Genomic DNA, 56,036 nt, shown 5'->3' on the forward strand with positions numbered 1-56,036 from the left:
AGAAGATGAACCAGCTCATGCTCCAGCGGAAGGACAAGTCGACCTTGTGGCCGTACTGCCCGCCTTCGCTCTCGTGGATGGAGGTGCGGAACCAGACGAACAGCGTGCCGAGCCAGATGATCATGCCCGCCAGCAGCGACCAGGCGCCCCAGCCGTGGCCGTTGATCCACTGGGCCGCGCCAAGGATCACGAAAAGCAGCCCCGTCGCGGCCATGACCGGATAGGCCGAGGGGCCGGGCACGAAGTAATAGGGCGTGGCGCCGTGGGTGGGTGAACTCATATCAGGTCCTGGCTTTCTTCTCTCGATTCAAATCTTCTTCTGCGGGTCAGGGCGCGACCACGAACTTGACCAGCACGATCAGGCCGATCACGAACAAGGCCACGGCCACGAGCCCGACCGCGATGATGTGCAGCGGCGTGAGCCTGGCGATGTCTTCCTGGTACGCGCTGTTCTTGCGCACGCCGAAGAAGCCCCAGGCCACCGCCTTCACGGTGCGCAGCAGGGAGCCCTTGCGTTGGACAGGTTCCACGGCGACGCTCACGATTTCGGCTCGACTTGCAATTGCGGCGCGGCAGCCGTCGGCGCCGCCGGGGTCTTGCCGCCCACCTCGAAGAAGGTGTACGACAAGGTGATGGTCTTCACGTCCTTCGAGATCTTCGGGTCGATCACGAAGGCCACCGGCCACTGCTTCTTCTCGCCCGCATCGAGCGTGTACTGGTTGAAGCAGAAGCACTCCAACTTGTTGAAGTACGGCGCGGCCTGCTGCGGCGCGTAGCTCGGAATGGCCTGCGCCGCCATGCGGCGATTCTGGACGTTCTGGAATTCGTACATCACCGTGTTCAGTTCGCCGGGGTGCACTTCCATCGAGCCCTTGCCGGGCTTGAAGTCCCAGAGGGCGCCGCGCACGTTGGCGTCGAATTCCACAGTGATGGTTCGGGTCCTGTCGACCTGCGTGTTGGCGGGCAGCTTGACGTCCTTGCCGCCCTTCGCGCCACCGGGCACTTCCAGTTCCGACAGCGCCAGGATGTTGATCCCGGTCATCTCACAGATCGCGCGGTACAGCGGCACCAGCGCATAGCCGAACGCGAACATGCCCGCCGCCACGATGGCGAGCTTGCCCACCATCTGGACATTGGCGCGACGAATGCGTTGGGCGATGCTCATGGAATGGGGCGCGTGCTCAACGGCCCATGTAGACCATGCGGACGATGAACCCGATGAAGAACAGCAGCGCGATGGAGGCCAGCGTGAGCCCCATGCGGCGGTTGGCCTTCTTCTGTTCCGGTGTCATCACGTGGGCCTGCTTCAACCGATCACCTTGGTGGCGGTCGGGTCGAGGCGCGGCGGCGTTTCGAAGGTATGGAAAGGCGCCGGCGAAGGCACTTCCCACTCCAGGCCTTCAGCGGCTTCCCACGGCTTCTGCGAAGCCTTCTCGCCCTTGCCGAGCATGGTCGGCAGCACGATGAAGAAGAAGAAGTACACCTGCGCCAGACCGAAGAACAGCGCACCGATCGAGGCCACCGCATTGAAGTCGGCGAACTGCATCGGGTAGTCGGCATAGCGACGCGGCATGCCGGCCAGGCCAAGGAAGTGCATCGGGAAGAACGTGACGTTGAACGAGATCAGCGACCACCAGAAGTGGACCTTGCCACGCGTCTCGTTGTACATCACGCCGGTCCACTTCGGCGACCAGTAGTAGTAGCCGGCGAACATCGCATAGAGCGAGCCGGCGACCAGCACGTAGTGGAAGTGGGCCACGACGTAGTAGGTGTCCTGCAACTGCGTGTCGATCGGGGCGACGGCCAGGATCAGGCCGGTGAAGCCGCCCATGGTGAACACGAAGATGAAGCCCACGGCGAACAGCATCGGCGTCTCGAAGGTCATCGAGCCCTGCCACATGGTCGCGATCCAGTTGAACACCTTCACCGCCGTCGGCACCGCGATCAGCATGGTTGCGTACATGAAGAACAGCTGGCCGGTGAGCGGCATGCCGGTCGTGAACATGTGGTGCGCCCACACGATGAAGGACAGGATGGCGATCGACGAGGTGGCGTACACCATCGAGGCGTAGCCGAACAGCTTCTTGCGGGCGAAGGCCGGGACGATCTGGCTCACGATGCCGAAGGCCGGCAAGATCATGATGTAGACCTCGGGGTGGCCGAAGAACCAGAAGATGTGCTGGTACATCACCGGGTCGCCGCCGCCGGCGGGGTTGAAGAAGCTGGTGCCGAAGTGGCGGTCCGTCAGCGTCATGGTGATGGCGCCGGCGAGCACGGGCATCACGGCGATCAGGAGGTAGGCGGTGATGAGCCAGGTCCAGCAGAACATCGGCATCTTCATCAGCGTCATGCCCGGGGCGCGCATGTTGAGGATGGTCACGATGATGTTGATCGAGCCCATGATGGACGAGGCGCCCATGATGTGCATCGCGAAGATGCCGGCGTCCATCGACGGGCCCATCTGCAGCGTCAGCGGGGCGTAGAGCGTCCAGCCGGCCGCGGGCGCGCCGCCGGGCATGAAGAATGAACCCACCAGCATGATGGCCGCCGGGATCAGCAGCCAGAAGCTGAAGTTGTTCATGCGCGCGAAGGCCATGTCGGAAGCGCCCACCTGCAGCGGGATCATCCAGTTCGCGAAGCCCACGAAGGCCGGCATGATCGCGCCGAACACCATGATCAGGCCGTGCATGGTGGTGAACTGGTTGAACAGTTCAGGGTTGACCAGTTGCAGGCCGGGCTGGAACAGCTCGGCGCGGATCAGCAATGCGAGCAAGCCGCCCACCATGAGCATGGTGAACGAGAACAGCAGATACAGCGTGCCGATGTCCTTGTGGTTGGTCGCGAAGACCCAGCGACGCCAGCCCGTGGGGGCGTGGTGGTCGTGGTGGTCGTCGTGCGCGTGGCCGGCGTGCCCGTGGTTGTCGAGGACTGCACTCATGTCGATCTTCCTTGCAATTTCTTCTTGGGCTTGGGCTTACTTGCCGCGCTCCGCCAGCACTTCAGCCGGCTGGACCAATTGACCGGTCTTATTCGACCAGCTGTTCTTCGTGAAGGTGGCGACCGCCGCGAGATCGGTGTCGCTCAAGGCCTTCCACGACGGCATCGCACCGTTGCCGGCGCCGTTGAGCACGATGTGCAGTTGCTTCTTGTGATCCGCATCCAGGACGATGGCCGAGCCGTCGAGCGGCTTGATCGGGCCGGCACCCTTGCCGTTGGCCTGGTGGCAGGCCGCGCAGTTGGCCGCATAGACCTTTTCGCCCCGCGCCAGGAGGTCGGGCAGCACCCAGACCTTGTTCGGATCGTCGAGCTTGGCTGCGGCTTCCTTCTTCTTGTCCTCGACCCAGGCCGTGTAGTCCTCGGCCGGGAGGACCTTGACGTGGATCGGCATGTAGGCGTGTTCCTTGCCGCACAGTTCCTGGCATTGGCCGTAGTAATCGCCGATCTTCTCCGGACGGAACCAGGTGTCGCGCACGAAGCCGGGAATCGCGTCCTGCTTGATCCCGAACTGCGGCACCGCGAAGGCGTGGATCACGTCGTTGGCGGTGGTGATGATGCGAATCTTCTTGTCGACCGGGACGACCAGCGGATTGTCGACCTTGAACAGATAGTCCTTGGGCACGTCGCCATGGGCGCCGGCATCGGACATGGCGCGCTGGCTGCTGTCGAGCGTGGAGATGAAGCCGAGGCCCTCGCCTTCGCCCTTGATGTAGTCGTAGCCCCACTTCCACTGGTAGCCGGTGACCTTGATGGTGAGGTCGGCGTTGGTGGTGTCCTTCTGCGCGACCAGGATCTTGGTGGCGGGCAGCGCCATCAGGATCACGATGATGAAGGGAACGATGGTCCAGATGACTTCGACGACGACCGACTCATGGAAGTTGGCGGCCTTGTGGCCCACCGACTTGCGGTGCTTCCAGATCGAATAGAACATGACCGAGAACACGGCAACGAAGATGACCGTGCACAGGACCATCATCGCGTTGTGCAGGAAATGCTGTTCCTGCGCGATCTTGGTGATGCCGGTGGGAAGGTTCAATTGGCGCACCGAAGGGCCGCCCGGCAGGTTCTCGACTGCGTTCGCAGCACCACTGATCACCGCGCCGGCCGCCAGCAGCAGGGTTGCCGGCCAGGTCTTGTTGCGCCAAATGCTCTTCATCGTGTGTACTTCTTCAATTACCAGTTAACCCATTGGCCCGGTGCCCGCCCTGCGCGCGCCCCTCAGGCCGCGCGCAGTGCCATGCGAATCTCACGCGCCAGCGCGGCACGCAACTCGGGTCGCACGTAGCGCCCCACCCTGACCGAACGACCCTGCCCCGAGACCTCGATCAGCGAACGGTCGCTGGCCTCCGGCTCGACCCGCACCTGGTGCGGCAAAAATTCCGTGCGCTCGTAGTGGCCGCCATTTTCAAGCTCCACCACCAGGCGACCCTCCTGGAGCGCGATCTTCTCGCCATCGGTCGCATGCCGCGCATACAGCACGAAGGCGGCACCGACGGCCACCAGTTCGAGCCACGCAAAAGGCAACACGAGCCGCGCGCCATGCCACCAGAACACCGTTCCGATGCCCAGCGACACGATGCACAGCGACGCATAGAGCCAGCCCAGCTGGCTCGGCGTGACCGAGCAATTGCGCTTCAGGAACCAGTGGATGCTCTGGCCTGAGACGGTGGCAAAACGAAACACGGAATTCGACACGGGCGAGTTCGGCAAATCGGTGCGTCGACAGCCGCCAAACGGGTGTTTGACGAACCGCGGTCGCGGGACCATACCCACGAGTTCACGCAACGGCGGATTGTAGCGGGTGGATTCGGGCCAACTTCATGCGCCGGGGCGTCCTCGCTGCAGCATGGAGCGCATCTCGCGCAGGGAAACGGCGCTTTCTGGCGCGAGCGCGACACGCGGCGCCGGTTTGAAGGCATGGCCGTAGATGATTTCGAAGCCCAGCGAGATGCGGCCATCGTCCGCGCCACCGCTGTTGGCGGTGGCGGCGAGCGCGGCGCCGAGTTCCGCGCGCCACCGGCGGCCACGCAGCGCGCCGAAGCGGGCCGGATGCAGGTTGCGGCCGAGGGAGCGCAGTTCGGCCAGTGCGGCCTCGGGGGTCGCCCAGGTCAGCGTGACGCGCTCCATGTCCATCACCGGCTCGGCGAAACCGGCGTGCACCAGCATGTCGCCCCAGTCGTGCATGTCGGTGAATTCATGGCCGGCCGGTGGCCAGCCCAGGCTTGCGTAGAGCGCCCGCAGTTCGCGCACCGTGTCGGGGCCGAGGCAGGAAAACATCAGGAAGCCGTCGGTCGCGACCGTGCGATGCCAGCGTTTGATGAGCGCCTCTGGGTCGGAAGCCATGTGGAGTGCCATGTTGGCCCACAGCAGATCGACGCCGTCCTCCGGCGGGGATTCGAAGCGCGGCTGCGCGGCCTGCCAGCGCCTGGCGCTCCACCAGGGCGCGGCCAGCAGGCCGGCGGTGCGCTCGGCCAGTGCGGCATCGGGCTCGATCACGTAGGGGGTGGCGGTGGCATAGCGACGCCCGACCAGGGCATGGGCCTCCAGGCCGCCGCGCAGGGGCGACCAGTCTGCCCAGGTCCTGGGCTTTGCGGTGATCCACTGGAGACGGTCTTCCATGCGACGGCCGATTTCCTCGTGCAGCCAGGGGGAGCCCTGCGCGGGCGCAAGGCGGGACCAGCGGCTGGCCGCCGCTGGATCAATGGTGGGCGGGCGCTGTGCGGGATCGGTAGCCATGGGCGGCCAGTATATTGAGCCATGCTTTCCTCCCGGGCCTTGCGCCCGTTCTCCGCCCTGCTCGACGCCTTGCCCAGCCAATGCGCGGTCTGCCGCAGTTGGCCGGCAAGGCCGATCTGCGACGCTTGCGTGGCCCGGCTGGCGCCGCCGGTCGCGCGCTGCCCCACCTGCGCCATCCCGGTGCCGGAGGGGATCACGCAGTGCGCCGAATGTGTGGCGAATCCCCCGCCCCTGGACGCCTGCATGGCGGCCTGTGCCTATGAATGGCCATGGCCTGAATACATCGCGCAGTTCAAGTTCCACGGCCACGCGGGTTGGGCCGCGCCGCTTGCCACGCTGATGCGCAGTGCACCCTGGGTCGAGCCGGTGCTGGAACAATGCGATCTGGTGCTGCCGATGCCCTTGGCGCTGGAGCGGTTGCGCGAGCGCGGATTCAACCAGGCGCTGGAGCTGGCGCGCCGGCTCGCGCCGGCCAAGGTCGACCCCACGCTGCTGCTGCGCACGCGTGCGACTGCCGCCCAGAGCGGGCTGCTGCGTGCCGAGCGCCTGCTCAACCTGCGTGGCGCCTTCGCGATCGAGCCGCTGCGCCCGGACGCGGTCCGAGGGCGGCGCATCGTGCTGGTCGACGACGTGATGACCAGTGGCGCCTCACTGTTCGCGGCAGCGCAGGTGTTGCGTGCCGGCGGAGCTGAGCATGTCAGCGCCGTGGTGCTGGCGCGCACGGGCGCTCCACAATAGCCGCCCTTCACACCATCGCTGCGCAATGTTCCATATTGTCTTGGTCGAACCCGAGATCCCGCCCAATACCGGCAACGTCATCCGGCTCGCCGCCAATACCGGCTGCACGCTGCATCTGGTCGAGCCGCTGGGTTTTTCGATGGACGACAAGCTGCTGAAGCGCGCCGGGCTCGACTATCACGAGTACGCCGAAGTGCGGCGGCATGCGAACTGGCAGGCGCTGCTCGACGATGCGCGGCCGCCGGCCGAGCGCATGTTCGCGCTGACGACACGCGGAACGCGGCTGGTGCACGGGACCGCCTTCCAGGCCGGCGACTGGCTGGTGTTCGGTGCCGAAACCCGCGGCCTAGCGCCGGAGTTGCGCGAAAGCTTCGCGCCGACGCAGCGGCTGCGACTGCCGATGCGCGAGGGGCAGCGCAGCCTCAACCTCTCGAACGCGGTGGCGGTGACGGTGTTCGAGGCTTGGCGGCAGAACGGGTTCGGGTGAGAAATCGCGCCCGAACGACACGAAGGTCGACGGCGCGCTATGCTATCCATGTTAGCTACTTTTAGAGGTCGCGAAATGATCACCATCTCTTCAGTAAGTGCGCAGAACAAGTTCGGACAGCTTCTCGATGAAGCGCAGCGCGAGCCCATCCTGATCACGCGCCACGGACGACCCGCGGCTTACATCATTTCGCCGCAAGACATGAAAGTGCTCCAGGAGACCCAGTCGCACCGGAGAAATTCGCAGCCCGACTGGGGTGAAGCATGCGCTGCGGGATGGAACGAATTCGACAGCAGCCATGGCTCATTCGCCGACGAGCATTCGACACTTTGAGATGGCGCAATTCGATGTCCACCGGAACAAGGGGCAGCAGAAGGACAGCATTCCCTTTGTCGTTGTTGTGCAGTCCGCGCGTTTCGATGCGTACCGACGTCGCGTCGTAGTTCCCTTGGTAAGACGTGACAGCGCCCCCTCTCAATCGGCCTCGATGCTTCGAATCAATCCGGTTTTCAAGATCGATGGTTTGGACGTTGTCCTCAATCCATTCCAGACAGTTTCCGTCGCCATCGATCAACTCGGGCCGGTTGTCGCGTCACTCGCAGAGCAAGGTCAATCCATCACCGATGCGATGGACGAACTGATGACCCGCGCTTGGGGATGACGCCCGCGCTCAGCGGAACCGACGGACCACCGATTCGGCCACGCAGGCCGGCTTGCTCGCGCCTTCGAGGTCGATGGTCACTTCCCAGACCATCTGCACGCTGCCCTTGTCGTCGATCGACTCGCTCGAGATGAGCTTCATGCGGCCACGCACGCGGCCGCCGACCGGCACCGGTGTCATGAAGCGCACGCGGTTCAGGCCGTAGTTGACGCCCATGCGCGACTCCACGACCTCGACCCCTTCCGCGAAGATCTTGGGGATCAGCGACAGCGTCAGGAAACCGTGGGCGATAGGGCCGCCGAACGGGCCGGCCTTGGCGCGCTCGACGTCGACGTGGATCCATTGGTGGTCGCCGGTCGCCTCGGCAAACTGGTTGACCTGCTCCTGGGTGATGGTGATCCAGTCGGTGGTGGCGACTTCCTGGCCGACGCAGGCGGCCAGATCTTGAAGGGTTTGGAAGGTTTTCATGTCCCGAACTCTAGCCGCCCGCCCCACCCGGCGACTGCAACAGCGGTGACGGTTTAGGGAATCTACTGATCCAGCCAGTGGATGAGCGGCTGCCACTGCTCCAGGTCGCGCTGGACGCGGCCCGGCGCGATATCGAACAGAGTCAGGCCGCGCGCCGCGAGTTGCACGTAGTTCTGCGTGTCGCGCAACTCGGTCACCATCGGTACGCCGAGCCGGGCCACGAACTCGCGCAGCCGGTCGCCCGACAGGGTGTGGGCGCCCACGCGCATGCCGACCAGCCCGATGCGCGACTTGTCGGCGCGGCGCTGGGACTCCAGCCGGAGCAGGAAATCGCGGGTGGCGTAGATGTCGAAGATGCTCGGTTGCAGCGGCACCAGGATCTGGTCGGCCAGCGCCACCACCTCCTTGAAGCGCCAGCCATGCAGGCCGGCCGGGGTGTCGAGCACCGCATGCGTGGTGCCGCGCGGGGGGCGGGCCACGGTGCCCTCGCCGGCCGCTTCCCAGGTGGAAATGGGCGCCGCCTTGGCCGGTCGCAGGTTGAGCCACAGGCCGGACGACTGCTGGCGATCGACGTCGCCCAGCATCACCGCATGGCCGCGGCTGGCGAAATAGCCCGCGATGTTGGTCGCGAGCGTCGACTTGCCGACACCGCCCTTGGGGTTGGCAATCAGGACCACCGGCATGGAGTCTCCTCGGGTGCGCAAAGAAGTCCTCATCCTATCCGTGCCCCACGCAGCGCGCACGATTGCGCTATGTTCGCGGCATGCCGGCCACCGCAAACCCCTCACCCGCAAGTCCGTCCCGCGTCTACGTGATCGCGGCCCATCCCCAGTGGCGCGACTCGCGCGTGAACCGCAAGTTGCTGCATGCGGCGCAAAGCCTGCCGGATGTGGACGTGAACGATCTCTACGGCAGTTACCCGGACTACGCCATCGACGTCGAGGCGGAACAGGAACGCCTCGCGCGCGCCGACCTGCTGGTGCTGCTGCATCCGATCCAGTGGTATTCCATGCCGCCGCTGCAGAAGCTGTGGTTCGACGAGGTGCTGGGCTGGGGCTGGGCCTACGGGCCGGGCGGCGGCGCGCTGCGGGGCAAGGACTGCTGGCTGGTCGCGACCACGGGCGGCCCGGAGTCGAGCTACCACCCGCAGGGCTACAACCGCTATTTCTTCGACGCCTTCCTGCCGCCCTACGAGCAGACCGCGGCGCTCTGCGGCATGCGCTTCCTGCCGCCGCTGGTCTTCCACGGGGCGCGCAGCGCGACGCAGGAGGAACTGATGGCGCACGTCGATGTGTTCAAGGACCGGCTCGCGAGCTACCCGGCCTGGCCCGAGATGGACGAACTCGACGCCTGCCCGACCTGCGTGGTGCCCGAAACCGATCGGCCGGCCGAGCACGAGGACCCCGGCAAGCTGGGCGTACAGGCCCTGAAGGACGCGCTGGCCCGTGTCGTTCCCAGCCCGGCCGGAGCGGTCTGATGGAGCACCATGCACCGGTCTGGCTGGTCAATTCGCTGATCTACCTGGGCGCCGCGGTCATCGTGGTGCCGGTCTCGAAGTGGCTCGGTCTTGGTTCGATCATCGGCTACCTGGTGGCCGGGATCGCGATCGGTCCGACCGTGTTCGGGCTCGTCACGAATGTGCAGGACATCCTGCATTTCGCCGAATTCGGCGTGGTGCTGATGCTGTTCCTGGTCGGACTCGAACTGGAGCCCAAGCGCCTGTGGAACCTGCGCCGGCCGATCTTCGGCTGGGGCACCGCGCAGGTGATGTGTTGCGCGGCGGCGCTGTTCGCGCTGGGCTGGGCCATGGGCGCCACCTGGCGCGTGGCGCTGGTGGGCGCGCTGGGGCTGGCGCTGTCGTCCACGGCGATCGCGCTGCAGGTGTTCGGCGAACGCAACCTGCTGAAGACATCGAGCGGGCAGGCCGGCTTCTCGATCCTGCTGTTCCAGGACGTGGCCGCGATTCCGATCCTCGCGCTGCTGCCCTTGCTCGCGGGGGATGTGGCCGGCGAGGCGGCGGGCGGCGGCGTGGACCGCCTGCTTCAGGCGCTCAAGATCATCGGCGTGATCGGTGGCATCGTGCTGGGCGGGCGGCTCGCGTTGCGGCCGGTGCTGCGATGGATCGCTCGCAGCAACACGCCGGAGATCTTCACCGCGGCGTCGCTGCTGCTGGTGGTGGCGATCGCGGCGTTGATGCAGTTCATCGGCCTGTCGATGGCACTGGGGGCCTTCCTGGCCGGGGTGCTGCTGGCGGAGAGCGAATACCGGCGCGAACTGGAGACCGACATCGAGCCCTTCAAGGGCCTGCTGCTCGGGCTGTTCTTCATCGCCGTGGGCATGAGCATCGACTTCGGCGTGCTGATGCGCCAGCCCGGGACGATCGCCCTGCTGGTGGTGGTCTTCATGGTGATCAAGCTGGTGGTGATCTATGCGCTGGCCAAGGCGATGGACATTCCCTACCAGCAGCGGCCGGTGTTCTCGCTGCTGCTGGCGCAAGGGGGCGAGTTCGCCTTCGTGGTGTTCCAGGCAGCCGGGCCGAACGTGCTGCCGCCGGAAACCGCGTCGCTGCTGGTCGCTGCGGTGGCGCTGTCGATGCTGGTGTCGCCGCTGCTGCTGGTGGCGATCGACAAGTTCATCCTGCCGCGCTACGACCTGATGGGCGGCAAGGCGATGGAGGAGATCTCCGAGCAGCAGGAGGGCAAGGTGCTGATCTGCGGCTTCGGTCGCTACGGCCAGATCATCGGGCGCCTGATGCTGGCCAACAGCATGCCGCCGACGGTGCTGGACCATGACGCCGACACGGTGGAGGGGCTGCGCGAATTCGGCTTCCGGGTGTTCTACGGCGACGCGACGCGGCTGGACCTGTTGCGCATTGCCGGCGGTGGCAGCGCCAAGGCGATCGTGGTGGCGGTGGACGACATCGAGCAGTCGCTGGAGATCGTGGACCTCGTGCGCGAGCACTTTCCGCAGGCCGAGATCATTGCGCGCGCGCGCAACGTGGCGCACTACTACCAGTTGCGCGACCGCAATGTGGAGCACATCGAACGCGAGGTGTTCGAGTCCTCGCTGCGCAGCGGGCGCTCGGTGCTGGAGGTGATGGGCTGGCCGGCGCACGAGGCACGCCACGCGGCCATGCGTTTCCGGCAGCGCAACCTCGGCATCACCGACGCGGGCTATCCGCACTACAAGGACCGCGCCAAGCTCATCGCTGTCGCCAAGGAAGGGCGGCAGCAGTTCGAGGAGCAGATGGCGCGGGAGCGGGCGCAGCGCAGGGAGCGTTCGGGACAAGGTTGGGAGCAGGGCCAGGAACCCTGAAACCGGCGGCCCCGGATCGCTGCCGCGCCGCTTCTTCAGCGACGCGTGAAGTAAGCGCCGAAGTACGAGTAGCCCGGCTGCACCGGCGCGCCGCCGAAGTCGCTGACGCCGCTCAACTGCAGGCCCTCGCCCTTCGGCGGCAACGCCAGCCGCATGCCGCCGATCAGGGGTGCGGCCAGGTTGTCGAACAGGGGCGTCTCGACCACGTTGCCCGCGGTTCGCGTGGCGGCGTCGATGGTGGCGGAGGTGTTGACGCGGATGTCGTCGCCCCAGCGCATCACGGTGCCGCCGGCGGCGTTGACCAGCAGGTTCGGTCCGATGATGTTGGGCTGGACGAAGGTGCGTCCGTCGACATAGACCGCCGGCACCACCGTGCGTGTGGACATCGCGATGTTGTTGATCACGATGTTGCCGCGCGTGCGATTGCGGGCCCTGGAGGCGCCGACGATGATCTCGGCCACCGCCCCGTGCTTGCCGTTCGGGTCGATCGAGTTGCCGCGCGTGGTGTTGCCGAAGACGAGGTTGTTCTGCGCCTCGTAGACGTTGATGCCATGTCCGTCGTTGCCCAGCACGATGTTGAAGGCCACCACGTTGTCATCGCAGAAGCTGTCCACCTGGATGCCGTTCCCGTCGTGCAGGCTGGTGTCGACGTTGTGGTGGCTGATGTTGTAGACGATCACGTTGTGATGGCCGCTGTCCTCGTCCTCCGACCCGCTGAAGAGGTGGATGCCGGAAGTGCCCGGCACCGCCAGCCCACTGAGGCTCACGTCGTTTCTCTCGACGCGCCAGTACGCGCCGCGGATCTCCATGCCGTGGTGCCCGCTGCGGCGCACGGTGTTGTGGCTGATGACGTTCTGCGCGTCGGGCGCGCCATTGGTTTCGATCCCGATGCCATGTGTCAGGGCCTGGTCGATCACGTTGCTGACGATGTAGATGCCGGTGCCGGCGCCCTGGGTCACGTTGATGCCCATCGGCCCGCCGGTCACCAGGTTGTTGCTGACCGTGATGTGGTGGCTGCCCTGCCGGATCACGAAGCCGCTGTACTCCTGGGGCCGGACCTGCATTCCGCTGATGCGCAGGTGGCTCGAGTTCTGGACATCGATGGTGGTGAGGATCAGGGGCCGCTGGTTGCGGTCCGCCGACAGGATGCGGATCGGCGATTGCGCCGTGCCATTGGCCGTGATGGCGAGCGGGCCGGAGTAGGTGCCGGGCGCGATGCGCACGAGGCTGCCGGGCGGAAGCTTGCTCCAGGGCACGTCCTGGAGCCGCGCGACCTGGAGTGCGCCGGCCGGAACGGCGACGCCCGATCCCACCACGACCAATTGGCCGCCGGCCCAGGGCCAGGGGTCTTCCTCGGGGGCGGGGGAAAAACCGGGGATGAGGTCCGGCGATGGCAGCAAGGCCTCCGCCGCAACCACCTCGGCGACCTTGGCGAGCGCCAATGCTTCCGATGGCGACTTGCCGCCTCGAAAGGAGGCGCCCTGCACGGCGGGGTCGGCACCGGCCGCCGCCGCGGCATTGGTGGCCGCGAGGCTCGGTGATGAGACCGAAGCGTTGCCGTCCCCGCCTCCTCCGCCTCCGCAAGCCATGACGCAAAGCGCGCCCGCAATGACCGATACCACGCAGCGCGCCGTGCGCGCCATCTTCTTGATGTTCATTCCCCGTGTCCTCCCGTGTGAGCCCACGAGTATGGGTCGATGTGAACTTTTGGATCAATGGGTCCGAATGTCCACCCCCGGCCGATCGGTCACGGACTGAAGAAGTAGGCGCCGAAGTACGCCAGCGACGGCTGTGCCGGGGCTCCGCCGAAATCGAGCACGCCGCTCAAGGCAGCGCCATTGCCCATCGGCGCCTGCGCCAGCCGCAAACCGCCCGTCAGCGGATGGTTCAGGTCGACGAAGACAGGCCGCTGGACCGCATTGCCACGGGTGGCTGTCGCCGCATCGATGCCGGCGCCGTCGTCGGCGCGGATATCGTCGCCCCAGCGCACCACCGTGCCGCCGGCCGCGTTGAACAACAGGTTGGGCCCGACGACGTTGTCGTGGATGAAGGCGCGGCCGTCCACGTAGATCGCCGCGCCGTCCGAGCGCGTCGCGACGGCGATGTTGTTCATCACCAGGTTGCCGCTCGTGCGGTTGTTCTCGGGCGTGGCGCCGACCATGATCTCGGCCAGCGCGCCGTGGGTGTGCATCGGGTCCAGCGCGTTGCCGATGGCGGTGTTCGCATAGACGCGGTTGTCCTTCGACTCGTACACGTTGATGCCCGCGCCGTCATTGGCCCATACCAGGTTGAAGGCCACGGTGTTGTCGTCGCACCAGCGGTCGGTCTGGATGCCGTTGCCGTCGTGCGCGCCGGTGTCGGCGTTGGCATAGCTCGCGTTGTAGATGACGATGTTGTGGTCGCCCCGGTCTTCCTCGGCGGTCTTGCTGAAGATGTGGATGCCGGAAGTGCCCGGCATCGTCAGGCCGCTGTAGCTGACGTCGTTGTGCTCGATCTGCCACCAGGAGCCGCGCACTTCCATGCCGTGGTGGCCGCTGCGGCGGATGGTGTTGCGGGTGATGAGGTTCATCGCTCCGTCGGCGCCATTGCCTTCCACGCCGATGGCGCTGAACACGGTGTCCTCGATGAGGTTGTTGCGGATGACGAGGTTCGTGCCCGGGTCTTCGGTGATGTTGATGCCGATGGGTGCGTTGCGGATGACGTTGTCGGTCACCGAGATGTGGTGGCTGCCCTGCCGGATCACGAAGCCACCGTGGGCCACGGTCCGCACGTCGAAGCCGCTGATGCGCAGGTGGCTGGCGCCCCGGACGTCGAGGCTGGTGGTGACGACAGGCATCTGCGACCGGTACGCGGCCTGGATGCGGATGGGCGCCTCGGCCGTGCCGTTGGCGGTGATGGCGATGGTGCCGACATAGGTGCCGGGCGCGACGCGCACGACGCTGCCGGGCGGCAGGGTGTTCCAGCGGACGTCCTTGATCTGGTCGACATGGATGGCGCCGGGCGGCACCTCGATGCCCGAGCCCACGATCACCAGGACGCCCGCGCCCGATGGCGTGGCATCCAGTTCGCCGACGGGCGGGACGTAGCCGGGCGGCGCCTCGGAGGGCTTGGCGGCGTAGGCTGCGCCCGGCGTGGGGCCGCCTGCGCCTGCGATGCCGGGCACCTTGCCGAGTTCCGCCAGTTCCACGGTACCGAGGGCGGGCGCAGTGTCCAGCGACTCCGAGCGGGCCGGCTTCGACTCTTGCGCGCCGGTCGACGCTGTGCCGGTGCTCGACGCCAGGGCTCCGAGACCAGCCAATCCGGCCGAACCGCCGCCTCCGCCACCCCCACCGCAACCCGTGAGAAACAGTGCGCCCGAAAGTATTGCTGCAACGAAACCGGACGCGTTCCTGTCAACCTTAGTACACATAAAACGATACTCCAATCTTGCAATGAGGGCGTGAGTATCGTTAAACGAGCCTGAATTTCATCAGTCAGGCGTTCGAAAGTGGAGTTGTCCTACAAGGCGCCATTGGCGGGATTTGGGGCAAGGACGCGGTAGGGTCGTGCTGCGGCCTTCCTCCCTCTCCCTCTGGGAGAGGGCCGGGGTGAGGGCAGCCACCTCCCCAACGGGACCAGGCGACCGCCCTACCCCAAGCCCGGTACGCGGTACGGGCTGGACGCCTCCTCTGCGCCGCCGAGCAGCGCAGCGTTTCGCGGATCAGGGCTGGCGATTGTCTGAGCGAAGCGAGTTCGAGCCAGACCCCGCGAAACGCGAGCAGCGCAGGGCAGCCGCGAAGCGGCCGGTGCAGTGGGGTCGGCCGGCCCGTATCGCGTACCGGGCGCTCTCAGCAGAGAAAAGCGGCCTCAGGATGCCTTGTCCAACCCCAACAGCCGCACCGCATTCCCCTTGAGGATCCCCGGCATCACCTCCGGCTTGAAGCCCGCATCCTCGAAGTCCTTCAGCCACCGGTCCGGCGTGATCAGTGGATAGTCGCTCGCGAACAGGACACGGTCCTTCAGCAGCGTGTTGGCGTACTGCACGAGTTGCTTGGGGAAGTACTTCGGGCTCCAGCCCGAGAGGTCGATCCACACATTGGGCTTGTGCGTGGCCACGCTCAGGGCTTCGTCCTGCCAGGGGAAACTGGGGTGGGCCATGACGATCTGCATGTCGGGGAAGTCGATGGCCACGTCGTCGAGGTGCATCGGGTTGCTGTACTCGAGGCGCAGGCCGCCGCCGCAGCGCATACCGGAGCCGATGCCGCTGTGGCCGGTGTGGAACACGGCCGGCAGGCCGTACTCGGCGATGACCTCGTAGATCGGCCAGGCCATCTTGTCGTAGGGGTGGAAGCCCTGCACCGTCGGGTGGAACTTGAAGCCCTTGACGCCGTACTCCTCGACCAGCCGTCGCGCCTCGCGCGCGCCCATCTTGCCCTTGTGCGGATCGATGCTGGCGAAGGCGATCATCATGTCGCTGTTCTTCTGCGCATGCTCCGCGATCTCCTCGTTGGGGATGCGGCGGCGGCCCATGAACGACTCGGCATCGACCATGAACATCACCAGGCCGATCTTGCGCTCTCTGTAGTAGTCGATGCTCTCCTGGATGGTCGGGCGGCGGTTGGACCTGAAGTACTTGTCGGCGGCGCGGTCGTATTCCTCGCCGTAGTTGTCGAAAGGGTTCCAGCAACTCACTTCGGCGTGGGTGTGGGTGTCGATCGCGATCAGGTTCTGGTAGTCCACAGGCTTTGTCTCCAGGTTCGGGTAAGTACCGAGTTCAAGCGCCCCATGCGGTCTTGAATTGGTTATGAACCATAACCATAATCGAAGCCACACCGGAACGCAATCATGAACCACCCCGATCTTCACATCGAGCTTCGCGAGCACATCGCCATCATCCGCCTGACGCGCGCCGCCAAGCGCAATGCCTTGTCGGACGGCCTGATCCTCGCGCTGCGCGACGCCTTCGACAACCTGCCCGACACGGTTCGCGCCGCCGTCATCGATGGCGAGGGCCCGCACTTCTGCGCGGGGCTGGACCTAAGCGAATTGCAGGAACGCGATGCGGGACAGGGCATGCGGCATTCGCGCATGTGGCATGCGGCGCTGGAACGGGTGCAGTACGGGCCGGTGCCGGTGATCGCGGCGCTGCATGGCGCGGTGGTCGGCGGCGGGCTGGAACTGGCGAGCGCCTGTCACATCCGTGTGGCAGATGCCTCCACCTTCTACGCGCTGCCGGAAGGCTCGCGCGGCATCTTCGTGGGCGGTGGCGGCTCGGTGCGCATCCCCAAGCTGATCGGCGCGGCGCGCATGACCGACATGATGCTGACCGGCCGCGTCTACAACGCCGAGGACGGCGAGCGCGCCGGCTTCGCGCAGTACCTGGTGCCGGAGGGCACGGCCTTCGACAAGGCGCTGGAACTGGCGCAACGCGTGGCGCAGAACGCGCCGCTCACCAACTACGCGCTGATGCATGCGCTGCCGCGCATCGCCGAGCAGCCGGCGGATCACGGGTTCTTCACCGAATCGCTGATCGCGGGGATTGCGCAGGCCTCGCCCGAAGCGAAGACACGGCTCGCCGACTTCCTTGAAGGTCGCGCCGCAAAAGTAAGCAAGGACTGAGTCACTCCAACCGGTAAACGCGATGACACCATGACCGAGACGAAACCCACTCCCGTTGTCCCGCGCTACCGGCCGCTCGCCTTCGGCATCACGCGCGGCGTGCTGACCGAGGGCGCCCCCGGCGTGCGCTACCTCAAGGCCGAGGCACCGCTCGCGCCCTATGTCGACCGCATGACGGACCGGCTCAAGCACTGGGCCACGGTCGCGCCAGACCGCACCTTCATCGCCCGCCGCGAGCGCCTGCCGAACGGCAGCACGGGCGAGTGGATTCGCCTGAGCTATGCCGAAGCGCTGCACAAGGCGCGCAGCATCGCGCAGGCCGTGCTCGACCGTGGCCTCAGCGCCGAGCGGCCGGTTGCGATCCTCAGCGAGAACAGCATCGAGCATGCGCTGATCGCGCTCGGGTGTCTCTATGCCGGTGTGCCCTACTGCCCCGTCTCGCCGCCTTACTCCATCGTCAGCCAGGACTTCGACAAGCTGCGCCATGTGCTGGACACGCTGACACCCGGCCTGGTGTTCGCTGCCGATGCGAAGCGCTTCGGTCGCGCCATCGATGCGGTCGTGCCCGCCGATGTCGAGGTGGTGCTCGGCGAAGGGACGCTCGACCGGCCCACCACCTCCTTCGACGCGCTGGCCGCGACACCCGAGACACCGGCCGTCGATGCCGCGCTGGCCGCGACCGGCCCCGACACCATCACCAAGTTCCTCTTCACCTCGGGTTCGACCAAGCTGCCGAAGGCGGTCATCAACACGCAGCGCATGTGGTGCGCCAACCAGCAACAGATGCGCCAGTCGATGCCGGTGCTGGGCGAGGAGCCGCCGGTGCTGGTCGACTGGCTGCCGTGGAACCACACCTTCGGCGGCAATCACAACGTCGGCCTCGTGCTGGACAACGGCGGCACGCTCTACATCGACGACGGCAAGCCGACGGCCGCCGGCATGGCGGAGACGCTGCGCAACCTGCGCGAGATCGCGCCGACGGTGTACTTCAACGTGCCGACCGGTTTTGAGGCCATTGCCAACGCGATGGAAGTCGACCCCGTGCTGCGCAAGAACCTGCTCTCGCGTGTGAAGATGTTCTTCTATGCCGGCGCCGCCCTGTCGCAACCGGTCTGGGACAGCCTGCACCGCTCGCAGGAGGCCGAGGTCGGCGAGCGCATCGTGATGGGCACCGGACTGGGCATGACCGAGTCGGGCCCTTTCGCGCTCTACGTCACCGGGCCGAACGTAACCTCGGGCGACCTCGGCCTGCCTGCCGCCGGCATCGAGATCAAGCTGGTCGACATCGACGGCAAGACCGAGGTGCGCTATCGCGGACCGAACATCACGCCGGGCTACTGGCGCGCGCCGGAAGCGACGGCCGAGGCCTTCGATGAAGAGGGCTACTTCCTCACCGGCGATGCGGTGAAGTGGATCGACGACGACGACATCCACAAGGGCCTGCGCTTCGATGGCCGAATCGCCGAAGACTTCAAGCTCGCAACCGGCACCTTCGTCAGCGTGGGGCCGATGCGCGCGAAGATCACGGCGGCCGGAACGCCGTACATCCAGGACGTGGTGCTGACCGGCATCAACCTGAAGGAAGTCGGCGCGCTGATCTTTCCGACGCAGGCGGTGCGCAAGCTCGCCGGGCTGACTGCCGATGCGCCGCTACGTGAAGTGCTCGACAGTGCGCCGGTGCGCGCGCACTTCCAGCAGGTGCTCGACACCCTGGCCGCCAGCAGCACCGGCAGCGCCAACCGCATCGCACGCGCCTACCTGATCGATGAGCCGCCCTCCATCGACAAGGGCGAAGTCACCGACAAGGGATCGATCAACCAGCGCTCCGTGCTCAAGCATCGTGCCGCGCTCGTCGACGCGCTGCATGCGGACACGCTGCCCCACACCCTCAAGCCCCGATAGACATTCCCAAGGAGACACGACACATGAAGATCGAAGGACAAGCCGCACTCGTCACGGGCGGCGCATCGGGGCTCGGTGAAGCGACCGCGCGTGAACTCGCGCGCCTCGGCGCCAAGGTCGCGGTGCTCGACCGCAATGCCGAACTGGCGGAGAAGGTCGCGAAAGACATCGGCGGCATCGCCTGCGCCTGCGACATCACCAACACCGAGAGCGCCGTCGCCGCCATCGAACGCGCCGCCGCCGCGCATGGCCCGGCGCGCATCCTCATGAACGTCGCCGGCATCGGCAGTGCCAAGCGCATCGTCGGCAAGGACGGCAATCCCGCGCCGCTGGAAGACTTCGTGCGCGTGGTCAACGTCAACCTGATCGGCGGCTACAACATGGCGCGCCTGTTCGCGGCGGCTTGCGCCAAGCTGCCAGCGCTCGAAGACGGCGACAAGGGCGTGATGCTCTTCACCGCATCGGTCGCGGCCTTCGACGGGCAGGTCGGCCAGCAGGCCTACAGCGCATCGAAGGGCGGACTGGTCGGCATGACGTTGCCGATGGCACGCGACCTGGCGCAGCACGGCATCCGTGTCTGCACGATCGCACCCGGGCTGTTCGCGACGCCCCTGCTCATGGAATTGCCGGAACCGGTGCAGCAGTCGCTGGCCGCGTCGATTCCGTTCCCGCCCCGACTGGGCAAGCCCTCGGAGTTCGCCGAGCTGGCCTGCCATGTCGTGACCAACGGCCACCTCAACGGCGAGGTGATCCGTCTCGATGGCGCCTTGCGCATGGCGCCGCGCTGACCTTCCACAACCACCGGAGACATGACATGAGCACTACCCGTCGCACCATCCTCTCTGCTGCCGGCGCCCTCACCGCGCTCGCGGCGCTCCGCCCGTTGAGCGCCCTCGCGCAGGCTCTGGACCAGGTCAAGATCTACTACGGCTTTCCAGCCGGGAGCGCCGGTGACAGCGTGGCGCGTCGTGTGGCGGAGAAGCTGGGCGGCACGCCCTACAGCAAGAACGCCGGCTTCGTCGAGAACAAGCCCGGCGCCGGTGGCCGCATCGCCGTCGAGTCGCTCAAGGCCTCACCGCCGGATGGCTCCGTGCTGACGCTGGCCCCTGTGTCCGCGCTCTCGGTCTACCCGTACATCTATCCGAAGCTCAGCTACAAGCAGGAGGACGTGGCGCCGGTGTCGATCGGCGCCATCATGTTCCACGGCCTGGCCGTCGGACCCGCCGTGCCGGAAGAAGTGAAGACGCTGAAGGACTTCCTGGCCTGGGCCAAGGCCAACCCGGCACAGGCCAGCTACGGCTCGCCGGGCGCCGGCTCCATGCCGCATCTGCTGGGCGCCCTGCTCGGCCTGCGCGCCGGGGTGGAACTGAAGCACGTTCCCTATCGCGGCACCGTGCCCAGCATCACCGACCTGGTCGGCGGCCAGATCGCCGCCGCGATGAACCCCAGCGGCGACTACCTGCAATACATGAAGGCCGGCCGCGTGCGCGTGCTCGCCACCTCGGGCAAGAAGCGCTCGCCGTACCTGCCCGACGTGCCCACCTTCACCGAACTCGGCTATCCGGATTGCACGGTCGAGGAATGGTTCGGCTTCTATGCGCCGGCGAAGACCCCGGCGGCCACCATCGCCAGTGCGAGCGCCGCCATCAACGCCGCGCTCGCCGACAAGTCGGTCATCGATGCGCTGGCCCTGGTCGGGCTGGTGGCGCATGGCAGCACGCCGCAGGAAATGGCGGCCGACCAGAAGGCGGAGTACGAACGCTGGGGTCCGCTGGTCAAGCAGATCGGCTTCACGGCGGAGTCATGATGGGCAGGCCCGGTCTTCGCACGCGGCGTGTTGCTTCGCCCTCCGCCTTGCAAGGGGCGGCGCGCCGGCCGAGCCGGTTGCGTGGAGCCCCCGCGCTTGCACTGGCAGTCGCAACGCTGACAGGCTGCGCGGGCATCGCGCCGGGCATGCCGCCGCCGCAGCTCGGCGCCGCGCGGCCGGGCGAACTCACGGCCTGCGGCGACCTGGCGAACCTCAGCGGCCCCGTCGGCACCGTCATCACCCAGGCGACAGCCGTGCCGGGTGGGCCGGTCGCGATCGGCAGCGGCAGCCAACCCGCACCGGCGCACTGCCTTGTCCGCGGCAAGCTCAACGAGCGCGTCAGCGCGGTCGACAACAACACCTACGCGATCGGCTTCGAGCTGCGCATGCCGGTCGAATGGAACGGGCGCTTCTTCTACCAAGCCAACGGCGGGCTCGATGGCGCGGTGGTGCCCGCGCTGGGCGGCATCGGCGGCGGCGCACCGACCACCAACGCCTTGCAGATGGGCTTTGCCGTCATCAGCTCCGACGCGGGGCATCCCGGCTCGATGGGCCCGCGCTTCGGCATCGACCCGCAGGCACGGCTCGACTACGGCTACAACGCCGTCGCGCAACTCACGCCCATGGCCAAGGGGCTGATCGCGCGTGCCTACGGGCGTGGGCCGGATCGCTCCTACTTCGGCGGCTGCTCCAACGGTGGGCGGCACGCGATGGTCGCGGCCGTGCGTTCCGCCGGCGAGTACGACGGCATCCTCGTCGGCAACCCGGGCTTCAACCTGCCGAAGGCAGCCGTGGCCCAGCTCTACGGGGCGCAGCAATATGCCAAGGCCGCCACCGTGAAGTCGGACGCCGGCGAACCCGACCTGCAAAGTGCCTTCACGCCCGCCGAACTCAAGCTCGTGAACGACAAGGTGCTCGCGCAATGCGACGCACTCGACGGCTTGGCCGATGGCATCGTGGGCGACCTCAAGGCGTGCCAGGCGAACTTCAAGCTCGACGCCGCGGTGCCGACTTGTGCGCCCGGCGTGCGCGACGGCAGTTGCCTGAGCGCACCGCAGAAGACGGCGCTGTCGAACGTCTTCGCAGGCGCGCGCACCGGCACCGGCAAGCCGATCTACGCCAGCTTCCCTTGGGACGGCGGCATCAGCGGCAGCAACTGGCGCGAGTGGAAGTTCGCCAGTCCGGGCACGCGCGACTCCGGGGCGGTGCAGTTCATCTTCGCGACCCCGCCGATGGTCGACCGCCCCGGCGGCATGGCCTTCACGCTGGGCTTCGACGTGGACCGCGACCTGCAGCGCATCGAGGCCACCGATCCGGTCTACCGCACGTCGTCGATGGCCTTCATGACACCGCCCGACGCGGCCAACCTGTCGGCGCTGCGCAACCGCGGCGGCAAGATGATGGTCTACCACGGCACCAGCGACCCGGTGTTCTCGTCCGACGACACGGCCGCCTGGTACGAGCGCGTGCAGGCCGCGAACGGTGGCAACGCGATGGCCTTCGCGCGCTACTTCCCCGTGCCCGGCATGAACCACTGTTCGGGCGGCCCGGCCACCGACCAGTTCGAGATGCTGTCGGCACTGGTCGCCTGGGTCGAGCAAGGCCAGGCGCCGGCTTCGATCACGGCCAACGCGCGCGGCCCCGGGGCCAACGTGGTCAACGCGGAGGTACCAGCCAATTGGTCGCCCAAGCGCACCCGGCCCCTGTGCCCCTACCCGCAAGTCGCGCGCTACAAGGGCGGCGACACCGAAAGCGCAAGCAGCTTTGCCTGCAGCGCCCCCTGAAAGCTCTTCGCATGGACTACCAGCCTCGCCCCGAAGACCAGCGCTTCATCCTCGATGCGGTGCTCGGCGCCTCCTGCCGGCTCAACGGCCTCGCGCCCTTTGGCGAGTTCGACGCACCGCTGCAGTCGCAATTGCTCGAGGAGGCCGGCCGCTTCATCGGCGAAGTGATCGCGCCGCTGAACCGCGTGGGCGACGAAGCCGGCTGCCGCTTCGATCAAGGCAGCGTCACGACGCCGCCGGGTTTCCGCGAAGCCTATCGTGCGTTCTGGCAAGCAGGCTGGCCCGCCTTGTCCGCCGCACCCGAAGACGGCGGCCAGGGCCTGCCCGCGCTGCTGTCGGCCATCGTGTCGGAATGGCTCAGCGCAGCGAACCAGGGCTTCAACATGGCGCCCGGCCTGCTGCACGGCGCCTATGAATGCCTGAAGCATCACGGCAACGATGAACTGAAGCAGCACTACCTGCCGAAGCTCGCCAGCGGCGAATGGCTGGCCACCATGTGCCTGACCGAAGCCCATGCCGGCAGCGACCTCGGCCAGGTGCGCACGCGCGCCACGCCGCAGGCTGATGGCAGCCATCGCGTGAGCGGAAGCAAGATCTTCATCTCCGGCGGCGAGCACGACCTGAGCGACAACATCGTGCACCTGGTGCTCTGCCGCCTGCCCGATGCACCGGCCGGCCCCAAGGGCCTGTCGCTGGTGCTCGCGCCGAAGCTGCTGCCGGATGGCACGCGCAACGCGATCCACTGCGAGCGCATCGAGGAAAAGATGGGCCTGCACGGCAGCCCCACTTGCCAGATGCGCTTAGACGAGGCCACGTGCTGGCTCATCGGCGAGCCCAGCCGCGGGCTGCAGGCCATGTTCGTGATGATGAACTCGGCACGCCTGCTGGTCGCGTTGCAGGGCATCGGCCTGCTCGATGCAGCGTGGCAGAAGGCCGACGCCTATGCGCGCGAGCGGCGCCAGATGCGCGCACCGCAAGTGCCGGCCAGCCGCGGACCGAACGATGCCGCCGACCTGATCGTCGAGCATCCCGCGATGCGCCGCATCCTCGACACGCAACGCGCCTGGATCGATGGCGCGCGTGTGCTCACCTATCGCACGGCCTTGCTGCTCGACGTGGCGAAGCACGATGCGGACAAGGGGGTGCGCGAGCGTGCGCAGCGCTGGTGCGCGCTCATCACGCCGGTGCTGAAGGCGGCTTGCACGCAGCAGGGCTTCCAGGGTGCGAGCGAATGCCTGCAGGTGTTCGGCGGCCACGGCTACGTGCGCGAATCGGGCGTCGAGCAGATCGTGCGCGATGCGCGCGTGTCGATGATCTACGAGGGCACCAACGAGATCCAGGCGATCGACCTGCTGGTGCGCAAGGTGCTGCCCGATGGCGGAACCGGCATGGGCAAGCTGCTGGTCGAACTGCGCGACGAACTGGAAGCCTCGCGCGACACCGACGCGGACGCGCAGCGCCGGCTGGCCCAACTGCGCTACCTCACGACCACGGTGGCGATGGCCTCGCATGCCGACCCCGCGCTGCCCTACGAAGTGGCCGATGACTACCTGCGCGTGGTGATGCTGACGCTGATGGCCTGGGCCTGGGCGCGCATCGACGTGGCCGCGTCGGACGAGGCCGATCTCGCACGCTGGTCGGTGCCGGCCGCGGCCTTCCGTCGCCATGTGCTGCCGGAGTTCGACATGCGGCTGGGCATGGTCAAGCGGGCCTGCGAGGCGGTGAGCTTGCAGCCAGCGGCCTGATACGACGACGGCGGCGTTAAGTTACGCTCGCGGCATCATGCCGACCGCCCGCACACCTTCTTCTTCCGAATCCGCCGCACTGGACACGCGCGTCCTCGAATCCCTGGTGGGCTACAACACGCGCCGGGCCTGGAGCGTGATCAGTTCCGTGTTCGCCGAGCGCATGGCGGTGTACGGGCTCAAGCAGGTCGACTTCTCGGTGCTGTCATTGCTCGCGCACAACCCCGGCGCCACCTCGCGCCAGCTCTGCGCCACGCTCGACATCCTGCCACCCAACCTGGTGAGCCTGGTCGCCGCGATGGACAGCCGCGGCCTCATCGAGCGCCGCCCGCATCCGACCGACGGCCGCGCCGTCGGCCTGCACCTCACAGCCGCAGGCAGGAAGCTGGTGCGCGAGGCCGAGCAGACGGTGACGCAACTGGAACTGGATGCGAGCGCCAAGCTGACGGTGCGCGAACGGGAGACGTTGATCAAGTTGCTGCAGAAGGTCTATCTCTGAGCTGCCGCGGGCACGCTCAGGCGTCCCGCACGTCCGCCACCGGCTTGCTGCCAAAGTCGGCCCGGTCCAGATAACCCAGTACTTTCGCGGCCGCGGTCTCCGGCGAATCCAGCAGGCCTTGCGCCTTCAATTGCACGAAGCGCTCGCGATCGGGGAAATCATCGGCCCCGGTGCTGCGCAACGTGACTTGCATGTCGGTGTCGATCACGCCCGGCGCCAGCGACACGATCCGTGCGCCGTTCGGCCGCATCGCTTCTTCCAGCGCCACGGCACGCGAGAAGTGGTCCATGCCGGCCTTGGCCGCGCAGTACGGCGCCTGGCTGGCCATCGCGTTGCGGCCCAGGCCCGAGGAGATGTTGAGCACTTCGCGCCGGGCCGGCCAGTCGCGTGTCCCAGCGAGGAAGGCGCTCGTCAGCATCACTGGCGCACCGAGGCCAACGCGCAAAGCCTGCGCGATTTCAGCAATGACGCTGTCGCCCAGTGGCCGGGGATGGCCGACCGTGCCGGCGTTGTTGATGAGCGTGGCGCGCGCAAAACGCGATGGCTCGATCGCCTGCAGCCAGGCAGCCAGCCGTTCGGCCGCGACGACCGAATTGGCCAGGTCCTGCTGCCACTGTTCCAGCACGACGCCCGCAGCCCGGGCCGCTTCGGCCAGCGCGGCATCCCCGTGACGCGAGATGCAAACCAGCGTCGCTCCGGGTTGCAGCAGTTGTTGCGCCATCGCGCGCCCCAGGCCGCGCGAGGCGCCGGTGAGGATGGTGAGTCGGTTGGAAGATGAAGTGGTCATGTCGTGGCCTTGTCTGATTGTTGGAAGTTCAGGCGATGAATCCATCCCACACCAGCTTGATCCCGGTCAACAGCATGCCCAGGTAAAGCAGGCGATAGAACCAGGTCGAACTGATGCGGCGTGCGATGCGCACCCCCATCCACACGCCGAAGGGCGCCAGCGGCAGCAGCACCACCGAGGTGGCCATGTTGCGCCAGTCGAGCAACCCGAGCCAGGCATAGGGCACCCACTTGCTCAGGTTCACGACGAAGAAAAAGTACGCCATCGTCGCCGCGAACTCCACCGGCTTGAGCCGCAGCGGAATCACATAGGCATTGACCGGCGGCCCGCCCGCGTGCGCGATGAAACTGGTGAAGCCCGAGATCGTCGTCAGCACGCCGCCCGCAACGCGTGATGGCGGCGCCGCGTCGGCCTTGGGCGGGAACAACAGCCGCTGCGCCAGGAACAGCAGCGTGAACAGGCCCACGATGCCCGCCACGGCATGCGCCGACAGCGTGCGAAACAGCAAGGCCCCGATCACCGTGCCGACCAGCCCGAAGGGAATGAGGAAGCCGAGCAGCCGCCGATCGAAGTCGCGACGGAACGCGGCAAGGCCCAGCAGGTCCATCAGCAGCAGCACCGGCATCAGGATCGCGGCGGCCTCGGGCACGGTGACGGCCAGCGCCATCATCGGCACGGCCAGCGAGCCGAAACCGGCGCCAAAGCCGCTCTTGCTGATGCCGAGCAGCAGCACGGCCGGCACGGCGGCGGCGTAGAAATGGGGGTCGGAGATGGGAGCGAACTGCAAGCGGCGGATTTTCACACGCGCATGCCCGCGCTGCCGGACCGCAGTGCGCCTTCACTCATGCCATCGCGACCCTCGCCGCTTTCACCGCCAGTTGCGAACCCTCGACTTCCAGCGCAAAGCGAACCGGCAGGAAGCGTTCGATCACCGCGCAGTTGGTGCGTGTGTGCTCGGTCAACTCGCTGCAGGTGAAAGCCGCGCTCCGCCCCGACTGCCACACCGCCAGCCCCATCAACAGCGCAAGCTGGTCGGCCAGATGCGCGCCCACCGCGGCGTTGCCGGCCTGGAACGCACGCACTTCCACGACAAGGCGACGTGCCACTTCCTCCGCGCTCAGGCCGCGTTCACCCAACGAGCAGAACACCTCGGTCACCTGCTCGTATTCCAGCGTCGCCATCAGCGCATTGCCGGGGCCTTCGTTCTGGCGCTGCTCGCCGATGCGCAGCTGATCACCCGACCAGCCCATGGCCGCCCCCACCGCATCCAGCTCGCGCCGTGCGATGTTGCGCGCGAGCCCGGGCGCCAGGCATTCGGCGAAGGCCGCCTTCGGCGCACCACGCGCCAGCAGGTCGAAGGGCTGCAGGCCGCCCGCGGCCGGATGGATCGCAGCCTCGACCTCGCCACCGCCCGCAGGATAGAAGCCGCAGCGACGCAGCGTGAGCTGCAGGTCCGCGCCCATGCGACGCACCAGCGGCGCATAGGCACGCTGCAGGAAGTGGAATGGCGGCGCCATCGGGTTGTGCGTGCCACCGCTCAAGCGCACACGGCTGGGCGCATCCGCGAGCATCAGCGCTGGCAGCACGGTCTGCAGTACCAGCAGGCAACTGCCGGCACTGGCAATGGCAAAGCGGTAGTCGCCCGCGCGCACCGCACCGGGCGAGAAGCACAAGGTCTGCGCGCCCAGTTCCGCGCCCTCCACCTGCGCGCCGCTGACGTCAGCGGCCGCGAGCACGCAGGCCAGGTGCTGGCGCATCAGGCCGGGCTTGGGTCGCCTGGCACGGATGCGCTCGATGCGCAGCGGGCGGCCAGTGACCATGGAGAGCGCAAGCCCGGTGCGCAGGATCTGGCCGCCGCCTTCGCCTTGGGAACCGTCGAGTTCGATCATTTCTTCTGTTCTGCTTTGCCTTGTTTCTTGTTCAGCACGCCGTCCGCGTCCAACTCGAACACATCGAAGTCGTTGGCAAGCCAGAGGCCGCCGCTGTACTGCGAACGAGCCTCCGTCTCCAGTTCCATCAGCCCCTCGGCGTTGTGATAGCGCGCGCTGAAGTGCGTCAGCACCAGGTTCGGCACTGCCACGGCCTGCGCGAACGCGGCCACCTGCTTTGCCGAGCTGTGCATCGGTCCGGGACCGGCCTTGTCCAGCACGGCTTGCGTGTAGGTCGCTTCATGCACCAGCACTTGCGCGCCATGGCATGCTTCGGCCAGCAGCGAAACGTCGGCGTTGTCACCGCCGATGACGGCGCGCACCTGCTGCGCCTGTTGCGTCGCAAAGTCGGCGCTGCGCAGCATGCGGCCCTCGAAGCTCACGTCCTGGCCCTCCTGCAACGCCTTCCACAATGGTCCGGCCGGCAGACCGGCCGCGCGCAATGCATCTGCATCGAGCTTGATGCGACGCGTCTCCACATCGACACTGAGCGCATGACTGGGCACGCGATGGCTCAACGCATGGGCGCCAATGCGCACGCCGGCCGCGTCCCACAACGGCGTCGCGCCCGAGGCGATGTCGACATGCGTCACCTCGAAGGGCAGATGCAGGTCGGTGCAAGCGCGTGTCGCGTCCAGCCAGTCCCACACCGGCAGCGGCGCGATCAGCTTCAGCGGCTTCTTGCGCCCCGCCATGCCGGCGCTCGCGAGCAAGCCCGGCAGCCCGTAGCAATGGTCCCCGTGCACATGCGTGATGCAGATGGCGGCCAACTCGTGCAGCGACAGCCGCGTGTGCTGCAACTGATGCTGCGTGCCTTCGCCGACGTCGACCAGGAACCAGTCGTGCCCAGCCACCGTTTGCACGGCCAGGCTGGTCACATTGCGCTGCCGCGTGGGCACGCCGGAAGAAGTTCCGAGGAAGGTCAGCGTCAGCATTGCGTCCTCAGCCTTTCACGCACACCACCTGCTTGAGCGTGTAGACCACCTCCACCAGGTCCTTCTGCGCATCCATCACCGCATCGATGTCCTTGTAGGCCATCGGGATCTCGTCGATCACGTCGGCATCCTTGCGGCATTCGACGCCTTCGGTCGCGGCGATCTGGTCGGCGATGGTGAACATCTTCTTCGCCCTGGTGCGGCTCATGGCGCGTCCCGCGCCGTGGCTGCAGCTCATGAAGCTTTCCGGGTTGCCCTTGCCGCGCACGATGTAGCTCTTCGCGCCCATGCTGCCGGGGATGATCCCCAGCTCACCGGCCTTGGCACTCACCGCCCCCTTGCGGGTCACGAGCACGTCCTCGCCGAAGTGCGTCTCGCGGCTCACGTAGTTGTGGTGGCAGTTCACCGCTTCCACATGCGCCTCGAAAGGCTTGGCGATGACCTTGCGCACGGCACCGACCACGCGCTGCATCATCACCTCGCGATTGGCGCGGGCGAACTTCTGCGCCCAGCCCACCGCACGCACGTAGTCGCCGAAGTACTGCGAGCCTTCCTCGAAGTACGACAGGTCCTGGTCGGGCAGGTTGCGCTGATGCACTTCAGCATCCTTCTTCGCCAGTTCGATGAAATGCGTGCCGATGGCATTGCCCACCCCACGCGAGCCCGAGTGCAGCATGAACCACACGGCACCGGCTTCGTCCAGGCACACCTCGATGAAGTGGTTGCCGGTCCCGAGCGTTCCCAGGTGCTTGCGGTTGTTGGTGTTCTTCAGGCGCGGGTAGTCCTCGCAGATCGCATCGAACTCGTCGACGAGCCTGGCCCATGCCGCGTCCGTTTCGTTCGGCGGCGTTTCCCACGAGCCCTTGTCGCGGCCCATGCGCTTGGGGTTGGAGCCGTGCGGCACTGCCTTCTCGATGGCCGAGCGCAGCGGGCCCAGGTTGTCGGGCAGGTCGCGGGCGTTGAGCGTGGTCTTGCACGCCATCATTCCGCAGCCGATGTCCACGCCGACGGCGGCGGGGATGATGGCCTTGAAGGTCGGGATCACCGAGCCGACGGTGGCGCCGATGCCGTAGTGCACGTCCGGCATGGCCGCGATGTGCTTGAACACGATGGGCAGGCGCGCCGCGTTCTCGAGTTGCTTCTGCGCCTCGGCTTCCACGGGCACGCCGCGGGTCCACATCTTCACGGGGACGCCGTGCTCGACTTCATGCAGCTTGTAGTTGTTGATCGATTCCATGCTTGTTCCCTCTTCGGGTCGTTCGGGGAAAGCACCACCTCGTGTGCCCTCCCCCGACTCACGCCACACGGCGCTTGCCTTGGTATTGCGAAGAATGTGCCAGCGGCCCCAAGCCGCTCTCCGGTTGATGCAACCCCTTGATTGGAAAGGCGTTTTTTTCAAACCCTGTGTTCGCCTCGCGGTCGCAATTCAGCTTTACTAGAATTTGCGCTAGTTATTTAGCTACAGATGAAACCCATTGTCGTCATCGGCTTCCTCGGCACCCAGCTCGACTCCGGCCAGGGCGCTGGCCGGTGGTCCAAGTGGCGACCGACGGTAGCCCTGACCCAGCATGAAGACAAGGTCGTCGCCCGCCTCGAACTGATCTGCACCCGTGCGCACACCGCGCTGGCGGAAGGGGTCCGGGCCGACATCTCGACCGTGTCACCCGAAACCACGGTCAACGTCGTCGTGCTCGACATCGCCGATCCCTGGGACTTCGGCGAGGTCTACACGCGCCTCTACGACTGGGCGCGCAACTACGCCTTCGACACCGAGCGCGAGCAGTACTGGGCGCACATCACCACCGGTACGCACGTCGCACAGATCTGCATGTTCCTGCTGGCCGAGTCCCGCGTCATTCCCGGTGTGCTGGCGCAGACCTCGCCGGCCAAGCGCCAGCGCCAGGGCGATCCGGGCAGCGTGGCGTTGATCGACCTCGACCTGTCGCGCTATGACGCCATCGCCAAGCGCTTCGACGCCGAGCAGCGCGACGCGGTGACCTTCTTGAAGAGCGGCATCGCCACGCGCAATGCCCGCTTCAACGCACTCATTGACGAGATCGAGCATGTGGCAGTTCGCTCGCGCGCGCCCATCCTGCTGGTCGGCCCGACCGGTGCGGGCAAATCCTTCCTGGCGCGTCGCATGTACGAGTTGAAGAAGGCGCGGCATCAGGTGGGCACCGGCGTCTTCGTGGAAGTCAACTGCGCCACCTTGCGTGGCGACGGCGCGGCCTCGGCACTGTTCGGCCACAGGAAGGGGGCCTTCACCGGCGCAGCCACCGAGCGCGCAGGGCTGCTGCGTACCGCGCACGAAGGCGTGCTGTTCCTCGACGAGATCGGAGAACTCGGGCTCGACGAGCAGGCCATGCTGCTCAAGGCCATCGAGGAGAAGCGCTTCTTTCCGATGGGTGCCGATCGCGAAGTGGCAAGCGACTTTCAACTCATCGCCGGCACCAACCGCGACCTGCGCGAGGAGGTGGCGGCCGGGCGTTTCCGGGACGACCTGTTCGCCCGCATCAACCTGTGGACCTATGCGCTGCCCGGCCTGGCGCAACGCACCGAGGACATCGAGCCCAACATCGAGCATTTGCTGATGCTCCATGCGGGCGAGGCGAATCGCGTGGTGCGATTCAACGCCGAGGCGCGCGCCGCCTACCTTCGCTTCGCACAGAGCGCGGACGCGCCGTGGAGCGGCAACTTCCGTGACCTGAGCGCCAGCGTGACGCGGATGGCGACGCTCGCGGATGGCGGGCGCATCACGGTCGGGCTCGTGGAGGCGGAGATTGCGCGATTGCGTTGGCTCTGGCAACGCGCCAGCGCGCCTTCGCACGGCGCGCAGGACGTCGACTTGAACGCGCTGCTCGGGACCGAGCGCGCCGAGGCGATGGACCTGTTCGATCGCCTGCAGTTGGAGGCCGTGCTGCGCATCTGCCAACAGGCGCGCACGCTGTCGGACGCCGGTCGTCAGCTCTTTCATGCCTCGCGGACGCAACGCAGCGTGGTCAACGATGCCGACCGCCTGCGCAAGTACCTCGCCAAGCACGGATTGAGCTGGGACACCCTCTCCACCGCGCTTCGCTGACAGTCGACCCATCGGAGCCCGGCGCAAGCTCGATGCTGGCGCCACAGGCCTCCGAGCGCGGAATCGAACACCCGCCCACAGCCATTGCCCGGGTAATCCCCAATCTTTAAGTATCTAACTAGTTAGTAACATCACGCCAACAGGCAACGTCTTGCCTCCAAGGGTGTGTGATGAAGAAGTCTTGTCAACGAGCGCGTCGCGTATGCAGTCGAACCTGAGAATCGCGGTGTTCGGCACCGGTCTCGCGTGGGCTCCGCATCGCGACAGCCTCCTCGACCTGCGTGATCGCTTGGACGTCGCATGGATCGTCGGCCGCAACATCGAACGCACCGGCGAGCAGGCGGCGATCTTCGAGGGCGCCCGCCCCACTACTTCCATCGACGACGTGCTCGCCGACGCCAGTGTTGGCGCCGCCCTGGTGCTGACGCCGCCGCACACCCACCTGGATATCGTCCAGCGCCTGGCGGCGCGCGGCATCCATGTGCTGCTGGAGAAGCCCCTGGACATCGACACGGCCCGCGCCCGCGCTGTGGTCGACGTATGCCGCGCACACGGCGTGACGCTCGGCGTCGTCTTTCAACATCGCATGCGCCCGGCGTTCCGGCACCTCAAGCAACTGTTGCTCGATGGCGCATTGGGCACGCTGACTCATGCGCTGGTGGATGTCCGCTGGTGGCGGCCGCAGAGCTACTACGACGCACCCGGCCGCGGCACGTTGGCACGGGACGGCGGCGGCGTGCTGCTGACGCAGGCCATCCACACGCTCGACCTGTTCCTCGACCTGGCCGGGCCGGTCGATGAAGTCGCGGCCCTGAGCACGACCAGCGCGGCGCACCGCATGGAGTGCGAGGACCTGGTCTGCGGCTCGCTGCGCATGCGCAACGGCATGCTGGCAAGCCTGGTCGCCACCACCGCCGCCTTCCCCGGCTTTGCCGAGCGCATCGAACTGGGCGGCACGCTCGCCAGCGCCACGCTCGGTGGCGGCGAACTGCGCGTGCAATGGCTGGATGGCCGCGAGGAGCGCTGCGGCGAACCCTCGGCGACCGGCGCCGGCGCACAGCCCATGGCCTTCGGGCACGGCCCGCATCGCGCCCTCATCGCCGATTTCGTGGATGCGATCCGCGAGCGGCGGGCGCCCGCCGCAGACGGCGAGGCCGGCCTCGCGGTGCATCGCCTGATCGAGGCCCTGATCGATTCGTCCGCGGCACGCGCGTTCGTGCCGCTCCACCACAGCAAGGCCCTCGCATGACATCGAGCAACCCGCCGATCTCGGGCGACACACGACTGTTCGCGATCATCGGGGACCCGATCGCGCAGGCCAAGTCGCCTGCACTCTTCAACCGGCTTTTCGCGGAGCTCGGGGCCAATGCCGTGCTGGTGCCGCTGCAGGTTCCGGCGGCGCAGCTTCCCGTCGCCATCGCGGGGCTGAAGGCCCTTGCCAACCTCGACGGCATCGTCGTCACAGTCCCGCACAAGGTCGCCATCCTGGAACACCTCGACCTGCTGGGCGTCCATGTACAGGCGGTCGGTGCGGCCAATTGCATGCGCCGACTGGCGGACGGGCGTTGGCAGGGCGAGATGTACGACGGCGCCGGTTTCGTGGCCGGCCTGCAGGCGCAAGACATCCAATGCGTGGACCAGCGCGTGTTTCTCACGGGCTGTGGTGGCGCCGGCAAGGCCGTCGCGCACGCCTTGGCTGGCGCCGGCATCGCCGCGATCCGGCTGGTCGATTCAGACCCCTCACGCCAGCACGAACTCGCCCGGCAGTTGCGCGCGATCCACCCGCGCCTGCAAGTCAGCGAAGGCGGGCATGCCGACACCGAACACGACCTTGCCATCAACGCCACGCCCTGCGGCATGGCCGCAGGCGACCCGCTCCCCTTCGCGATCGACGGGTTGCGCCCCGACGCCATCGTCGCCGACCTGATCATGAAACCGGAGCGCACGCCGCTGCTGCTCGCCGCCGAGTCGCGCGGACATCGCATCCATCTCGGCCGGCACCTGCTCGAGAACCAGGCCGCCCTGGTCACGCGCTTCTTCGGCCTTCAAGAAACCCCCGTCACCGCATCCACACCCCATCCAGGAGAGAACCCATGAGCACCCGCATCCTCGACACCCTGCCCCGCTTCACCCGCCGCGCCCTCTGCGCCACGGGCCTGCTGGCCATCGCCATCACCAGCCATGCGGCCGACTACCCCACGCGCCCCATCGAACTCATCGTGCCCTGGGCCGTCGGCGGCGGCACCGATGCCGTGGCCCGCGCCTTTGCCGACGTGGCCGGCCGCAACCTGCCGCAGCCCGTGATCGTGGTCAACCGCCCCGGCGCCTCCGGCTCCATCGGCCACACCGAAGGCGCCAACGCCAAGCCCGACGGCTACAAGCTCACGATGGTGACGCCGGAGGTTTCGCTCGCCTACCTGCAAGGCATCGGCAAGACGCAATGGCAGGACTTCAACTACATCGCCCGCATCAATGCCGACCCGATCGCGCTGGTCGTCAAGGCCGATGCGCCCTGGACCACGCTCGAACAGTTCCTCGCCCATGTGAAGAGCCATCCCGGCAAGACCACCGTCTCCAACTCCGGCGTCGGCGCCACCTACCACCTGGCCGCCATCGCGCTCGAGAAGAAGGCCAACATCGAATTCAACAACGTGCCCTACATCGGCGCCGGCCCGGCGGTCGTCGGCCTGCTGGGCGGCCAGGTCGACGCCACCTTCGCCACCACCGGCGAGGTCGGGATCCACGTGCAGGGCGGCAAGCTCAAGATGCTGGCCGTGATGTCGGACAAGCGCCTGAAGGACTTCGACCAGGTGCCGACCTTCAAGGAACGCAACATCGACTTGCAACTGGGCACATGGCGCGCCCTGGCCGCGCCCAAGAGCACGCCGGCCGACGTGATGGCCACCCTGCGCAAGGTGGTCGACAAGGCCACGCAGGACCCGGCCTATCGCGAGTTCTTCAAGCGCCAGTACCTGGGCCTGGTCAACGAGGACGGCGACAAGTTCCGCGTCGCGCTGGAGCGCGAGAACGCGTTCTACTCGGACATCGTCGGCAAGCTGGCGCTCGGAAAGTAATTACCCGGCACCACTGACCTGCGCCACCATCCGGCTCAAGCGCTCCACGTCGCGCAGCACCATGGCCTTGCCGTCCTTCTCGACCAGGCCGTCGCGGGTCAATTGGGCCAGCTCGCGGCTGACCTGCTCGCGCTGGGTGCTGATGCGGCTGGCCAGCGCCTCGTGCAGCGGCGCAGGGTCCAGCCTCGCGACGTTGTCGACGACACCTTCCGCGCGCGCCATCCGCAGCAGTTCCGCATGCAGCCGGTTCTGCACGCCGAGCGTGCTCAGTTCGATCACGCGTTGCGACAACTGCCGCACCAGGCCCACCAGGTGGCGCATCTCGCGCTCGGCCACAAGGGGTTCTTCACGCAGCAGCGCCATGAACGCAGCGCCGTCCAGGCTGGCCACGGTGCTGGCCTCCAGCGTGACGACATCGGCCGAGCGCGGTTCGCCGTCGATGGCGGCCATGTCGCCGAACCAGTCGCCTTTCACCGAATCCCTGAAGCTCACCTGCCGGCCGCCCGCCGAGTAGCTCGTCACGCGCAATCGGCCGGAGAGCAGCAAGTACACATCGCCCGACGGCGGGTCGCCGCGCAACAGCAGGGGTTGGTGCGCCGTCAGGTGCTGCCAGCGGCATTGCTGCGCCAGTCGTTCCAGCCGCGCGTCGGGCAGGCCCGCGAACAGAGGCAGGGAGCGCAAGGCCAGGCTGGAGCGAAACGGCGGATCCATGGGCGTCGGCGGGCATTCCATTCTGCGCGCCGGGCCACGCGTTGCGCAAATGTGTGCGCCAGCGCACATCCCTCGCAAGCGCCCGGATCCACACTGCCGCCTCACGGATGCGATCTCCGCGGTCCGAACGTTGCAGTCGAAGGAGGCCTCCTCATGAACGCCACGCAAATCGCAATCTCGGCCACCCTCGTGGCGGGCGGCACGGTGTCACCGGCGCAGACCGTGCCCGCGGAGCAATGGACGGGACCGGCCGTTTCCACCGTCGGTGGCGCGGTGGTGCGGGCCGATGTCGTCGCCGCGCTGAACATCTTCCTGGCACAGCGGCAAGCAACACCCGAGGCCTGGGCCGGCAGCGCGGATTCGGCGAGCGTCCACACGGGAGGTGCACAGCGCGCGGAGGTCAAGGCCGACACCATCATGGCGACCCGCGCCGGCCTCACCGGCTACATGACGCGCAATGAGTACAACCCCGAGAGTGCGGAGTCGAAGCGCCGCAACGCACGCTACATCCGGCTGCGCTTCGGCCCCGAATACACGGACGAGGTTTCACGGCTGCAGGGTTTGGCTCACCGGGTTGCCGCCGTGTCAACGGCCAGCGAGCCCGACACCGACGGGAAGTAGCGCACGACGTACGCGCGCGCATGCGGGTCCCCGGTGCGCATTCAAGGGTGCAAGCGCGCGCCCGATCGGGAATTTTTTTCGCATTCAAACGACGGATTGTCGAGTGAAGGTTTCCTGTACGAGCGGGGAACTCGTCAATTCAAGGGGCGTGTGCTAACTTCCGCGCGGGCGCCACCGGGGACCTCCGCGGCGCCTCATCTACAAAATCAGGGAGACACGAAAAATGGCAAACAGCCAGTACACGGCACGCAAGAGCGTGGCCGATATCGTCGCGAGCGGGGAAGGCGGTCACACGCTGCCCAAGTCGCTCGGCGCATTCAGCATCACAGCCATCGGCGTCGGGGCCATCATCGGCGCCGGCATCTTCGTACTGACCGGCACCGCGGCCGCGCAGTACGCGGGGCCCGGCATCATGTTGTCCTTCATCCTGGCCGGGTTCGCCTGTGCCTTCGTCGGACTTTGCTACGCCGAACTGGCGGCGCTGATTCCGGTCAGCGGAAGTTCCTACACCTACACCTACGCCACACTCGGCGAGTTGGCCGCCTGGATCATCGGCTGGGACCTCGTGCTCGAATACGCGATGGGTGCGGCGACCGTGGCCGTCGGCTGGTCGGGTTATCTCGGCAGCCTGCTGGGGCAGTTCGGCATCCACCTGCCGCCGGCGCTCATGCATTCGCCGGGCACGGTCACGCTGAAGGACGGCTCGACCATCACGGCGCTGTTCAACCTGCCGGCCGCGCTCATCATCATGGCGCTGACCGTGCTGCTCATCCGTGGCACCAAGGAGTCGGCCAGCCTGAACAACGTGATGGTGGCCGTGAAGCTGATCGTCGTGGTGGCCTTCATCGGCTTCGGCATCGCCTACGTCAACCAGGACAACTGGACGCCGTTCATCCCCGCCAACACCGGTGAATTCGGCCACTTCGGCTGGAGCGGCGTGCTGCGCGGTTCCTCGGTGGTGTTCTTCGCGTTCATCGGCTTCGACGCCGTGTCGACCGCGGCGCAGGAGGCCAAGAACCCGCAACGCGACATGCCCATCGGCATCCTGGGTTCGCTGATCATCTGTACCGCGCTGTACGTGGCCGTGGCCGCCGTGCTGACCGGCCTGGTGCCCTACACCAAGCTGAACGTGCCGGACCCGATCGCCCTGGGCGTGGACGTCATCGGCAAGCCCTGGCTGTCGCTGCTCATCAAGTTCGGCGCGCTCGCCGGCCTGACCACCGTGATCCTGGTGCTGCTGTATGGCCAGAGCCGGATCTTCTACACGATCGCCAACGACGGCCTGCTGCCGAAGTTCTTCTCCACGCTGCACCCCGTGCACGGCACGCCGCACATGAGCCAGATCTTCATCGGCATCATCTGCGCCATCGTCGCTGGCCTGGTGCCGATCCACATCCTGGGCGAGATGGTGAGCATCGGTACGCTGTTCGCGTTCATCCTGGTGTGCGGCGCGGTGATCTACCTGCGCAAGAGCGAAAAGGACACTTATCGTCCTTTCCGCGTTCCAGGCGTGCCGATCATTCCGGTGCTGGGCATCATCTTCTGCCTGGTCCTGATGAGCGCGCTGCCGGGCGACACCTGGCTGCGTCTGGTCGTGTGGCTCGCCATCGGCCTGGCCATCTACTTCGGCTATGGCCAGCACCATTCGGTGCAACGCCAGAAGCAACTGGCGAAGGCCGGAAAGCGCTGATTGCGCCTTCGCCCCAGCCAAGCAAAAGCGCCTTCGGGCGCTTTTCTTTTGGGGGATCGACGGACGCCGCGCCCGCTTATAGACTGCCCTCGGGAGGCCACCATGTCGAAGGAAGACGATGCCTCCAGCGAGTTCCGATCAGTCCCTCCTGCTCGTCGACAACGAGTTCCCGGTGCGCTGGCTGCGCCGCTTGCGGCTGGTGCCGCCGAACAGCCTGGGCATCCTTCGCCGGGCGATCGTGCTCGCACTGCTGAGCTGGCTGCCGATCGTGATCTGGTCGACCACCATGTCCCGGATGGGCGGTGAGCCGGTTGCAGGCGAGTCCTTGCTGCGGCACTACGGCGTCCATGTCCGCTGCCTGCTTGCGATTCCGCTGCTGATCGTGGCCGAGGTGCCGCTGCAGAACATCCTGCAGCAACTGATCCACCAGTTCCGGGCGAGCGAGATCGTGACGACCGGGCCGAACTCTGCCTTCGACCGCCTGATCGACGAGGTGCGCAAGGTGCGCGACCTGACCGTGCCGTGGATCATCGTGCTGGGCGGCGCGCTCGCCTGGGCCGTGGCGTCTCAGCCCTCGGTGCATGACGACACGATGATCTGGGCGGTCGATACGTCCGGCAAACTCGGCTTCGGCGGGTGGTGGTTCGCCTACGTGGCGAACTCGATCTACACGGCGCTGGTGCTGGCCTGGCTGTGGCGGATCCTGCTGGTGACGTGGTGCTTCTGGCGCATTGGCAGGCTGGACCTGTCGATTGTGCCGACCCACCCCGATCGCGCGGGCGGCCTCGGATTCCTCGACAAGTTGCCCCGCGCCTTCGGGCTGGTGGGCTTCGTGCTGTCCGCCACGATCTCCTCACGCTGGGCGCACGAGATCGTCGTGCACGGCACGCTGATCGGGACGTTCCAGTTGCCGGCGCTCCTGTTCGCCGGGCTCTGGACGCTGTACCTGCTGATGCCGCTGCTGGTGCTCACGCCGGCCATGTTCGTGGCGCGGGAACGGGCGCTGCCGGACTACGGGGCACTGGTGGGCAAGCAGGGGCGGTTGGTGCACCGCCGCTGGATCAAGCACGAGGAAGTGGAAGACGAGACGATCATCGAGGCGCCCGGCATCGGCGTCATGGCCGACGCCGCCGCCATGTACGACGCGGCCTCGAAGATGCGATTCGCACCGGTCTCGGTGAAGGTGCTGCTGCAAATCCTCGTGCCGATCGCGGTGCCTTTCATCGTCGTGGCCAGCTTCCAGATTCCGCTGGGGCAGATGCTGCTGAAGCTCGGAAAGGCGATAGCCTAGGCCCACCCCGAGGCACGGAAGCCTCGGGGTGGGCCCCCGGGCTCACACCCGCTCGAGGATCACCGCGATGCCCTGGCCCACGCCGATGCACATCGTGCACAGCGCATAGCGGCCGCCCTGCTTGTGCAGCTGGTTGACCGCCGTGGTCGCCAGGCGCGCACCGCTGGCGCCGAGCGGATGGCCCAGCGCGATGGCGCCGCCGTTGATGTTGACGCGGGCGTCGTCGTCCTTCAGGCCCAGCATGCGCAGCACCGCAAGGCCTTGCGCCGCAAAGGCTTCATTCAGTTCGATGACGTCGATCTGGTCGAGCGTGAGGCCGGTCAGCGCCAGCACCTTCTGCGAAGCCGGCGCCGGACCGATGCCCATGACGCGCGGCGCGACGCCAGCGGTGGCCATGCCGACCACGCGGGCGCGCGGCGTCAGGCCATACTTTGCGGCACTGGTTTCGTCGGCCAGCAGGATCGCGCAGGCGCCGTCGTTCACGCCGCTGGCATTGCCGGCGGTCACCGTGCCGTCGGGGCGTACCACGCCCTTGAGCTTGGCCAGCGCTTCCATCGTGGTGTCGCGCGGATGCTCGTCCTTGCTCACGATGATCGGGTCGCCCTTCTTCTGGGCCACGCTCACCGGCGTGATCTCGGCGTCGAAGAAGCCGGACTTCTGCGAAGCCACGGCGCGCTGCTGCGAAGCCAGCGCCATGCGGTCCTGCGCCTCGCGCTCGATCTTGTAGTCGGTCGCGACGTTCTCGGCCGTCTCGGGCATCGAGTCGACACCGTAGGCTTCCTTCATCTTCTTGTTGACGAAGCGCCAGCCGATGGTGGTGTCGTACACCGCATTCGCGCGACCGAAAGCCGACTCGGCCTTGGGCATCACGAAGGGCGCGCGGCTCATGCTCTCCACGCCGCCGGCGATCATCAGGCCGGCCTCGCCGGACTTGATGGCGCGGGCTGCCGTGCCCAGCGTGTCGAGGCTGGAGCCGCACAGGCGGTTGATGGTGGTGCCACCCACTTCCAGCGGCAGGCCGGCCAGCAGCGCCGACATGCGCGCCACGTTGCGGTTGTCCTCGCCGGCCTGGTTGGCACAGCCGTAGATCACGTCGCTGACGGCCTGCCAGTCGACGTTCGGGTTGCGTGCCATGAGCGCCTTGATCGGCACGGCGCCCAGGTCGTCGGCACGCACGCTGGAGAGCGCGCCGCCATAGCGGCCGAAGGGGGTGCGGATGGCGTCACAGATGAAGGCTTGGGTCGTCATTTTTTATGTCTCTCTAGGGGTGAAATGAAATGCGGGTACCGGAGGCAGAGAACGCGAAGGATTCGCGGAACCTTCGCGCCCTTCGCGGCCGGATGTCCGTATGGGATGTTCGGCTGTTTCGTGTCCCGTGCCTATTGTGCGATCGGCAGGCCCACGAGCTTTTCCAGCTCTGCGTGTTCCAGTCCGTCGACCTTGTCGATGAGCTTCAGGCCGCTGGGCGTGCACTCGAGCGTCGCCAGGTCGGAATAGACACGCTTGACGCAGCCGATGCCGGTCAGCGGATAGGTGCATTGCTGGACCAGCTTGCTCGCGCCCTGCTTGGTCAGCAGGTCCATCATGACCCAGGTCTGCTTGGCGCCGATGGCCAGGTCCATGGCACCGCCGACGGCGGGGATCGCGTCCTTCTCGCCGGTGTGCCAGTTGGCCAGGTCGCCGGTGGCCGAGACCTGGAAGGCGCCGAGCACGCAGATGTCCAGATGGCCGCCGCGCATCATCGCGAAGCTGTCGGCGTGGTGGAAGAAGGAGCCGCCCGGCAGCAGCGTGACGGGCTGCTTGCCGGCGTTGATGAGGTCGTAGTCTTCCTCGCCGGCCTTGGGCGCCGGGCCCATGCCGAGGATGCCGTTCTCGCTCTGCAGGATGACCTCCCGGCCTTCCGGAAGATGGTTGGCCACCAGCGTGGGCTGGCCGATGCCGAGGTTGACGACGGCGCCGTCGAAGATGTCCTGCGCGACGCGGGCGGCGAGTTGGTCCTTGGTGCGACGTGTGTAAGCCATGATCATGCTGCCTTCTTGAAACCGCCGGCTTGCGTCGCCACGCGTTCGATTTGAACCACTTGATGGACAAAGATGCCAGGTGTCACGATGGTCTCCGGGTCGAGCGTGCCGAGTTCGGCGATCTCGTGCACCGTGGCAATGGTCTTCTTCGCGGCCATGGCCATCACCGGGCCGAAGTTGCGCGCGGCCTTGCGGTAGACCAGGTTGCCCCAGCGGTCGCCGCGCTCGGCCTTGATCAACGCCACGTCGCCATGGATCGGGTACTCCAGCACGTAGTGCACGCCGCCGATGACGCGCGTCTCGCGGTCGCCGGAGAGCTGCGTGCCGTAGCCGGTCGGGCAGAAGAAGCCGCCGATGCCGGCGCCGGCCGCGCGGATGCGCTCGGCCAGGTTGCCTTGTGGCACCAGTTCCAGCTCCAGCTTGCCGGCGCGGTAGAGGCCGTCGAACACCTGGCTGTCGGCCTGGCGCGGGAAGCTGCAGATGATCTTGCGCACGCGGCCCGCCTTCAGCAGCGCGGCCAGGCCCACCTCGGCGTTGCCGGCGTTGTTGTTGACGACGGTCAGGTCCTTGGCGCCCTGCTCGATGAGGCCATCGATCAGTTCGTTGGGGATGCCGGCGGTGCCGAAGCCGCCGATGAGGACGGTGGAACCGTCCTTGATGTCGGCCATCGCGTCGGCAACCGAGCGCGCGATCTTGTTGATCATGTGAGCTTGTCTCCTGTTGGGGGATTTGGGGAAATCACTGAACGGATCGTTGCGATTGGTTGCTCTTGATTGTGCGCCACCTTGTTCGCATACAGAACATTTGTTCTTATAATGAATTCTAGGAGGATTGATCCCGCATGGCAACCACCCTGATACAAACCCATACATCTGACGACGACGCGCCGCCCAAGCCGGGCGACACCTACGTGCAGTCCTTCGCGCGGGGGCTGGAGGTGATCCGCTCCTTCAGCGCCAGTGCGCCGCGGCAGACGCTCAGCGAGGTCGCGGCGGCCAGCGGCCTCACGCGGGCCGGCGCGCGCCGCATCCTGCTGACACTGCAAACATTGGGCTATGTGGAATCGGACGGCAAGCACTTCGCGCTGACGCCGCGCATCCTCGACCTGGGCTTTGCCTACCTGTCGTCGATGCCGATCTGGAACCGCGCCGAGCCGGTGATGGAAGCGCTGGTGCAGGAGGTGCAGGAATCGTGCTCCGCCGCCGTGCTGGATGCGACGGACATCGTCTACGTGATGCGCGTGCCCACGCACAAGATCATGAGCATCAGCCTGGGCGTGGGCTCGCGGCTGCCGGCCTACTGCACGTCGATGGGCCGCCTGTTGCTGGCCGAGTTGGACGACGATGAAGTGCGCGCGCGGCTCAATGCAGCGCCACCGCAGGCCCTCACCCGACACACGGTGACCGACATCGATGCGCTGCTTGCCAAGGTCGCGCAGGCACGCCGACAGCGCTGGTGCCTGGTGAACCAGGAACTGGAAGAAGGACTGGTCTCGATCGCCGCGCCCATCGTCAACCGCTCGGGCCGCGCAGTGGCCGCGCTCAACATCAGCGGGCAGGCGAACCGCACCAGCGCCAAGGTGATGCAGGAGACGATGCTGCCGCCGCTGCTGGAGGCGGCGCAGAAGATTTCACGGATGCTTTGAGGGAATGAAAAACGCCCCCGTGGCAAAGCCAGGGGGGCGTATTCATGATGCGCCATCCTCAACGGATGGCGCGATGCCGTCGTCAGGCGGCGGGCACGTTGCGCAGTTCGCGGCGCAGGATCTTGCCCACGGTCGACTTGGGCAGCGCGTCGATCAGGCGAACGACCTTCGGCACCTTGTAGCCCGTCAGCGAAGTGCGGCAATGCGCGATGACAGCCTCTGGCGTCACCGTGGCGCCGGGCGTTGCCACCACGAAGAGCTGGATCGCTTCGCCGGTCTTCTCGTCGGGCACGCCGATGCATGCGCACTCGGCAACGCCGGGGCAGCTGGTGGCCACCGCCTCGATTTCGTTGGGATACACGTTGAAGCCCGAGACGATGATCATGTCCTTGATCCGGTCCACGATCTTCAGGTAGCCGCGCTCGTCGAAGACGCCCACGTCGCCGGTGCGGAAGTAGCCGTCTTCCGTGAACGAAGCCTTGTTGGCTTCCGGCTTTTCCCAGTAGCCGCTCATCACCTGCGGGCCCTTGGCGCAGATCTCGCCCGATTCGCCGAGCGCCGCTTCCTGGCCGTCTGCGTTGATCAGCTTGATATCCGTCGACGGGAAGGGCAGGCCGGTGGTGGCCGAGAACTCCTTGATGAAGGGCGGGTTCAGCGAAAGCACCGGGCTGGTTTCCGACAGCCCGTAGCCTTCCAGGATCAGCTTGCCGGTGACTTCCTGCCAGCGCGTGGACACGGCCGGGAACACCGCGGCGCCACCGCCCACCGAGAGGCGCAGATGCGACCAGTCGACTTCCTTGAGCTTGGGGTTCGCAGCCAGGCCCGCATACAGCGTGTTGACGCCTGCGAACACCGACATCTTCGAGTCCTTGAACGTCTGGATCAGCCCGTCGATGTCGCGCGGGTTGGCGACCAGCCAGTTCTCCGCACCCAACGAGAAGTAGGTGATCAGGTTCACCATCAGCGCGAAGATGTGATACAGCGGCAGGGCCGTGACCACGACGTCCTCGCCCGGGCGAAGCGTCGATTGCATGAAGGCCTTGTACTGCTCGGTATTGGCCACCAGGTTGCGGTGCGACAGGCTCGCGCCCTTCGACAGGCCGGTGGTGCCGCCGGTGTACTGCAGGAACAGCAGGTCGTCGCCGGTGATCGTCGGTGCGGTGTAGTCGGTCGGCTTGCCTTCGGCCAGGATGTCGCCCATCGAGAGGGTGCTGGTCAGGCGTGCATCGATTGCCGGGGCCGGCAGTGCCGAATTCGGCAGGCCGTCGCCAGGGGCGGCGGTGATGATCGTGGTGACCGGGGTCTCCTTGATGATCTCGGCGAGCGTGGGCGTCGAGCCATTGAAGATGATGACGGTCTTGACGCCTGCATCCTTGAGCTGGTGTTCCAGTTCGCGCGGCGTGTAGAGCGGGTTCACGTTGACCTGCACGGCGCCCAGGCGGGCGATGCCGAAGAAGGCGATCGGGAAGGACGCCAGGTTGGGCATCATGACCGCGATGCGGTCGCCCTTCTTGACGCCGATTTCGCGTTGCAGGTAGCTGGCGAAGCGTGCCGACAGGCGGTCGACATCGGCAAAGCTCAGCTTCTGGCCGAAGGAGCTGAACGCCGTCTTGGCGGCGTACTTCTTCATGGCCTGTTCGAACATCTCGGTAACGGAACCGTAGGCGTCGGGATTGATGGTTGCGGGAACGTCGCCGTATGCGGCTACCCAGTGGCGTTGTGTCATGTTCGTCTCCTCTGTTTCGATTTGATGGATGTCTCCGGCACTGCGCCAGAGCGCAAATTGTCGCCGCGCGCGGGAACGCCTCCGCCGAGCGACATTCGAGAACTGTCACTTTTTGGCAAGCCACGCAATTTGGCCGAAAGGCCGGCGAGCTTACGACGCGCGTTCGCGCAGGCGCATGCGAAGGCCCACCGGCATCATGGTGAAAGCCAACAGTTCACGCGCCGGACCGCCATCGGGGGTGTCGATGCTGGCGATGTCGAAACGGCCCAGCAGGACGGCCATGGCCATCTTGATCTCCAGCAGCGCAAGGTAGCGGCCGGGGCAGATGCGCGGGCCGGCGCCGAAAGGCATCGAGGTGCGCCTGGCGCTGCCGGCCATCGCGCCGGGCCCGGCGTCGGACAGCCACCGCTCGGGCGCGAAGGTCGCGGCGTTCTGCACGTGGGCCTCGTTGACGCCGTCGCGCCGCATCAGGTTGACCACCACCGTGCCCCGCGGCACCCGGATGTCGCCGACGACCACATCCTTCTTCGCCTGCACGCTGAGGATGGGCGCCACCGGGCGCAGGCGCATCGTCTCGTGCGCGCAGGCCTCGACGAAATCGAGCTGGCCCACCTGTTCGAAGCTCGGGCGCGTCGCTTCGCCGAGCACACGGCGCACTTCCTCGGTGGCGCGTGCCAGCGCTTCGGGATGGCGCCAGAGCAGGTCGATCATCCAGGCGATGGTGTTGGCGGTGGTGTCCTCGCCGGCCAGCAGCATGGTCATGACGTTGCCCGAGACCTGGAGGTCGCTGATGCCGCTGCCGGGCTCGTCGGCGGCGGCGATCATGGCTTCGAGCAGGTTGCGCGGATGGGTGCGCAATGTGGGGTCTGCTTCCATGCGCCGGCGCGCCTGCGCGACGAAGCCGTCCACGGCTTCGTTGACTGCCTGCATTCCGCGCGCAAGCTGGCGGTCCGCAGCCGTCGGGAACAAGCGCCAGGTCGGCAAAGGCGACACCATGCGCTTGAGGAGTGCCGGGAAGATCTTGTCGAGGTGCTGCTGGATCACGTCGCCATCGGACTCCAGCGTGTTGACCTCCGCGCCGAAGGCCAGGCCGGCGATGGTGTCGACGGTGTAGCGCATCAGGTCGGCCTGCAGGTCGATGGCACTGCCGGCGCGCGCGGCGGCTTGCCAGCGCCGGACCAGCCGATCCGCCACGCCTTGCAGCGACGGGAAGTAGCCCCTGACATGCGCCGGGTCGAAGCCCGCCATGACCATGCGGCGCTGCCGTCGCCATTCGTCGTCGTTGGCGCCGAAGACACCGGGCTTCAGGCCCATTTCCGAGCCGATCTGCTCCAGCCGCGTGGTGCGCTTGAAGCCATCGGGCCGATCGCGCAGCATGGCCGCGACGGCCTGGTGATCAGCGACGATCAGCAGATGGCTGCGGCCGACCTTGACCTTGAAGAAAGGGCCAAACTCCTTGCACCACTGCTCCAGTTGCTGGTGCATGCGGGGCGGGTCGAGCTGGAGCAGGTTGCCCAGCAGCGGGAGGCCGCGCGGGCCGGGCAGGTCGGTGACCTGGCGAAGCGCCGGTTGGGCGGGGGCGACGGGCTTGTCGAGGGTGGGCGAATCCGTGGTCATGGGGCTATTGGGCCTTTTTCGACCTGGGTCGCGAAGGCATGGTTTCCCTTGTTGTGGCCGATTCGCCGGTCCCCTGGGATGCGCCATTCCAAGGCGTCACAGGGCAGAACCGCTGGGAGGCGGTGCCCTCGGATCGAGAAGTCGAATCGCCGACGGCTGAATTTCAGGCCAGCCGACGAATCTCTGAGGTGTATCCACCGATCCACTCCCAGCATTCAATGCCCCAGAGGCCAGCCAAGCACTTTGCGAACGCGAACGCATCCGCCTCCTCGCTCGACTGATGCACAAAGATCAGCCATTGCAGGTCGCCAAGGCGCTTGGCCTTCTTGAAATCGGCTAGTTTGTAGACTGCCACTTCGTGAGGTTTCGGGTTGTCCGGACCCTCGAAATAGCAGACCAAAGCGAGTTCATCCAACGGGACTTCTGCGGTCTTGTCCGGCCGCCTGCTGTCAAGGTAGCTCTCTCTTGACCGCCACGATCGGGTCTCGAAATCCAGCCAACTCGCCCATCGCGAAGTCAACCCCGAAGTGGTGAAGTCCTTGACGAACCCCCACACGCATACGGCGAGCAGGCTGACGAAAAAGGCAATCGGTCCGCCACGCCCGGCATAGGTGAAGGATTTGACCCATGCAGCCAAAACGGCAGACGGCAGAAGGGCCACAAACCCATAGCCAGTGGCGCGCACGAAAGCGCTGGTCAATTGATCTCGTCGCGTGTTTTCACCGTACCGCAGCAGCAATCGCGCCGGTAGCGGATTGCCGGCCGCCCACGCTTCCATCTCATCACGCAAGGAGAGCACGCGGCCCTGGGCATCAACTTCGGGAAGCGGCGGGATCCAAGGGTCGGCATCTTTCATGAGAGCTTCCCACACGCTCCGGCGCATGCCCCCGCGCTGTCCAAAAGCCCCGATCTCGATCGTCCCTTGCTTGCCATGAGTCCCCGCCCTTGCATCCCTGATTTGCATGGGCGCGATAGTAGCGAGCCGACATGACGCCGCGCCCCCGCAAGAGGCAGCAAACTCAAGCCAAACGGAAATATGTCAGGCCGCCGCGCTCACCATCGCCTGCCCCGCCAGCGCCGCAGCCAGGTTCTCCTCCACCCGACTCGCCATTGCCGCACGCGTCTCGTTCGTATTGCTCGCCAGGTGCGGCAACAGCACGACGTTGTCGAGTTCGAAGAAGGCCGGCGGCACATTGGGTTCGTCCTCGAACACATCGAGTCCGGCGCCGGCAATGCGCTTGTCCTGCAAGGCCTCCAGCAGTGCCTTCTCGTCGACCACGCTGCCGCGCGAGATGTTGACCAGGTAGCCATCGGGGCCGAGTGCATCGAGGATCTCTCGCGAGACCAGGCCGCGCGTCTCGGGGCCGCCGGCGCTGGCGATCACGAGGAAATCGGCCCATTCGGCAAGGCTCCTGAGCGTCGGTTCGTACCCATGCTCGGTGTCCGTGAGCGGCCGACGGTTGTGGTACCGCACCTCCATGTCGAAGCCCGATGCGCGGCGCGCGATCACGCGTCCGATGCGGCCCATGCCGAGGATGCCGAGCTTCTTGCCCGACACCTTGGTCGCGAGCGGAAACGGCCCCTTGAGCCATTCACCGCGCCGCACGAAGCGGTCGGACGCGCTGATGCGCCGCGCCACGTCCATCACCAGCACGAAGGCAGTGTCGGCCACGCAATCGTTCAGCACGTCAGGCGTGTAGCCGACCGGGATGCCGCGCACGCGGGCCGCGTCGAGGTCCAGCGTTTCCAGGCCAACGCCGAAGCTGGAGATGACCTTGAGATTCGGCAAGTCGGCGATCATGGCCGCGTCGGCGCCGAAGCGGGCCGAAGTGACCAGTGCAGTGAACTCGCCGCCGTGCGCAGCGAGGAAGGCCTCGGGGTCGGCCTCCTGCCACAAGCTGTGAAGGTCGTAGCGTTCGGCCAGGCGTTGTTCGAGGACGGGCAACAGCCGGCCGTGTTGGAGCACGCGGGTCTTGGACATGGATGGTTTCTCTGCTTCGGTTTTCATTCGGGCAGGATGCCGGCGTCCTTGGCGACCTTGGCCCACTTGACCATCTCGGTGCCGATGAAGTCGCCGAACTGCTGCGGCGTGCCGCCACCGGGTTCGATGCCGTTGTCCTGCAAGGTCTTGCGCACGTCGGGCAAGGCGAGGATGCGGTTGACCTCGGCGTTGAGTTTGGTGACCGTGGCTTTCGGCGTGCCGGCCGGCGCGAGCAGGCCGCCCCACGTACTGGTCTCGTAGCCGGCGACGCCGGCCTCCTGCATCGTCGGCACATCAGGCAGCACCGACGAGCGCTTGGCGGTCGTCACGGCCAATGCGCGCAGGCGCCCAGCCTTGATCTGCACGTTGGCCGCGGCCACGGTGTCGAACATCAACGAGGTGCGCCCGCTGATGAGGTCGGGGTGCGCCAGCGTGCTGCCCTTGTACGGAATGTGCGCCATGTCCAGGCCCGTCATCGACTTGAACAGTTCGCCCGAGAAATGCGGCGCGCCGCCGGTGCCGCTGGACGCGAAGGACAGCTTGCCGGGGTTGGCCTTGCCGTAGGCAATGAGCTCCTTCACCGACTTCACCGGCAGTTCCGGCGACACGATCAGCACCAGCGGCACGACGTGCGTGAGCACCACCGGCTCGAAGCTCTTGACCGTATCGAAGGGCAGCTTCTTGACCATGCTCGGGTTGATCGCATGGCTGCTGGCGACCAGGGCCAGCATGTGGCCGTCTGGCGGGCTCTTGGCGACGAGGTCGGTACCGATGATGCCGGTAGCGCCTGCGCGGTTGTCGATGACCACGGGCTGGCTCCAGGCCTCGGTAAGCTTCTGTCCGATGAGACGGGCGGCCAGGTCGATGGCGCCGCCCGGCGAGGCGGGCACGACGATGGTGATGCCCTTCGAAGGAAACGCGCCTTGCGCCATCGCGGGCATGGCGTGGGCAAGGGCAAGGCCTGCCGCCGAAGCGACGAATGTTCTGCGTTGCATGGTGGTGCTCCTCGATGCGTGGGTCAGATGCCCTTGGCCTTGCGCCAGGTTTCGAAGGCGGCCTTGGTGTCCGCGTTGGGGGGATAGGTGCCGGCCAGCTTGGCCCCGCCCTCGATGCGCTCAAGCACGAAGGCCTCCATCTTTTCCTGCTCGGTCGCGTCGCGGGCCACCTCTTCGGCCAGGTGCTGCGGGACCACCACCACGCCTTCGTCGTCGCCCACGATCACGTCGCCCGGATACACCGCGACGCCGCCGCAGCCGATCGGCACGTTGAGGTCGATCGCATGGTGATGGATCAGGTTCAAGGGCGCGCTGCCGCCGGCGCAATACACGGGGAAATCCATCTGCGAGATCGGGCCGCTGTCACGCACCGGGCCATCGGAGACGAGGCCCGCCGCGCCGCGGACCTTGAGCCGCGTCGTGAGGATCTGGCCACCGGATGCGACGCGCTTCTCGCCGCGGCAATCGATGACCAGCACATGGCCTTCGGGCACGCTCTCGATGCCCTTGCGTTGCGGGTGATTGGGGTCGTCGAAGGCGCTGATCTGGTCGAGGTCTTCACGCGCGGGGATGTTGCGCATCGTGAAGGCCGGGCCGACCAGGTTGCCGCCGCTGGGCCGGGTGAGCCGGCCGACGCCTTGCAGGTAGACATTGCGAAAGCCGCGCTTGAAGAGTTGCGTGCAGAGCGTCGCGACGCTGACGTGGCGCAGCAGTTCTCGCGCTTCGGTGGAGAGGGTTTGGGTGTCGGTCATCAGGGTGTTCGTTGGTTGGATCAGTCGGGTTTCGCGCCGGATTTCGTCACCAGTTCGCCCCAGCGCGGAATTTCCTTCTGCATCAGCCCCGCGAGCTGCGCAGGCGAGCCGGCCACTACGTCCATGCCGAGCTGGTTGGTGAGCTTGTCCTTCACATCGGGCATCTGGAGGATCTTGGTGATCTCGCTGGACAGGCGTTGCGCGATGGGCGCTGGCAATCCCTTGGGCGCGTAGACGGCCTGCCACGAGGCCATCTCGAAGCCTTTCACGCCGGCCTCCTGCATCGTGGGCAGATCAGGTTGCAGCGCCATGCGCTTGGCGGTGGTCACGGCCAGCAGCTTGAGCTTGCCGGCCTTGACCAGCGGCAGCGCAGCGGTGACCTGGTCGAACATGAAAGTAACCTGCCCCGACGACACGTCGAGCATCGCCGGCGGCGTGCCCTTGTACGGGATGTGCGTGAGCTTCACGCCGATCAGGTCACCGAACAGCTCACCGGCCAGATGGGTCGACGTGCCCGCCCCCGACGAGGCGAAGGTGCGCTTGGCCGGGTCCTTCTTCAACAGCGCGATCAGATCCGCCACCGAGTTCACGCCGAGATTCGGGTCGACGATCAGCACGTTCGGCAGGAAGGCGACGAGCGAGATCGGATCGAAGTCCTTCACCGGGTCGTACGGCAGGTTCTTGTAGAGGCTGGCGTTGATGGCATGCGTGCTGATGGTGCCGCCGAAGAGCGTGTAGCCATCGGGCTTGGCCTTGGCAACGAAGGCCGCGCCCACCGCACCGGCCGCGCCAGGCTTGTTGTCGACGATCACCGGCTGGCCCAGCGCTTCGCCGAGCTTCTGCGCGATGACACGGCCGATCACGTCGGTGGACCCGCCCGGCGTGAAAGGCACGACGTAGGTGATGGCGCGCGTGGGCCAGTTCGCTTCAGCGGATTGCGCCGCGGCCAGCAGCGGTGTGCCCAGCACCATCGCGGCGCCGGCTTGCAGCAGGGTGCGGCGTTGCGGATTGAAGTCGTTCATGTTGTTGTCTCACTCCACGCGCACGCCGCGCGCCTTGATCACTTGTCCATAGCGCGCCTTGTCGGCCTCGATGGTCTTCTGCAATTCCGCCGGCGTGGTGCCGCGCGGCGTGGCGCCTTGTGCGATGAGCGCCTGGCGCATGTCTTCGGAGGCGACCACTTCCTTGATGTCGGCAGCGATCTTGTCGATCAGCGCCGGCGGCGTGCCGGCGGGCGCGAGCAGCGCGACCCATGAGCCTGACTCGGCATTGGGCACGCCCAGTTCGGCGAGCGTGGGCACGTCGGGCATCGCGGGCGAGCGCTGCGCGCTGGTCACGGCCAGGGCGCGCAGCTTGCCGGTCTTCACGTAGCCGGAGGTTTCGAGGATGGAGGCGAACAGCATGTCGACATGCCCGGCCATCAGGTCGGCCATGGCCGGTCCACCGCCCTTGTACGGCACGTGCACGAGCTTGATGCCCGCGGCCTGCTGGAAGGTTTCGGCCGTGAGGTGCGGCGAGCCGCCGCTGCCCGAACTCGCGAAGGTGTACTTGTCCGGCGTGGCCTTGGCCAGTGCGATCAATTCCTTCGGCGTCTTCGCGGGCACGGAGGGATTGATGACGAAGGCAAAGGGCAGGTCCGCGAACAGCGACACCGGCGCGAAGGCCTTGTCGGGGTCGTACTGCATCTTGTAGAGCGACGGGTTGATCGATTGCGTGCCCACGTTGCCGATGAGGAAGGTATAGCCATCGGGCTTGGCCTTGGCCACCGCGTCCATGCCGACGATGCCGCCTGCGCCGGTGCGGTTGTCGACCACCACCGACTGGCCCCACTTCTTGCCGAGCCGCACGGACAGCAGCCGTGCCGCGATGTCGGTGCCACCGCCGGGCGCGAAAGGCACGACGAAAGTGACGGGCCGCGAAGGCCAGCCTTCAGGTATCTGCGCGCTGGCGGCGAGGGGCGCGAAAGGCAATGCTGCGAGTGCGATCCGTGCCGCAAGCCGGCCGAACGCGGTGCCTGTTCTCGGGCGCGCCATGTGTTTTGTCTCCATGCTGTTCAAGTCCTTCTGGATGGTTGGATTCAGTGGATTTCCGGCTCGCCCTTGCCGTCGACCTGTGCGTAGTCCGGCGCGAGGAAGTCGAAGTCGCAGCCGGTGTCGGCCTGCTGCACGTGCTTGAGGAACATCACGCCGTAGCCGCGACCGAACTTGGGGATGGGCTTCTGCCATTCGGCGCGGCGCTTCGCAAGCTCTTCGTCGCTGACGTTCATGTCGATGCGGCGCGCGTCGACGTCGAGCGTGACCAGGTCGCCGTCGCGCACCAGTGCCAGCGGGCCGCCAACGTGCGACTCGGGCGTGACGTGCAGCACGCAGGCGCCGTAGCTGGTGCCGCTCATGCGCGCGTCGCTGATGCGGACCATGTCGCGCACGCCCTCCTTCAGCAGCTTCTGCGGGATCGGCAACTGGCCCCATTCGGGCATGCCGGGCGCGCCTTGCGGGCCGGCGCTTTGCAGCACGATCACGCTGTCCTTGGTCACTTGCAAATCGGGCGAGTCGATGCGTGCGGACAGGTCGTCGTAGTTCTTGAAGACGACCGCGGGGCCGGTGTGGCGGCGCAGGTGCTGTTCCATCGCGGCCGGCTTGATGACGGCGCCGTCGGGTGCGAGGTTGCCGCGCAGCACGGCGAGGCCGCCGCTTTCCAGCAATGCTTCCTTGCGCGGCCGGATCACGTCGGCGTTGTAGACCTCGGCGCCCGCGATGTTCTCGCCGAGGGTCTTGCCGTTGCAGGTCATCTGGCTGCCGTCGATGAGGCTGCCCATCTCCTTCAGGAAGGCACGCAGGCCGCCCGCGTAGTAGAAGTCCTCCATGAGGTACTTGCCGCCGGGCCGCAGGTTGGCGATGACCGGCGTGCTGCGCGCGAGTTCGTCGAAGCGGGCCAGGTCGAGCGGCACGCTGGCGCGGCGCGCCATCGCGATCAGGTGGACGATGGCATTCGTCGAGCCACCCAGGCCGAGCACGGCTGTCACGGCGTTGTCGAAGGATGCCGGTGTGAGGAAGTCCAGCGGCTTCAGGTCTTCCCACACCATCTCGACGATGCGCTTGCCCGTGTGCGTGGCCATCATCGCGTGGCGCGAGTCGGGCGCGGGGATGGACGACGCGCCCGGCAGCGTCAGGCCGAGCACTTCGGCGGCGCTGGTCATGGTGCTGGCCGTGCCCATGGTCATGCAGGTGCCGGGCGAACGTGCGATGCCGTCTTCCACATCCTGCCAGTCGTCTTCCGTGATGTTGCCGGCGCGCAGCTCGGCCCAGTACTTCCAGGTGTCGGAGCCGGAGCCGAGGAAGGTGCCCTTGTAGTCGCCGCGCAGCATCGGACCGGCGGGCACGAAGATGGTCGGCAGGTTCATGGCCAGCGCGCCCATGACGAGGCCGGGCGTGGTCTTGTCGCAGCCGCCCATGAGCACGCAGCCGTCGGCCGGGTAGGAGCGCAGCAGTTCTTCCGCCTCCATCGCGAGCATGTTGCGGTAGAGCATGGTGGTCGGCTTCTGGAAGGCCTCGCCCAGGCTCAGCGTGGGAATCTCGACCGGGAAGCCGCCCGCCTGCCAGACACCGCGCTTGACCTCTTCCACGCGCTGCTTGAAGTGCGTGTGGCAGGAGTTCATGTCGCTCCAGGTGTTGAGGATCGCGATGACCGGCTTGCCCAGGTAATCGTCGCGGCTCAGGCCCATCTGCGCCGTGCGCGAGCGGTGGCCAAAGCTGCGCAGGTCTTTCACGCCGTACCAGCGGTGCGAGCGGAGGTCTTCGGGCTTCTTGCGTGGGGTGGTGGTCATGGGCTTGTCTCGAATTGCGCATTGAATGTTAGCGCTGTCATTCAATCATAAGCAGGTCCGTTGGTTGACGTCAACCGGGAAATTCAGGGTCGAAGCTGCGTCGCAGCCTGGAAGTGCGTCAAGCGCTCTCCCGCTCGATCAGCGAGAAGCCGAGATCCACGACCTTCTCCGCCACCTCGAGGCCCTCGGCGCGATCGACGATGAATCGTGCCGCCTGCCGCCCGATGCCGGTGCCGTCGATGCGCACCGTCGTGATCGCCGGATGGGCGTGCTGCGCAAAGCCCAGGTCGCCGAAGCCGATCACGCCCATGTCGCCCGGCACCCGCATGCCGCGCGCCTGCGCCTCGGTGATCACGCCATGCGCCAGCACGTCGGAACTGCACGCCACCGCGTCGATGTCCGCGCCCGCCGCCAGCAGCGCGGACAAGGCCTCGCGCCCGCTGCCCAGCGTGGTCGGCGCCGGCACCTCGCGCACGGGTACCGCATCGCCGCCCAGCCCCTTCCAGGCTTGCTCGAAGCCCTGGCGCCGCAAGTTCGCGCGCTGGTCGTCACCCGTGACGATCACCGGCTTCCGGTAGCCCTTGCGATGCAGGCATTGCGCCGTCGCCGCGCCGGCCCTCTCGTGCGAGAAGCCGACCAGCATGTCGATCGGCGTGGGCGTCAGATCCCAGGTCTCCACCACCGGAATGCCCGAAGCCAGCAGCCGCCGCCGCCCATCGGCGGAGCGCATGATCCCGGTCAGCACGATGCCGTCCGGCCGCCGCCCGACGATGGCGTCGATCAGCGCATCGTCGCGCGCGTTGTTGTAGCCGCCCTGGCCGAGCATGAGTTGGTAGCCCTTGTCTGCCAGCGCCTCGGTCAGCGCCTGGATGGTCTCGAGGAACACCGGCCCGGCAATCGTCGGCACCAGCGCAGCCACGAGTCGGCTGCGATTCGAGGCCAGGCCGCCAGCCAGCAGGTTCGGCACGTAACCGGTGCGTTCGACCGCGAGGCGCACCTTCTCGCGCGTCTCCGGCGTCACGAGTTCCGGCGTGTTCAGCGCGCGCGAGACGGTGATGGCCGACACGCCCGCCAGCTTGGATACGTCGCTCAGCGTGATGCCGCCGCTGCCGCGTCGCGAGGCTCGTCCGGACTGGTTCCGCTGGGTCAAGAAGGGAGCTCCGATGGTTGCGCTAACGTCCTGCTCGGACGACAGTGCGGATTATGGGTGAAACCCGCCGCGATGCGTCCCGGTGATACGCTGCGCGCATGTTCAATCCATCTCCCGAAGACGTACGCCGCTTCTTCTGCGGCGTCTACGCCAAGAGCCGCCAGGGCCAGCCGCTGGAGGCGCTCGAAACCATCGCCGCTGGCTGGATCGACCAGCATCCCGAATACCACGCCGACCTGGCCGATGCCGACGCGGCAGTCACGCGCGTCTACGACGGCAAGGACGGCCGCGAGAACCCCTTCCTGCACCTGTCGATGCACCTGTCGATCAGCGAGCAGTGCTCCATCGATCAGCCGCGCGGCATCCGCCAGGCGGTCGAACTGCTGGCCGCGCGGCGCGACTCATTGCTCGAAGCGCACCATGAAGCGATGGAATGCCTGGGCCGCATGATGTGGGAGGCGCAGCGCGCGGGCCGGCCGCCGGATGGCGAGGCCTACATCGCCTGCGTGCAGCGGCGCGCCACACAGGACTGAGGACCCCGTTCGTGTGCCTATGATGGGCCATGAACGACACCACAAGAACCACAACCAGAGACGCCGTGCAGTCACCTCACACCCCCCTGCCCGAGTACTACCGCGACGAAGCCGATCACCAGCGCTACCTGCGCCGCATCTTCGACGAGACGGCCAGCGACTATGACCGCATCGAGCGCGTGCTGGCCCTGGGCACCGGCCCGCGCTATCGCCGCATGGCGCTGCAACGCGCGGGCCTGCGTGCGGGCGACAAGGTCGTGGATGTCGGCATCGGCACGGGCCTGGTGGCGCGCGAGGCGCTGTCGATCATCGGCTCGACCGGCAGCCTCGTCGGCGTCGACCCGAGTCCCGGCATGCTGGGCCAGGTCAGCCTGCCCGGTGTGCAGCTCAAGGTCGGCCGGGCCGAGCAACTGCCCTGCGAAGACAACTCGGCCGACTTCCTCAGCATGGGCTATGCGCTGCGCCATGTGTCCGACGTCGGCCAGACCTTTGCCGAGTTCCATCGGGTGCTGCGCCCGGGCGGGCGCCTCGTCATCCTGGAAATCAGCCGCGCCGAGAGCAGCTTCGGCAATGCCTTGCTCAAGGCCTACATGCGCACGCTGGTGCCGGTCATCGCCCGCGTCGTCGCGCGCGAGCGCGGCACCTCCGAGCTGTGGCGCTACTACTGGGACACCATCGAAGCCTGCATCGCACCGGCGCAGGTCGTGGCGGCGCTGCAGGCAGCCGGCTTCGCGGACGTGAAGCGGCACAAGGAAGTCGGGATCTTTTCCGAGTACACCGCCGTCAAGCCCGCGTAGGCCCAATAAGCGCCGTCGCTCTGTTCGGGAGCTCCCGCGGAACCGGCTTTGCCGGGCCGCTGGGTGCGCCCCCTTGAGGGGCTGAGGGCCGCGACTCAAAAGCCTGCCTGCGCAGGCTTGGACGGCCCGCAAGAGCGGCCGCC

55 protein-coding genes (1 of these 55 cut by a window edge) are annotated in these 56,036 nt (G+C 66.9%); 23 read left to right on the forward strand and 32 right to left on the reverse strand.

The window, feature by feature from the left end; genetic code table 11:
* From WKW79_RS14135 to WKW79_RS14170, 8 genes are all read right to left on the reverse strand, one after another.
* On the reverse strand, positions 1-280 hold the 5' end (the start) of the coding sequence (locus WKW79_RS14135; protein WP_340335798.1) for a cytochrome c oxidase subunit 3. Its footprint begins 602 nt before the window's first position; only the first 280 of its 882 coding nucleotides appear in the window; the start codon lies at positions 278-280; its stop codon lies beyond the left edge, outside the window.
* Between the two features lie 46 nt (positions 281-326).
* Positions 327-530, reverse strand: a complete 204-nt coding sequence (locus WKW79_RS14140; RefSeq protein WP_340335799.1) for a DUF2970 domain-containing protein — start codon at positions 528-530, stop codon at positions 327-329.
* A gap of 8 nt (positions 531-538) precedes the next feature.
* The gene (locus WKW79_RS14145) at positions 539-1,165 is read right to left on the reverse strand and encodes a cytochrome c oxidase assembly protein (protein ID WP_340335800.1); all 627 of its coding nucleotides are present in this window, start codon (positions 1,163-1,165) and stop codon (positions 539-541) included.
* A 16-nt stretch (positions 1,166-1,181) separates the two neighbouring features.
* The gene (locus WKW79_RS14150) at positions 1,182-1,292 is read right to left on the reverse strand and encodes a cytochrome oxidase small assembly protein (RefSeq protein ID WP_340336052.1); all 111 of its coding nucleotides are present in this window, start codon (positions 1,290-1,292) and stop codon (positions 1,182-1,184) included.
* Positions 1,293-1,306: 14 nt separating this feature from the next.
* Positions 1,307-2,938: a cytochrome c oxidase subunit I gene (gene ctaD, locus WKW79_RS14155; protein WP_340335801.1), complete on the reverse strand. Its 1,632-nt coding sequence runs from the start codon at positions 2,936-2,938 to the stop codon at positions 1,307-1,309.
* 36 nt (positions 2,939-2,974) lie between these two features.
* Complete coding sequence (coxB, locus tag WKW79_RS14160) at positions 2,975-4,153, reverse strand: cytochrome c oxidase subunit II (RefSeq protein WP_340335802.1); 1,179 nt, start codon at positions 4,151-4,153, stop codon at positions 2,975-2,977.
* A gap of 62 nt (positions 4,154-4,215) precedes the next feature.
* Positions 4,216-4,692 (reverse strand): DUF2244 domain-containing protein, encoded by a 477-nt coding sequence (locus tag WKW79_RS14165; protein ID WP_340335803.1) that lies wholly within the window; start codon positions 4,690-4,692, stop codon positions 4,216-4,218.
* A gap of 123 nt (positions 4,693-4,815) precedes the next feature.
* Positions 4,816-5,733, reverse strand: a complete 918-nt coding sequence (locus WKW79_RS14170; protein WP_340335804.1) for a methyltransferase domain-containing protein — start codon at positions 5,731-5,733, stop codon at positions 4,816-4,818.
* A gap of 21 nt (positions 5,734-5,754) precedes the next feature.
* Here WKW79_RS14170 and WKW79_RS14175 point away from each other — a divergent pair, with 21 nt between their 5' ends.
* The 4 genes from WKW79_RS14175 to WKW79_RS14190 all read left to right on the forward strand — a co-directional run bounded on the left by WKW79_RS14175 (position 5,755) and on the right by WKW79_RS14190 (position 7,619).
* The gene (locus WKW79_RS14175; protein ID WP_340335805.1) at positions 5,755-6,471 is read left to right on the forward strand and encodes a ComF family protein; all 717 of its coding nucleotides are present in this window, start codon (positions 5,755-5,757) and stop codon (positions 6,469-6,471) included.
* 25 nt (positions 6,472-6,496) lie between these two features.
* Positions 6,497-6,958, forward strand: coding sequence for a tRNA (cytidine(34)-2'-O)-methyltransferase (locus WKW79_RS14180; RefSeq protein WP_340335806.1), 462 nt, complete (start codon positions 6,497-6,499; stop codon positions 6,956-6,958).
* A gap of 75 nt (positions 6,959-7,033) precedes the next feature.
* A complete protein-coding gene (locus WKW79_RS14185; protein WP_340335807.1) occupies positions 7,034-7,291 on the forward strand; it encodes a type II toxin-antitoxin system Phd/YefM family antitoxin in 258 nt (85 codons plus the stop codon).
* A 1-nt stretch (position 7,292) separates the two neighbouring features.
* Positions 7,293-7,619, forward strand: coding sequence for a CcdB family protein (locus WKW79_RS14190; protein WP_340335808.1), 327 nt, complete (start codon positions 7,293-7,295; stop codon positions 7,617-7,619).
* A 9-nt stretch (positions 7,620-7,628) separates the two neighbouring features.
* Here the strand turns inward: WKW79_RS14190 and WKW79_RS14195 are convergent, their stop codons facing one another.
* Positions 7,629-8,087 carry a MaoC family dehydratase gene (locus WKW79_RS14195; protein ID WP_340335809.1) on the reverse strand — a complete coding sequence of 153 codons (459 nt, stop codon included), beginning with the start codon at positions 8,085-8,087 and terminating at the stop codon, positions 7,629-7,631.
* Between the two features lie 62 nt (positions 8,088-8,149).
* Positions 8,150-8,770 carry a nucleotide-binding protein gene (locus tag WKW79_RS14200; RefSeq protein ID WP_340335810.1) on the reverse strand — a complete coding sequence of 207 codons (621 nt, stop codon included), beginning with the start codon at positions 8,768-8,770 and terminating at the stop codon, positions 8,150-8,152.
* 80 nt (positions 8,771-8,850) lie between these two features.
* On the opposite strand from WKW79_RS14200, the gene kefF reads away from it, so the two are divergent.
* Together kefF and kefC are read left to right on the forward strand one after the other, a co-directional pair.
* Positions 8,851-9,564, forward strand: a complete 714-nt coding sequence (kefF, locus tag WKW79_RS14205; protein WP_340335811.1) for a glutathione-regulated potassium-efflux system oxidoreductase KefF — start codon at positions 8,851-8,853, stop codon at positions 9,562-9,564.
* A complete protein-coding gene (gene kefC, locus WKW79_RS14210; RefSeq protein WP_340335812.1) occupies positions 9,564-11,402 on the forward strand; it encodes a glutathione-regulated potassium-efflux system protein KefC in 1,839 nt (612 codons plus the stop codon). Before kefF ends, kefC begins: the two co-directional genes overlap by 1 nt.
* Positions 11,403-11,437: 35 nt before the next feature.
* Here the strand turns inward: kefC and WKW79_RS14215 are convergent, their stop codons facing one another.
* From WKW79_RS14215 to WKW79_RS14225, 3 genes are all read right to left on the reverse strand, one after another.
* A complete protein-coding gene (locus WKW79_RS14215) occupies positions 11,438-13,060 on the reverse strand; it encodes a right-handed parallel beta-helix repeat-containing protein (protein ID WP_340335813.1) in 1,623 nt (540 codons plus the stop codon).
* An 89-nt stretch (positions 13,061-13,149) separates the two neighbouring features.
* Complete coding sequence (locus tag WKW79_RS14220) at positions 13,150-14,700, reverse strand: right-handed parallel beta-helix repeat-containing protein (RefSeq protein WP_340335814.1); 1,551 nt, start codon at positions 14,698-14,700, stop codon at positions 13,150-13,152.
* A gap of 548 nt (positions 14,701-15,248) precedes the next feature.
* Positions 15,249-16,121, reverse strand: coding sequence for an amidohydrolase family protein (locus WKW79_RS14225; RefSeq protein WP_340335815.1), 873 nt, complete (start codon positions 16,119-16,121; stop codon positions 15,249-15,251).
* Between the two features lie 105 nt (positions 16,122-16,226).
* On the opposite strand from WKW79_RS14225, the gene WKW79_RS14230 reads away from it, so the two are divergent.
* The 7 genes from WKW79_RS14230 (at position 16,227) to WKW79_RS14260 (ending at position 24,737) form a co-directional block, all read left to right on the forward strand.
* On the forward strand, positions 16,227-17,000 hold the full coding sequence (locus WKW79_RS14230; RefSeq protein WP_340335816.1) for a crotonase/enoyl-CoA hydratase family protein: 774 nt from the start codon (positions 16,227-16,229) through the stop codon (positions 16,998-17,000).
* A 30-nt stretch (positions 17,001-17,030) separates the two neighbouring features.
* Positions 17,031-18,902, forward strand: coding sequence for a feruloyl-CoA synthase (locus WKW79_RS14235; protein ID WP_340335817.1), 1,872 nt, complete (start codon positions 17,031-17,033; stop codon positions 18,900-18,902).
* A gap of 23 nt (positions 18,903-18,925) precedes the next feature.
* Positions 18,926-19,690 (forward strand): SDR family NAD(P)-dependent oxidoreductase, encoded by a 765-nt coding sequence (locus tag WKW79_RS14240; RefSeq protein ID WP_340335818.1) that lies wholly within the window; start codon positions 18,926-18,928, stop codon positions 19,688-19,690.
* 26 nt (positions 19,691-19,716) lie between these two features.
* A complete protein-coding gene (locus WKW79_RS14245) occupies positions 19,717-20,709 on the forward strand; it encodes a tripartite tricarboxylate transporter substrate-binding protein (RefSeq protein ID WP_340335819.1) in 993 nt (330 codons plus the stop codon).
* Between the two features lie 146 nt (positions 20,710-20,855).
* Positions 20,856-22,493, forward strand: a complete 1,638-nt coding sequence (locus WKW79_RS14250; protein WP_340336053.1) for a tannase/feruloyl esterase family alpha/beta hydrolase — start codon at positions 20,856-20,858, stop codon at positions 22,491-22,493.
* Between the two features lie 11 nt (positions 22,494-22,504).
* Entirely contained in the window at positions 22,505-24,238 is a 1,734-nt protein-coding gene (locus WKW79_RS14255; RefSeq protein WP_340335820.1) for an acyl-CoA dehydrogenase family protein, read from the forward strand.
* Between the two features lie 37 nt (positions 24,239-24,275).
* Positions 24,276-24,737, forward strand: a complete 462-nt coding sequence (locus tag WKW79_RS14260; protein ID WP_340335821.1) for a MarR family winged helix-turn-helix transcriptional regulator — start codon at positions 24,276-24,278, stop codon at positions 24,735-24,737.
* Positions 24,738-24,753: 16 nt separating this feature from the next.
* Here the strand turns inward: WKW79_RS14260 and WKW79_RS14265 are convergent, their stop codons facing one another.
* From WKW79_RS14265 to WKW79_RS14285, 5 genes are read right to left on the reverse strand one after another with little or no spacing between them, the layout of a single operon-like run.
* The gene (locus tag WKW79_RS14265) at positions 24,754-25,524 is read right to left on the reverse strand and encodes an SDR family NAD(P)-dependent oxidoreductase (protein WP_340335822.1); all 771 of its coding nucleotides are present in this window, start codon (positions 25,522-25,524) and stop codon (positions 24,754-24,756) included.
* Positions 25,525-25,552: 28 nt separating this feature from the next.
* Positions 25,553-26,311 (reverse strand): sulfite exporter TauE/SafE family protein, encoded by a 759-nt coding sequence (locus WKW79_RS14270; protein WP_340335823.1) that lies wholly within the window; start codon positions 26,309-26,311, stop codon positions 25,553-25,555.
* A gap of 55 nt (positions 26,312-26,366) precedes the next feature.
* Positions 26,367-27,413: an RNA 3'-terminal phosphate cyclase gene (gene rtcA / locus WKW79_RS14275; RefSeq protein ID WP_340335824.1), complete on the reverse strand. Its 1,047-nt coding sequence runs from the start codon at positions 27,411-27,413 to the stop codon at positions 26,367-26,369.
* On the reverse strand, positions 27,410-28,387 hold the full coding sequence (locus WKW79_RS14280) for a ribonuclease Z (RefSeq protein ID WP_340335825.1): 978 nt from the start codon (positions 28,385-28,387) through the stop codon (positions 27,410-27,412). Before WKW79_RS14280 ends, rtcA begins: the two co-directional genes overlap by 4 nt.
* Before the next feature lie 7 nt (positions 28,388-28,394).
* Positions 28,395-29,624, reverse strand: a complete 1,230-nt coding sequence (locus WKW79_RS14285; protein WP_340335826.1) for an RtcB family protein — start codon at positions 29,622-29,624, stop codon at positions 28,395-28,397.
* Between the two features lie 228 nt (positions 29,625-29,852).
* Here WKW79_RS14285 and rtcR point away from each other — a divergent pair, with 228 nt between their 5' ends.
* The 4 genes from rtcR to WKW79_RS14305 all read left to right on the forward strand — a co-directional run bounded on the left by rtcR (position 29,853) and on the right by WKW79_RS14305 (position 34,540).
* Positions 29,853-31,466, forward strand: a complete 1,614-nt coding sequence (rtcR, locus tag WKW79_RS14290) for an RNA repair transcriptional activator RtcR (RefSeq protein ID WP_340335827.1) — start codon at positions 29,853-29,855, stop codon at positions 31,464-31,466.
* Between the two features lie 202 nt (positions 31,467-31,668).
* Entirely contained in the window at positions 31,669-32,715 is a 1,047-nt protein-coding gene (locus tag WKW79_RS14295; RefSeq protein WP_340335828.1) for a Gfo/Idh/MocA family protein, read from the forward strand.
* Positions 32,712-33,563, forward strand: a complete 852-nt coding sequence (locus tag WKW79_RS14300; protein WP_340335829.1) for a shikimate dehydrogenase family protein — start codon at positions 32,712-32,714, stop codon at positions 33,561-33,563. Before WKW79_RS14295 ends, WKW79_RS14300 begins: the two co-directional genes overlap by 4 nt.
* Positions 33,560-34,540 carry a tripartite tricarboxylate transporter substrate binding protein gene (locus WKW79_RS14305; protein ID WP_340335830.1) on the forward strand — a complete coding sequence of 327 codons (981 nt, stop codon included), beginning with the start codon at positions 33,560-33,562 and terminating at the stop codon, positions 34,538-34,540. Before WKW79_RS14300 ends, WKW79_RS14305 begins: the two co-directional genes overlap by 4 nt.
* Here WKW79_RS14305 and WKW79_RS14310 read toward each other — a convergent pair whose 3' ends face one another.
* Positions 34,541-35,251, reverse strand: a complete 711-nt coding sequence (locus WKW79_RS14310; RefSeq protein WP_340335831.1) for a Crp/Fnr family transcriptional regulator — start codon at positions 35,249-35,251, stop codon at positions 34,541-34,543.
* Between the two features lie 153 nt (positions 35,252-35,404).
* Here WKW79_RS14310 and WKW79_RS14315 point away from each other — a divergent pair, with 153 nt between their 5' ends.
* The 3 genes from WKW79_RS14315 (at position 35,405) to WKW79_RS14325 (ending at position 38,853) form a co-directional block, all read left to right on the forward strand.
* Positions 35,405-35,872, forward strand: coding sequence for a hypothetical protein (locus tag WKW79_RS14315; RefSeq protein ID WP_340335832.1), 468 nt, complete (start codon positions 35,405-35,407; stop codon positions 35,870-35,872).
* Between the two features lie 223 nt (positions 35,873-36,095).
* On the forward strand, positions 36,096-37,562 hold the full coding sequence (locus tag WKW79_RS14320) for an amino acid permease (protein ID WP_340335833.1): 1,467 nt from the start codon (positions 36,096-36,098) through the stop codon (positions 37,560-37,562).
* A gap of 118 nt (positions 37,563-37,680) precedes the next feature.
* The gene (locus tag WKW79_RS14325; RefSeq protein WP_340335834.1) at positions 37,681-38,853 is read left to right on the forward strand and encodes a hypothetical protein; all 1,173 of its coding nucleotides are present in this window, start codon (positions 37,681-37,683) and stop codon (positions 38,851-38,853) included.
* A 42-nt stretch (positions 38,854-38,895) separates the two neighbouring features.
* Here WKW79_RS14325 and pcaF read toward each other — a convergent pair whose 3' ends face one another.
* The 3 genes from pcaF to WKW79_RS14340 form a co-directional block, all read right to left on the reverse strand.
* Positions 38,896-40,101 (reverse strand): 3-oxoadipyl-CoA thiolase, encoded by a 1,206-nt coding sequence (gene pcaF, locus WKW79_RS14330; protein WP_340335835.1) that lies wholly within the window; start codon positions 40,099-40,101, stop codon positions 38,896-38,898.
* 131 nt (positions 40,102-40,232) lie between these two features.
* Positions 40,233-40,874, reverse strand: a complete 642-nt coding sequence (locus WKW79_RS14335) for a 3-oxoacid CoA-transferase subunit B (RefSeq protein ID WP_340335836.1) — start codon at positions 40,872-40,874, stop codon at positions 40,233-40,235.
* 2 nt (positions 40,875-40,876) lie between these two features.
* Positions 40,877-41,578 carry a 3-oxoacid CoA-transferase subunit A gene (locus tag WKW79_RS14340; protein ID WP_340335837.1) on the reverse strand — a complete coding sequence of 234 codons (702 nt, stop codon included), beginning with the start codon at positions 41,576-41,578 and terminating at the stop codon, positions 40,877-40,879.
* Positions 41,579-41,715: 137 nt separating this feature from the next.
* On the opposite strand from WKW79_RS14340, the gene WKW79_RS14345 reads away from it, so the two are divergent.
* Positions 41,716-42,519 (forward strand): IclR family transcriptional regulator, encoded by an 804-nt coding sequence (locus WKW79_RS14345; RefSeq protein WP_340335838.1) that lies wholly within the window; start codon positions 41,716-41,718, stop codon positions 42,517-42,519.
* Positions 42,520-42,601: 82 nt separating this feature from the next.
* Here the strand turns inward: WKW79_RS14345 and WKW79_RS14350 are convergent, their stop codons facing one another.
* From WKW79_RS14350 to WKW79_RS14395, 10 genes are all read right to left on the reverse strand, one after another.
* Positions 42,602-44,245, reverse strand: coding sequence for an AMP-binding protein (locus WKW79_RS14350; protein WP_340335839.1), 1,644 nt, complete (start codon positions 44,243-44,245; stop codon positions 42,602-42,604).
* A 150-nt stretch (positions 44,246-44,395) separates the two neighbouring features.
* Entirely contained in the window at positions 44,396-45,862 is a 1,467-nt protein-coding gene (locus WKW79_RS14355; RefSeq protein WP_340335840.1) for a cytochrome P450, read from the reverse strand.
* Positions 45,863-46,025: 163 nt separating this feature from the next.
* Positions 46,026-46,718 carry a hypothetical protein gene (locus WKW79_RS14360; RefSeq protein ID WP_340335841.1) on the reverse strand — a complete coding sequence of 231 codons (693 nt, stop codon included), beginning with the start codon at positions 46,716-46,718 and terminating at the stop codon, positions 46,026-46,028.
* A gap of 183 nt (positions 46,719-46,901) precedes the next feature.
* Entirely contained in the window at positions 46,902-47,843 is a 942-nt protein-coding gene (locus WKW79_RS14365; protein ID WP_340335842.1) for a 2-hydroxyacid dehydrogenase, read from the reverse strand.
* 23 nt (positions 47,844-47,866) lie between these two features.
* Complete coding sequence (locus WKW79_RS14370) at positions 47,867-48,838, reverse strand: Bug family tripartite tricarboxylate transporter substrate binding protein (protein WP_340335843.1); 972 nt, start codon at positions 48,836-48,838, stop codon at positions 47,867-47,869.
* A gap of 23 nt (positions 48,839-48,861) precedes the next feature.
* Positions 48,862-49,590: a ribonuclease activity regulator RraA gene (locus WKW79_RS14375; RefSeq protein WP_340335844.1), complete on the reverse strand. Its 729-nt coding sequence runs from the start codon at positions 49,588-49,590 to the stop codon at positions 48,862-48,864.
* A gap of 20 nt (positions 49,591-49,610) precedes the next feature.
* The gene (locus tag WKW79_RS14380) at positions 49,611-50,561 is read right to left on the reverse strand and encodes a Bug family tripartite tricarboxylate transporter substrate binding protein (protein ID WP_340336054.1); all 951 of its coding nucleotides are present in this window, start codon (positions 50,559-50,561) and stop codon (positions 49,611-49,613) included.
* A 60-nt stretch (positions 50,562-50,621) separates the two neighbouring features.
* Complete coding sequence (locus tag WKW79_RS14385) at positions 50,622-51,623, reverse strand: Bug family tripartite tricarboxylate transporter substrate binding protein (RefSeq protein WP_340335845.1); 1,002 nt, start codon at positions 51,621-51,623, stop codon at positions 50,622-50,624.
* 44 nt (positions 51,624-51,667) lie between these two features.
* Entirely contained in the window at positions 51,668-53,413 is a 1,746-nt protein-coding gene (gene araD / locus WKW79_RS14390; RefSeq protein ID WP_340335846.1) for an L-arabinonate dehydratase, read from the reverse strand.
* A gap of 118 nt (positions 53,414-53,531) precedes the next feature.
* The gene (locus WKW79_RS14395) at positions 53,532-54,563 is read right to left on the reverse strand and encodes a LacI family DNA-binding transcriptional regulator (protein WP_340335847.1); all 1,032 of its coding nucleotides are present in this window, start codon (positions 54,561-54,563) and stop codon (positions 53,532-53,534) included.
* A gap of 98 nt (positions 54,564-54,661) precedes the next feature.
* Here WKW79_RS14395 and WKW79_RS14400 point away from each other — a divergent pair, with 98 nt between their 5' ends.
* A complete protein-coding gene (locus tag WKW79_RS14400) occupies positions 54,662-55,096 on the forward strand; it encodes a DUF1841 family protein (RefSeq protein WP_340335848.1) in 435 nt (144 codons plus the stop codon).
* A gap of 29 nt (positions 55,097-55,125) precedes the next feature.
* The gene (locus WKW79_RS14405; protein WP_340335849.1) at positions 55,126-55,893 is read left to right on the forward strand and encodes a class I SAM-dependent methyltransferase; all 768 of its coding nucleotides are present in this window, start codon (positions 55,126-55,128) and stop codon (positions 55,891-55,893) included.
* Positions 55,894-56,036 lie beyond the last annotated feature (143 nt).

Source organism: Variovorax robiniae (assembly GCF_037889955.1).
Classification (GTDB): Bacteria; Pseudomonadota; Gammaproteobacteria; order Burkholderiales; family Burkholderiaceae_C; genus Variovorax; species Variovorax robiniae.

Coding starts and splice junctions, on each gene's coding strand:
- WKW79_RS14145 (WP_340335800.1), bottom strand. CDS start 1,165: ATGAGCATCGCCCAACGCATTCGTCGCGCCAATGTCCAGATGGTGGGC.
- WKW79_RS14150 (WP_340336052.1), bottom strand. CDS start 1,292: ATGACACCGGAACAGAAGAAGGCCAACCGCCGCATGGGGCTCACGCTG.
- ctaD (WP_340335801.1), bottom strand. CDS start 2,938: ATGAGTGCAGTCCTCGACAACCACGGGCACGCCGGCCACGCGCACGAC.
- coxB (WP_340335802.1), bottom strand. CDS start 4,153: ATGAAGAGCATTTGGCGCAACAAGACCTGGCCGGCAACCCTGCTGCTG.
- WKW79_RS14170 (WP_340335804.1), bottom strand. CDS start 5,733: ATGGCTACCGATCCCGCACAGCGCCCGCCCACCATTGATCCAGCGGCG.
- WKW79_RS14175 (WP_340335805.1), top strand. CDS start 5,755: ATGCTTTCCTCCCGGGCCTTGCGCCCGTTCTCCGCCCTGCTCGACGCC.
- WKW79_RS14180 (WP_340335806.1), top strand. CDS start 6,497: ATGTTCCATATTGTCTTGGTCGAACCCGAGATCCCGCCCAATACCGGC.
- WKW79_RS14185 (WP_340335807.1), top strand. CDS start 7,034: ATGATCACCATCTCTTCAGTAAGTGCGCAGAACAAGTTCGGACAGCTT.
- WKW79_RS14190 (WP_340335808.1), top strand. CDS start 7,293: ATGGCGCAATTCGATGTCCACCGGAACAAGGGGCAGCAGAAGGACAGC.
- WKW79_RS14195 (WP_340335809.1), bottom strand. CDS start 8,087: ATGAAAACCTTCCAAACCCTTCAAGATCTGGCCGCCTGCGTCGGCCAG.
- WKW79_RS14200 (WP_340335810.1), bottom strand. CDS start 8,770: ATGCCGGTGGTCCTGATTGCCAACCCCAAGGGCGGTGTCGGCAAGTCG.
- kefF (WP_340335811.1), top strand. CDS start 8,851: ATGCCGGCCACCGCAAACCCCTCACCCGCAAGTCCGTCCCGCGTCTAC.
- kefC (WP_340335812.1), top strand. CDS start 9,564: ATGGAGCACCATGCACCGGTCTGGCTGGTCAATTCGCTGATCTACCTG.
- WKW79_RS14215 (WP_340335813.1), bottom strand. CDS start 13,060: ATGAACATCAAGAAGATGGCGCGCACGGCGCGCTGCGTGGTATCGGTC.
- WKW79_RS14230 (WP_340335816.1), top strand. CDS start 16,227: ATGAACCACCCCGATCTTCACATCGAGCTTCGCGAGCACATCGCCATC.
- WKW79_RS14235 (WP_340335817.1), top strand. CDS start 17,031: ATGACCGAGACGAAACCCACTCCCGTTGTCCCGCGCTACCGGCCGCTC.
- WKW79_RS14240 (WP_340335818.1), top strand. CDS start 18,926: ATGAAGATCGAAGGACAAGCCGCACTCGTCACGGGCGGCGCATCGGGG.
- WKW79_RS14245 (WP_340335819.1), top strand. CDS start 19,717: ATGAGCACTACCCGTCGCACCATCCTCTCTGCTGCCGGCGCCCTCACC.
- WKW79_RS14250 (WP_340336053.1), top strand. CDS start 20,856: ATGCCGCCGCCGCAGCTCGGCGCCGCGCGGCCGGGCGAACTCACGGCC.
- WKW79_RS14255 (WP_340335820.1), top strand. CDS start 22,505: ATGGACTACCAGCCTCGCCCCGAAGACCAGCGCTTCATCCTCGATGCG.
- WKW79_RS14260 (WP_340335821.1), top strand. CDS start 24,276: ATGCCGACCGCCCGCACACCTTCTTCTTCCGAATCCGCCGCACTGGAC.
- WKW79_RS14265 (WP_340335822.1), bottom strand. CDS start 25,524: ATGACCACTTCATCTTCCAACCGACTCACCATCCTCACCGGCGCCTCG.
- rtcA (WP_340335824.1), bottom strand. CDS start 27,413: ATGATCGAACTCGACGGTTCCCAAGGCGAAGGCGGCGGCCAGATCCTG.
- WKW79_RS14280 (WP_340335825.1), bottom strand. CDS start 28,387: ATGCTGACGCTGACCTTCCTCGGAACTTCTTCCGGCGTGCCCACGCGG.
- WKW79_RS14285 (WP_340335826.1), bottom strand. CDS start 29,624: ATGGAATCGATCAACAACTACAAGCTGCATGAAGTCGAGCACGGCGTC.
- rtcR (WP_340335827.1), top strand. CDS start 29,853: ATGAAACCCATTGTCGTCATCGGCTTCCTCGGCACCCAGCTCGACTCC.
- WKW79_RS14295 (WP_340335828.1), top strand. CDS start 31,669: ATGCAGTCGAACCTGAGAATCGCGGTGTTCGGCACCGGTCTCGCGTGG.
- WKW79_RS14300 (WP_340335829.1), top strand. CDS start 32,712: ATGACATCGAGCAACCCGCCGATCTCGGGCGACACACGACTGTTCGCG.
- WKW79_RS14305 (WP_340335830.1), top strand. CDS start 33,560: ATGAGCACCCGCATCCTCGACACCCTGCCCCGCTTCACCCGCCGCGCC.
- WKW79_RS14310 (WP_340335831.1), bottom strand. CDS start 35,251: ATGGATCCGCCGTTTCGCTCCAGCCTGGCCTTGCGCTCCCTGCCTCTG.
- WKW79_RS14315 (WP_340335832.1), top strand. CDS start 35,405: ATGAACGCCACGCAAATCGCAATCTCGGCCACCCTCGTGGCGGGCGGC.
- WKW79_RS14320 (WP_340335833.1), top strand. CDS start 36,096: ATGGCAAACAGCCAGTACACGGCACGCAAGAGCGTGGCCGATATCGTC.
- WKW79_RS14325 (WP_340335834.1), top strand. CDS start 37,681: ATGCCTCCAGCGAGTTCCGATCAGTCCCTCCTGCTCGTCGACAACGAG.
- pcaF (WP_340335835.1), bottom strand. CDS start 40,101: ATGACGACCCAAGCCTTCATCTGTGACGCCATCCGCACCCCCTTCGGC.
- WKW79_RS14335 (WP_340335836.1), bottom strand. CDS start 40,874: ATGGCTTACACACGTCGCACCAAGGACCAACTCGCCGCCCGCGTCGCG.
- WKW79_RS14340 (WP_340335837.1), bottom strand. CDS start 41,578: ATGATCAACAAGATCGCGCGCTCGGTTGCCGACGCGATGGCCGACATC.
- WKW79_RS14345 (WP_340335838.1), top strand. CDS start 41,716: ATGGCAACCACCCTGATACAAACCCATACATCTGACGACGACGCGCCG.
- WKW79_RS14350 (WP_340335839.1), bottom strand. CDS start 44,245: ATGACACAACGCCACTGGGTAGCCGCATACGGCGACGTTCCCGCAACC.
- WKW79_RS14355 (WP_340335840.1), bottom strand. CDS start 45,862: ATGACCACGGATTCGCCCACCCTCGACAAGCCCGTCGCCCCCGCCCAA.
- WKW79_RS14360 (WP_340335841.1), bottom strand. CDS start 46,718: ATGAAAGATGCCGACCCTTGGATCCCGCCGCTTCCCGAAGTTGATGCC.
- WKW79_RS14365 (WP_340335842.1), bottom strand. CDS start 47,843: ATGTCCAAGACCCGCGTGCTCCAACACGGCCGGCTGTTGCCCGTCCTC.
- WKW79_RS14370 (WP_340335843.1), bottom strand. CDS start 48,838: ATGCAACGCAGAACATTCGTCGCTTCGGCGGCAGGCCTTGCCCTTGCC.
- WKW79_RS14375 (WP_340335844.1), bottom strand. CDS start 49,590: ATGACCGACACCCAAACCCTCTCCACCGAAGCGCGAGAACTGCTGCGC.
- WKW79_RS14380 (WP_340336054.1), bottom strand. CDS start 50,561: ATGGTGCTGGGCACACCGCTGCTGGCCGCGGCGCAATCCGCTGAAGCG.
- WKW79_RS14385 (WP_340335845.1), bottom strand. CDS start 51,623: ATGGCGCGCCCGAGAACAGGCACCGCGTTCGGCCGGCTTGCGGCACGG.
- araD (WP_340335846.1), bottom strand. CDS start 53,413: ATGACCACCACCCCACGCAAGAAGCCCGAAGACCTCCGCTCGCACCGC.
- WKW79_RS14400 (WP_340335848.1), top strand. CDS start 54,662: ATGTTCAATCCATCTCCCGAAGACGTACGCCGCTTCTTCTGCGGCGTC.
- WKW79_RS14405 (WP_340335849.1), top strand. CDS start 55,126: ATGAACGACACCACAAGAACCACAACCAGAGACGCCGTGCAGTCACCT.